Genomic DNA, 55,656 nt, shown 5'->3' with positions numbered 1-55,656 from the left:
GCGCTGGGCCTCGAGGACGACGTGGTGAACCGCTTCACGGCGACGAGCGTGGTGCTGCGCGCACCCGCGCAGAACACGCTCTGGTCTCTCGCGAAGGACGCGACGGCGCAACTGCGAGTCGCGCGGGACGGTGCCCGGCATGCGGCACTGATGCTGGGCTCGCTCAACCCCGCCGACGCCTCGGAGGCGGAGGCGGCGATGCTCGCCGCCACGGCTGCCGACCTGGAGATCACCAACCTGGGGACATCCGAACCCGACACGTCCTCCGCCGTCGCGATCTGGGGACCGACGATGACGACGCAGGTCCGCGACGAGCGGATCCTCGGCGTCGTCACGCACGCCGGGTCGCTGCGGCTCGTCCTGACGACACACGGCGACACCAGCGGTCTTCCTGCTGACATCGCCGGCCGCCTCACCCGACTCGGGGGTTCCGCAGTCGAAGGCTAGGTTCTGCGCCCGGCACCCGGTCGCGGCCGGACCGAGCGGTAGGTGGCGACCTCGTCATCCGCCGGGTCGACCGCGACGTGGGTCCCGGGCGTCGCGGGCCGGTACCGGCGCGTCCGATCTCCGGTACCGCACCGCGGCTGGGGCGGGGCGCGGGCCGGATGAGTCGTTCGCCGAGGGCCAGCACCAGGGCGGCTACGCCGAGCAGGGCGCCGATCAGCACCGTGGCGCGCACACCGTGGCTCGGCAGGGCTAGGCCGCCCACGAACGCGCCGGCGGTGATGCCGACGTTGACCGCGGCGGAGACTGTGGCGGCGGCGAGGTCGGAGCGCCCGGGAGCCACCTGGAGAACGAGGCCGCCGAGCGTCGCGGTGAACGCGGCGAATGCCAGTCCGGCCAGAGCGATCAGGCCGACGGACACCGACGGCCGTTGGCCGAACGTGTACAGGCCGAGCAGTGCTGCCGACTGCAGTGCGACGGTCGTGAGGAGAGCGAGCCACGGGCTGCGGTCCAGCAGCGCGCCGATGGCGAGGATGCCGAGCACGCTGGCGATGCCACGTGCGAACAGGATGGCCCCGACAGACGCGGGGGAGAATCCGCTGACCTCGGTGACGAAGAGGGCGACGTAGGTGTAGGCGGCAATGGCGCCGGCGGTCGCCAGGACGGCCATCGCCACCAGCAGCCAGAAGCGTCGGGCGTCGGGCGTCGCACCTCGGGCGGCGTGTCCGTCTTCCGGCCGGGTCGAGGGCAGCAGCGCGGCCACCACGACGAACACCACCGCGCCGAGTCCGGCTGTCGCCAGGAACGATGCGCGCCACCCGGCGCGGTCGCCCAGCCAGGTGCCCGCGGGCACGCCCAGGGCCAACGCGACGGTGCCGCCGGCGAATACGACCGCGACGACCCGCCCGCGTAGTGCGGGCCGGAACAGCTCAGCCGCAGCCGGCACCACCACGGCCCAGAACAGCGCATGGGTCGTCGCGGTGACCATCCTGGCGACCAGGAGCAGCGCGAAGGTGCTCGTCAGCGCCGTGACGGCGGTGCTGAGGACGAAGCCGGCCAGGAGCGCCGACAGCAGCCGGCGGCGAGGGACCCCGCGGACCAGCGCCGTCAACGGGACCGAGGCGACCATCACCACCGCGCCGTAGGCGGTGACGAGCATGCCCACCTGCGGCGGCGAGACGGCCAGATCCCCCGCCATCGGGAGCAGCAGCCCGATGGGCAGCGCCTCGGCGGTGGTGTAGAGGAACGTCCCGCCGGACAAGCCGATCAGTGCCCCCGCTGCCCGTCCGCGTCTCATCAGACCCCCCGGGTTACCGGCAAAATTACTTATGATGGAAACATGCTAGTGGCGCCCTTCGATGCGGGTCAACTGGTAAAGTGAGTTTCGATGGAAACACTCGAGGGCGTGACGCGGATGCGCCTGGTAGGCGGCAATCTCGCGCTGGACTTCATCAACACCCGTACCGGTCCGCCCGTCGGATCTCCGGACGACGACGTGCTGACCGGCTACCCCGAGCTCCTTGCCTGGAGCGTGTACGGGGGTGCGCTCAGCGAGCCGGAGGCGGAGGCGTTGCGCCGGCTGTCACACGATGATCCGGCTGGCTCCCAGGCCGCCTTCGCCCGATCGCTGCGCATCCGCGACGATCTCGACGGGGTGTTCCGGGCAGTGGCCGCTGATCGCAGCCCGGACGCGTCCGTGCTGGCCCGGCTGCGAGACGACGAAGCGGACGCGCTCGGTCACGCACGACTCGATCAGGGGCGTACGTTCGAATGGACCTGGCGAGACGACCGGACACTCGCCCGGCCACTGCGGCCGGTGGTGCACGCGGCGGTCCAACTCCTCACCACAGGCGCACTGGACCGGATCAAGGGATGCGGCGGCTGTCGCTTTCTCTTCCACGACGAGAGCAAGAACCGCAGTCGCCGCTGGTGCAGCATGGACGACTGCGGAACCTCCGAGAAGATGCGCCGCTACGTCGCGGCGCGACGCACTCGCGCGACGAGCTGAGCCCGGCCTGCCGCGATCCGGCGGGTCGCGGTGGGTTGCCGACCTCGACCGGGTGCACGCGCGTGAACCAGTGACACCCGACGGCGTTCGGCAGGACGTCTACGACCGTGCGGAGAGCCGGAAACGCGTTTCCTCCGATCGGCGTCCGCTCCGTAGGATCTCCGGCGATCAAGGGGGATGAGACGGTGGGCGATTTCCAGCAGTTCGTGACGGATGTGACTTCGCGTCTGTCCACCATGTCCAGGGGCGAGTTGTACGTCGTCGGCGACGGTCTCGACCGGGACTCACTCTGGCTCACGTTTCTCGACTCCTTCCCCGCCGGCACCAATCCGCGGTTCCGTGAGCGGTCCGCGTACGACTGCTCGACGTGCCGCGGTTTCATCAAGCACTTCGGCAACGTCGTCGAGATCCACGACGGGCTGGTCCGTACCGTCTGGTCCGGGGTGTCGGCCTCCGACCCGGTCTTCTCCGTCGTCGCCGCCGCTCTGGACGAGTTCGTCCTGTCGCTGCCGTTGTCCACCGTCTTCCGGTCCGGCCAGGCCCAGTACGGGACGAAGACCACCCGGACGCTGCGCGACGGCCAGGTCGAGGTGTGGCACCACCTGCACGGCCGGGTGGAGGAGCGGCACCGCACCGACGATGTCGGCGCGGCACAGGGCAACTTCGACGCCGCGGTGCAGGTCTTCCAGCGTGGCCTGGCCGAGCTGACCCCGCACGCTCTGGGCACCGTCGCCGACCTGATCGACGGCAACGCCCTCTACCGCGGTGCGGAGCACCGTCGGGCGGTGACCGAGTTCCGGTCGCTGCAGAGCCGGTGGACGATGGCGACCGACGGACGGGCCTTCGTCTTCGCCAACGCCATGAACCCGGCGGCACGCATCCGCAACACGGTGATCGGCACCCTCGTTCAGGATCTCTCCGCGGGCGTCGACCTGGAGCAGGCCGTCCGGTCGTTCGAGACGAAGGTGGCGCCGCAGAACTACCAGCGCCCCACGGCGTTGATCACCCCGGCCATGGTCAAGGCGGCCATGAAGACCATTGACGAGTTGGGCATCGAGGAGTCGTTGCAGCGGCGGTTCGCCCGGTTGTCCGATGTGTCGGTCACCAATGTGCTGTGGGTCGACAACGACACGCAGCCGCGGATGAAGGACGGCATCGAAGGGCTGCTCATGCAGGCGACCACCGTGAGGTCGGCAGGTGCGCGCCTTCGGGACGCGGAGCCGGAGAAGGTTCCGGTGGTCTCCTTCATGAAGGACATCCTGCCCGGCGCCACCAGCATCGACCTGTGGGTCGGCAACACCCACGAGCCGCACTTCGTCAGTCTCACGACCGGCCGGCACCCGGCCGCTCCGCGATTGTTCAAGTGGGACAACGATTTCGCCTGGTCGTACGGCGGCAACGTCACCGACTCGATCCGGGAGAAGGTCAAGCGAGCGGGCGGCAACGTCACCGGCAAGCTGCGGGTGAGCCTGTCCTGGTTCAACCACGACGACCTCGACCTGCACGTGTTCGAGCCCAACGGCGACCACATCTGGTACCAGGAGAAGCGCAACAAGCTGGACGTCGACATGAACGCCGGCGGGGCGCTCTCCCGCGAGCCGGTGGAGAACGTCACCTGGACCGACCGGGTCCCCGACGGTGAGTACCGGATCGAGGTGAACCAGTACCGCAGGCGGGACAGTGCCCAGGGCGGCTTCGTGATCGAGACCGAGAGCAACGGGAGGATCGAGCACTACCGCCACGAGCGCGCGGTCGGCCACAAGGAGACCGTCGAGGTGGGCCGGATGACGGTTGCCGGCGGGGTCATCACCGCTTTCCGACCGGACAGAGACGTGCAGCCGGGCAGTGCGAGCAAGGAGGTGTGGGGTATCACCACCGAACAGTTCGTACCGGTGTCCACCATCATGTACTCGCCGAACCACTTCGACGACAACGAGGTCGGCAACCGGCACTACTTCTTCATCCTGAAGGGGTGCGTGAACGACCAGCCGGCGCGCGGGATCTACAACGAGTTCCTCCGCGGCGACCTGCAACCGCACCGCAAGGTGTTCGAGGTTCTCGGCGACCGCACCAAGTGCGAGCCGTCTCCGGATCAGCTGTCCGGCCTCGGCTTCAGCTCCACGGTCCGCAGCTCGGTGGTCGCCAAGGTGACCATGACCAGCGGTCGGCGCCGCCTCATCAGCATCCAGTTCTGATTCCCTACCAGATATCGGAGAGAGACCATCGTGACCGTTTTCGAGAAGGCCACCCGGGAGAAGTTCCGCTATCCGTCGGCCAAGGGACAGCTGACCACCGAACAGTTGTGGGAGCTTCCGCTGACCGCCAAGTCCGGCTTCAGCCTCGATGACGTGGCCAAGGCGGTCAACGCCGAACTCAAGGCCGTCGACACCGAGTCGTTCGTGGCCACCGAGGCCAATCCGGCCAAGGCGATCTGGGAGGCCAAGCTGGAGGTCGTCAAGCACGTCATCGCCGTCCGCCTCGCGGAGGAGCAGGCGGCGAAGGCGGCGGCGGCCAAGAAGCTGGAGAAGGAGAAGCTGCTGGCGGTCCTGGGCCGCAAGCAGGACGCGGTCCTGGAGAACCTGACCGAGGCAGAGCTGCTGGCCCGGATCAACAACCTGTAGCCCGCCGACAACCGGCACTCGCCAGCAGGTCCGTACATCGCCGGGAAGTACGGTCACCCTCCAGGACCTGCGCGGCCAGACCGGTACTCAACGGCCATTCCCCGGTGAACTCACTTCAGTGCCACAACGACCCGACGCCCTCTCATCGGCATGAGCGTGCACCGGATTGCGTCGAGCACCGGGCACGTTGCTTGTGATCCCCGCCCCGTTGGGCGGGGATCTTTGCTGTTGTGGCGAGGAAGCTCCCCGCCGGGGTGCGCGGGTCGATCGGTGACGGATTGTCCGGCCCGGCCGCGATGGAGCTCTCCCCGGTCGTGGCCCGGGACGTGGTGGACCCCGCGTGACATCCGGTCCGGGCGGCCCGTTGACGGCGGCTGATGCCCAACTTTAGGGTCGATGCCAGTATCGGGCCTGACCGTAAATGGCCCGGCCTGCAACTGTCTGCGCGGAAGGGGCATATCATGTCGGGAGTTGTATCGCGGCGAGCGATGCTTGCCAGTCTCGGTGCGGTAACGGCAGGAGCCGTATTTCCCCGAGTCGCCCACGCCGAAGCGGGTTCCGGTGCGCCCGAGCCGTCCGACGTGGTGATCACCGACCTCGGACCCGCCTCCCGGGTGCTGAACTTCGGCAACGGTCTCCGCGTCGGCAACGAGATCTGGTTCGCGACCCGGCAGATCATGCCCACCCGGGTCGCCGCGTACGACCTGACCGAACGCCGGATCACCAAGACCGCGCTGATCCCTGGGGTGCCCGGCCTGTGGGGCATCGACGCGGTCGGCACCGACCTGTTCGTCAGCTCGTACACCCCGGGTCTGCTGTTCAAGGTGGACACCGTCACCCTCGCGGTCACGCAGGTGCTCGACCTCGACCAGGAGGTCGGCTGGAGCGTCAAGGCGTCGCCGGACGGCAAGGTCTTCGTCGGCACGTACCCCTCGGCCCGGATCTGGGAGTATGACCCGGCCACCGGGCACGCCACCGACCACGGGCGGATGGATCCCGACGACACCTACGTCCGCGACCTGGTCGCGACGGAGACGACGGTGTACTGCGGTATCGGCTCCCGCGCCGGCCTCGTCGCCTACGACCGCGCCACCGGCACGCGCACCGACATCCTCCCGGCCGAGCTGCGGGGGCGGACCTTCGGCGCGGTCTGCCACCTGGTGGGTGACCACCTCGTGGTCGGCATCTCGCCCACCGCCGAGATCCTGGTCGTCGACACCCGCGACCCCAGCCGGTACCAGATCCTCGGCACGCCGAACGACTCGTTCGTCGTCGGCATCACCAGCCGGGGCGACGAGGTCTTCTACACCACCCGGCCCAGCGGGTCGCTGTACCGCTTCACGTTGGGCGACACCTCGCCCACGCTGGTCGGTGTGCCGGTGGCCGAGGCGTCCAACGTCCGCATCGGCTTCCTGGACGACGGCCGGCTCTGGGCGGTGCAGGGTGCCGGCGGCATCCTCTACGACCTGGACTCCCGCACCACCGAGGCGCTGGACATGAGTTCGCCGAACCTGGCGCCCACGCCGGAGCGCCCGATGTCGCTCTGCCACGCCGGCGACCGGATCGTGGTCGGCGGCACGCTCGGCGTCCAGGTCGTCTCCACCCAGCCCACGCCCGCGTTCGAGACCTACCGGGTGCCCTTCGGTGGCGAGGCCAAGGACATGGACCACTGGCGGGGTGTGACCCACATGGGCGTCTACACGCTGGCCCGCCACCTGACCCTGCGGAATGGTGACCGGATGGCCACCGAGGTGGCCCGGGTCGACCCCGCCGAGGAGCAGACCCGGCCCACGTCGCTGGTCGTCGACCGGCGCCGCGGCGTGGTGCTGATGTCCACCGAGCCGGACTACGGCCGGTGGGAGGGCGCGCTCACCGTCTTCGACGGACGGCGGTCGCACACCTGGCGGGGCATCCTGCCGGACCAGACCGTCCAGTCGCTGTGCCCGGATCCGCACGGCGTGTTCCTCGGCGGCAGCGTCATCAACGGCTACGGCACCACCCCGTCCACGACACGCGCCAAGCTCGGCTACTTCGACCACCGCGCCCGGAAGCTGGCCTGGCTCGTCGAGCCCACCGACGGCGGGGTGATCGTGGACCTGAAGCTGATCGGGCGGGTGCTGGTCGGGGTGACCCGCGACGGTGAGCTGTTCGCGCTGGACCCGCGTACCCGCTCGGTGTTGTGGCGGGTGGACGTCGGCCCGGTCGGCGGCAAGCTGGCGGTCATCGACGAGCGGGTCTTCGGCACCGACGGCGGCCGGTTGTGGTCGGTGCGGGTGGGCCGCCGCGAGCCGGCACTGACCGTGCTGGTCGACGGGCTTGCGCAGTCCTGGTTCGGCGCTCCGGAGGTGGTCACCGACGGCGTGCGGACGCTGTTCACCACCCGGGGCACCGACCTGATCCGCGTCGATCTGCGCTGACGGCATTACGGGCAGGTTCGATTTGACTCGCCTGACTTACCAGCAGTCATGATGTGATCTCGACCCTTCTCGACTCTAGTATCGGCCCGGACCGTAAGTTACTGTACTGCCCACCTGACCCCCCCTGGAAGGATGCGAGATGCGTGTTCGCAAGAGCCTGTCGGCCGTGGCGGTGGCGCTCGTCGCCGCGCTCGCGGCCACGGCTTGTGGTGGTTCCGGCTCCGGTGACTCCGGCAAGAAGACCGTTACGATGTGGATCTACCCGGTGATCTTCGACGAGGCCAAGCACCGCGCCTACTGGGAGGAGACCGCCAAGGCCTTCCAGGCGGAGAACCCGGACATCGAGGTCAAGACCGAAATCTTCCCCTGGGCCAACCGCGACCAGGCGCTGGCCACGGCCATCGCCGGGAACAAAGGGCCGGACGTCGTCTACCTCATCCCGGACCAGCTGCCCAAGTACGTCCGCAACATCGAGCCGGTCGACAAGTACCTCGACGACGCCGCCAGGGCCGACTACCTGCCCAACGTGGTCGACTCCGTCACGATCGACGGCAAGATGATGGGCGCCCCGGTGCTGACCAGCGCCGTCACCCCGCTGTGCAACAAGAAGGTCTTCGCCGCCGTCGGTCAGACCACCTACCCGAAGACCTGGAACGACCTGCTGGCCATGGCGCCGGCGTTCAAGGCCAAGGGCTACGACGTGGCCGCGTACGGCGGCGACGTCAAGCACACGCTCAACCAGACCTTCTACCCGCTGCTGTGGCAGGCCGGCGGCGACGTGTTCAGCCCGGACGGCAAGTCGGTGGCCTTCAACGGCCCCGAGGGCCGCAAGGCGCTGAGCTTCGTCAAGCAGCTCGTCGACGGTGGCTTCGTCGACAAGAACCTCCTCACCTCGTTCCCCCCGATCGAGCAGACCCGCATCGCCCAGAACAAGGTCGGCTGCGTCTGGCACGTGCTGCCGGCCGAGATCGAGAAGTTCTGGGGCAAGGAGAACATGCAGGCGCTGCCGCACTTCACCGAGACCAAGCAGATCGGCTACGGCACCGTCGGCTCGCTGTCGATGCTGAAGAACTCCGACGCCAAGCAGGCCGCCGGCAAGTGGATCGCGTTCGCCTCGAACGCCGAGAACTCCAAGAAGTACGACCTCGCGGCCAGCTTCTTCTCGGCCAAGAAGTCCGTCGGCGCGCTCTACGCCGACGACCCTGTCCTCGGTGAGCAGGAGAAGCAGGTCGCCGTCAGCACCGTCGGCCCGCTGAACGAGAAGGCCCGCGACGTCCAGGGCGTGCTCGCCCCGGAGATCCAGGCCGCGCTGCTCGGCAAGAAGTCGGTCGAGCAGGCCCTCGACGACGCGGCCAAGGCCGCCGACCCGCTGCTCGGCTAGCTCGGACAGGGCTCGCGGTGGACGGCGCACACCGTCCACCGCGGGCCGCCGGAAAGGTTGCCAGATGGTTGCACTACCGACGATCCGCCGTCGGCGCGTCCGCCGCCCGTCCGCCCGGGAGGCCGGGACGGCGTTGCTGTTCGTCCTGCCGTTCCTGGTGCTGTTCGCCCTGTTCCGCTTCGGACCGGCGATCGCCGGGGTGGTCCTGGGTTTCACCGACTACACGATCGGCGGGGACACCTCCTTCGTCGGCGTGGAGAACTTCCGGCGCCTCGCCGACGATCCGACGTTCTGGTCGGCGCTGCGGGTGACGGTGATCTTCACCGCGCTGTCGGTACCGCTGTCGATGCTGGCCTCGCTCGGCATGGCGCTGCTGACCCGGCGGGCATTCCGCGGCGCGAAGGTCTTCCGGTCGGTGTTCTTCCTGCCGGTGGTGACCAGCCTGGTCCTCGCCGGGGTGGTGTTCAGCTGGGTCTTCGGCGACGGCGGCCCGTGGTCGCGGGCGATGGGTGCGCTCGGCCTGCCGGCACAGTCCTGGCTGGCCGACAGCGTGCTGGTGATCCCGGCGCTGGTGCTGGTCGCGGTCTGGTCCCGCTTCGGCTACGGCATGCTCATCCTGCTCGCCCGACTCCAGGAGATCCCCGCCGAACTCGAGGAGGCGGCGCTGACCGACGGCGCATCGGCCTGGCAGCGCTTCCGCTACGTCACGCTGCCGCAGCTGCGCCCGGCGCTGTTCTTCGTGGCCGTCATCGAGACCACGGTGGCGGTCCAGGTCTTCGACATGATCTACGTGATGACCGGCGGCGGCCCGGTGCGCGCCAGCTACAGCCTCGTCTACCTGCTCTACGACCAGGGCTTCAAGTACTTCGATCTGGGTTACGCCAGCGCCATCGGCGTCGCGCTGTTCGTGATGACGATCGTGGTCGCGCTGGTGCAGCGGCTGACCCTCGGGAGGGAAGAATGACCGACACCCTGGCGGCCACGCCCGCCGTGGCCGAACCGACGGCCGCGCCGGATCGACCGCGCCGGCCCTACCGGGTCGGCCGGACCAGCCGGCGCTGGCTCGTCGGTCGCAGCCTGCTGCTGCTCGTCGGCGCCGCGATCACGCTGTTCCCCTTCTACGCGATGGTCGTGCTGTCGTTCAAACCGACCGGCCCGGTGACCTTCCCGGACAGCCTGCTGCCGTGGCCGTTCTCCACCGAGGCGTACGACCAGGTGATCGGCGCCAAGAGCGTGCTGCGGTGGATGTGGAACACCGTCGTCTACTCGGTCGTGTCGGTGGTCGGGGTGCTGCTGTTCGCCTCGATGGCCGGATACGCCTTCGCCAAGCGCCGCTTCCCCGGCAAGGAGGCGATGTTCTGGTCGTTCCTGGCGATGCTGATGGTGCCGTACCACGTCACGATGATCCCGACCTTCATCATCATCTCCGAGCTGGGCGGGGTGGACACCTACTGGGGCATGATCGTGCCGACGCTGGCCAACGCGCAGGCGGTGTTCCTCATGCGACAGTTCATCGCCTCGCTGCCGGACTCGCTGTTCGAGGCCGCCCGGCTCGACGGCTGCTCCGAGTGGCGGGTCTACGTGTCGATCGTGCTGCCGCTGATCAAGCCGATCCTGGCCACGCTCGGCGTGTTCGTCTTCCTCTGGCACTGGAACGACTTCCTCTGGCCGCTGATCGTCGGGCAGAGCCTGGACATGCGCACCCTCACCACCGGCATCGCCTCCCTCCAGCAGGAGAACGTGGCGTTGAACATGCTGCTCGCCGGTTCGGTGGTGGCGTTCGTGCCGATCTTCATGGCGTACCTGATCGGCCAGCGCTACTTCCAGGAGGGCGTCGCGAGCACGGGCATCAAGGGATGAGTGGGCCGATCGTCGCGGTGGCGGTGACCCCGCAGGTCCGATCCCTCTTCTTCGACGCCGACGCGTGGGCGGCGCTGCGCCGGCTGGGCGAGGTGCGGCTGCCCGCCGGGGGCGACGTCGGCGACGAGGACGTCCTGGCCCGGCTGCTCGCCGACGCCGACGTGGTGGTCACCGGCTGGGACACCGCGCCGCTGACCGCCCGGGTGTTGGCCGCCGCGCCCCGGCTGCGGCTGCTCGCACACACCGGGGCCAGCGTGAAGCCGTTCGTCACCCCGGCCAGCTTCGCCGCGGGCGTGCGCGTCACCCAGGCCGGCGACGCCATGGCGTACGCGGTGGGGGAGCAGGCGCTCGCCCTGACCCTGGCACTGCTGCACCGGCTGCACCGCTTCGACCACGCGATGCGTACCGGGGTCGACTGGGCGACGGCCAAGGCGGCCCCGCCCCGGCGCGAGTTGCGCGGCGCCACGGTCGGGGTGGTCGGCGCGTCCCGTACCGGCCGGGCGTACCTGGCGCTGGTCCGGGCGCTCGGCGCGCGGGTGCTGGTCGCCGACCCGTACCTGGACGTCGGCGAGGCCGCCGCCCTCGGCGTCGAGCGGGTCGACCTGGACGACCTGCTCACCCGGTCACTGGTGGTATCGCTGCACGCCCCGGTGCTGCCGGAGACGACCGGTATGATCTCCGCCCGGGAGCTCGCCCTGATGCCCGACGGCGCCCTCCTGGTCAACACCGCACGGGCGGCGTTGGTGGACGAGACAGCGCTGCTGGCGGCGCTGCGCGGCGGACGGCTGGATGCCGCGCTGGACGTCTTCGACGCCGAGCCGTTGCCCACCGGCCACCCGCTCCGCGCGCTGCCGAACGTCCTGCTGACACCGCACGAGTCAGCCGGGACCGTGCAGTCGCGGCGGCGGGCCGCCGCGATCGTGTGCGCCGAGATCGACCGGTTCCTGCGCGGCGAGCCACTGCGCCACGAAGTGACGGTGGAACTGCTCGACACCACCGGCTGACCTGCGTCGCGACGGGCCAGGGGGAGAAGTAGCCTCTGCGGTCATGCGCATCGCCATCGCCGGACTCGCCACCAGTCACCCGTACACCGACGCCCGAACTCTGCGTGCCGGCGCGGCAGCTCCCGAACTGGTGGTGTGGGAGCCGGATCCGCAGCGGCTGGAGCGGTTCCGCGCCGAACAGCCCGACGCCGTCGTGGTGCCGGACCTGACCGCGCTGCTGGCCACCGCCCCGGACGGGGTGGTGCTCACCGTGCCCACCTCTGGGGTGCCGGAGGCGCTGGCGCGGATCCTCGACCGGAAGCTGCCGTGCTTCGTCAACAAGCCGGCCGCGGCCACCCGCGACCAGTTGGACCGGCTGGAACCGGTGGTCCGCCGGGCACCCGAGCTGGTGCTCACCTCCTCGGTGCTGCGGTTCGCCCCGGCGTTCGCCGCGTTCGACGTGGCGCGCGAGGAGGTACTCGCGGTACGGGTCACCGTCCGGCACGACGTCGGCCTCTGGGCCACCGGCTACAACCCCTGGCAGGACGATCCCGGCGTGGGCGGCGGCACCCTGGTCATGATGGGCCTGCACGGAGTCGAGCTGCTTGTCGCGCTGCTCGGGCCGGCGGTCCGGCTGGTCGGGGCGGCCGCGACCGTACGCCGGCACCACGGCCTGCGCTCCGAGGACACCGGCCTGCTGACCGTGCAGTGGGACGACGGCGTGCCCGGAACGGTCGAGGTGCTCGGGGTGAGCCAGGGCGAGTCGTACGAGGTGACGGTGTACACCGCCGCCGGGGAACGGCGGGTGGCGCTGCGCGGCGGCGCCGACGAACTGGGCTACCGGGCCACGGTGGACGCCTTCCTGGACATGGTGGCCGGCGCGCCCGCCCCGGTGCCGTGGGAGCAGACCCGGGCGGTGCTGGAGATCCTCGCCGCGGCCCGCGACCTGACCTGACCGCCGCGGCCGATCCGGTCGCCACGACACCTTGACGCCCCCTGGGACGGAAGTTACGGTCATGACCGTTAATCCGGAAGGGTGTGGTGGTATGCGTACCGTGGCGGACCTGGAGGAGCGCCTGGCCCGGCCGCGCGGCGTCCTGGTGGACGACCTGCGCAAGATCGACGGTGACCTGCTGATCCTCGGTGCGGGCGGCAAGTTGGGGCCGAGCCTGGTCCGGCTGGCGCTGCGCGGCGTCGCCGAGGCGGGCACCGGCGCCCGGGTGATCGCGGTGTCCCGCTTCTCCGAGGCCGGCCTCGCCGACGCGCTGCGGGACGAGGGCGCGGTGGTGGTCGAGGCCGACATCACCGACGACGCCGCCCTGGCCGCCCTGCCCGACGCGCCGAACGTGGTCTTCCTGGTCGGTGCCAAGTTCGGCACCAGCGGCCGGGAACACGCCACCTGGGCGACGAACGCCTACCTTCCCGGCCGGGTGGCGCAGCGCTTCGCCGGCTCGCGGATCGTCGCGCTGAGCACCGGCAACGTCTACCCACTGGTGCCGGTCACCTCCGGCGGCTGCGTCGAGGCGACCCCGGTGCAGCCGGTCGGCGAGTACGCGATGTCCTGCCTGGGCCGGGAACGCGTGCTCACCCACTTCTCCGAGCGCCACGACACTCCGCTGGCGCTGATCCGGCTCAACTACGCCGTCGAGATGCGCTACGGCGTCCTCGTCGACATCGCCTCCTCAGTGCTGGCCGACAAGCCCGTCGACCTGACGATGGGGCACGCCAACATCGTCTGGCAGGGCTACGCCAACGAGGTGACACTGCGTGCCCTGCACCACGCACGGACACCGCCGTTCGTGTTGAACCTGACGGGCCCGGAGCTGGTCTCGGTCCGTCAGGTCGCCACCGCGCTCGCCGACCGGCTGGGGCGGGAGGCGCGCTTCACCGGCACCGAGGCGCCGACTGCGCTGCTGTCCAACGCGCAGCTCTGCCACCGGCTGTTCGGCTATCCGGACGTGCCGGTCGCCGAGCTGATCGAGCTGACGGCGGACTGGGTCGGCGACGGGCTTCCCCTGCTCGGCAAGCCGACCGGATTCCAGCGCCGCGACGGCAACTTCTAGGAGAGACCGTGTTGACCGCACCGGACACCCGACAGACCACGGCCCTGGCCCGATTCAAGCAGGGCTGCGTCATCCCCGCACACCCGCTCGCCCTCGACACCGGCCGGCGGCTCGACGAGCGCCGGCAGCGGGCCCTGACCCGCTACTACCTCGCCTCCGGTGCCGGTGGCATCGCCGTCGGCGTGCACACCACCCAGTTCGCCATCCACGACCCGGCGGTCGGGCTGCTCGCCCCGGTGCTCGAGCTGGCCGCCGAGACCGCCGCCGGCTCGGGGGCCATCCTGGTCGCCGGCGTCTGCGGAGACACCGCGCAGGCGGTGCGTGAGGCGGAACTCGCCGCGTCGCTCGGCTACGACCTGGTGCTGCTGTCGCCGTACGCGCCGCTGGACGAGGACGCCCTGATCGAGCGGGCCCGGGCGGTCGGCGAGGTGCTGCCGGTGATCGGCTTCTACCTCCAGCCCGCCGTCGGCGGCCGGCACCTGTCCCGCGAGTTCTGGGCCCGGCTGGCCGGGCTGGAGTCGGTGGTCGGGATAAAGGTCGCGCCCTTCGACCGCTACCGCACCCTCGACGTGCTGCACGGCGTCTGCGCCGCCGGGCGCACCGGCGACCTGGCGCTCTACACCGGCAACGACGACCACATCCTGGCCGACCTGGTGGCCCCGCACCGGATCACTGTCGACGGGCGGCCGGTCGAGGTCGAGTTCGTCGGCGGACTGCTCGGCCAGTGGGCGGTGTGGGCGCGTACCGCCGTGGGCCTGCTGGAGGACGCCCGCGGCGCGCGCGGCGGTGACGACATCGCGCTGCGCCGGCTGCTCACCCTCGACGGTCACCTGACCGACGCCAACGCCGCCATCTTCGACGCCGCGAACGGCTACCACGGCTGCATCCCCGGGATCCACGAGGTGCTGCGCCGCCAGGGCCTGCTGGCCGGCCGCTGGTGCCTGGACCCGGCCGAGGAGCTGTCGCCCGGGCAGCTCGCCGAGCTGGACCGCGTCCACGCCGCCTACCCGCACCTGCGCGACGACGCGTTCGTCGCCGAGCATCTCGACACCTGGCTGGCCTGATCCCCGCTCACCCCGGTCCGTGCCACGGGGCACGGACCGGGTCGGGGTCACACCGTCAGCCGGTAGAGCGTCAGCGGACGGCCGCTGCTGCCGGAGGCGAGGTTGCCCAGGCGCTCGGCCAGGCCGGCCAGTTCCAGGCGGTGCAGCATGCGGCGGGCGGTGCGCTGCTGGATGTGGAGCTGCGCGGCGACCTCGCGGCTGGTCAGCGGCTCGTCGCCGGCCGCGGCGCGGACCTCGCGCAGGCGCAGCAGGGTGGGTACCGACAGGCCGACCCGCTGGGCGATGACGGCCAGGTTCGCCTCCGCCGGTGGCGGGGTCGGGCTGGTCGACTCCAGCACGATGTCGGTCTCGCCGCGCAGCGACAGCACCGCGGTCGTCGACCCGACCCGACGGGCCCGGCTCAACGCCCGGCGCGCCAGGTTCTCCGCCTCCGCGGCGCTGCGCCCCAGCCCGAAGCCGATCTGGACGGTGCCGTGCCGCTCGGCCAGGCGACGCAGCATCGGCAGCGCGGTGAAGCCGCCGGTCGCGTCGTGCAGCGGACCGCGGGTGGTGACGATCAGGTACGTGTCGGGAGCGAACCGGGCGAGCGTCCCGCCGAGCGTGGCGACCTCCTTGAGCAGGCCGTCGTCACCGTCCGGGAGCCTGGCCAGGCCGAGGGCGATCTGTGCGTCCTCCTGGGCCTGGCTGTTGACCGACAGCAGCACCTGGCGCAGCGCGGTGCGCACCGAGTGGATCGACGGGGCGAGCCGGAACGTCGGCATCTCGTGCCGCAGCGCCTCGTAGACCGACCTGATGCAGGTGACCGCCACCTGGGCGCCGGAGCTGTGCTGCCGCCGGTGGAAGGCCACCACGTCGTCGGAGCTGAGGCTGCCCCGGTACGGCAGGGTGCGGACCCGGTCGACCGGCAGTCCGGCCTCGGTGAACGTCGTCGCGATGTCCGCGCCGGTGATCGTGTCGATGGAGATCCGGGTGACGTCGTGCCCGTCGCGCAGCAGTCGCACGGTGGCCTGGAGCAGTGTCGCTCCGGTGTAGTCGACGAAACCCGCCGGCCGGGTCAGCGCGTTGGCGTCCCGGGCCAGGGTGTACGGCACCACACCGGTGAACAGCCACGCGTCGACCTGTGTCGCGTGCGCGTCGACGAGTGCCGGGGTCTGCGACTCGTGGTCGTAGTGCAGCCGCCGCGCGGTGACGCCGGGCTGCTCCTCGCAGACGGCCGCCACGTCGTCGACAAGGTCGTGCGGCCCGACGACCCCTATCTCGATGGTCACGGCTGCCTCCGGTCGAAGGGTTGCATGTTCCGTAGCTCAAGATTACGGTCAGGCCCGGTATTTCCGGAAGTCGGGAGGGTACGTGTCATTTCCCAGCATGGCGGATGCCGGTGGCCGGACCCTCGGCGCCGAGGAACTGGACGCCGTCGCCCGGGTGCTCCACTCGGGGATGCTGAGCTCCGTGTGGGGCACCGAGGTCCGGGCCCTGGAACGCGAGATGGCCGACCGGCATGGAGTCTCCCACGCCGTGGCCACCAGTTCGGGGACGGCGGCCCTGCACTGTGCGGTCGCCGCCGTCGCGCCCGACCCGGGCGACGAGATCATCACGTCTCCGATCAGCGACTTCGGCACCGTCGCACCGATCCTGGCGCAGAACGCCGTGCCGGTCTTCGCCGACGTCGACCCGTACACCGGGAACCTGGATCCGGACGCTGTCGCCGCCGCGATCGGACCCCGTACCCGGGCGATCCTCGCGGTGCACCTGTTCGGCGCGGCGGTCGACCTGCGGGCGGTGGCCGACGCCGCCGGCGTCGCACTGATCGAGGACTGCGCCCAGGCCTGGCTCGCGGCCTATCCGGACGGCTCCCTGGTCGGCACCGCCGGCGCGGTCGGCTGCTTCAGCCTCCAGCAGTGGAAGCACATCACCTGCGGCGACGGCGGCCTGGCGGTCACCGACGACCCGGCGCTGGCCCGGCGGATGCGGCTCTTCGCCGACAAGGGCTGGCCGCGCGACGAGGCCCGCCGGCACGTCGGCCTCGGTCTGAACTACCGGATGACCGAACTGGCCGGCGCGGTCGCCCGCGCCCAGCTCACCAAGCTGCCCGGCGTGCTCGCCGACCGCCGCCGCACCGCCGCCCGGCTGCACGCCGCCCTGGCCGACCTGCCCGGCGTACGCCTGCCCGCCGACGTCGACGCGCACGCCTGGTGGCTCTTCCCGGTGGTGCTGGACCCACCCCTGACCAACCGTCAGGTCGCCGCGACGCTCGCCGCGGCCGGGATCCCGGCCCGCGCCGGCTACCTCGACCAGCCGCTGCACCACGCGCCCGCGCTCACCGACGCCCCGGTCTACGGCACCTCCCGCTTCCCGCTCACCGTCCCGCCCGCCGATCGGGAACCCACCTACGGGCCGGGCACCTGCCCGGTGGCCGAGCGGCTCATCGACGAGACCCTGCTGGTGATCGACTGGAACGAGCGCTACACCGACGGCCACGTCGACGAGATCGCCCGCGCCGTCCGGGCCGCGGTGACGGCGTGATCGCCCCGGCCGCCGCCGCGCTGCGGGACCGGCTGCGGTGGACCCTCGTCGCGGCCACCGCCACCCCGGTCGACGGCGGCGGCGCGACGGACGAGGCGATCCTCGACCGCTACCTGCGGGGCCTGGTCGCCGACGGCGCCGACGCCCTGGCGGTGCTCGCCCACACCGGTCGCGGCCCGTTCCTCGACGACGCCACCCGGGACCGGGTGGTCCGGCGGGCCGTCGCGACCGGCGTACCGGTGATCGTCGGGGTGGGCGGCCGGCCGGGGGAACGGACCGGCGATGTCGCCGACCAGGCCACGGCCGCCGCCGCCCTCGGCGCCGCCGGGGTGCTGGTCTTCCCGGTCGACGGTGACGCGCCGGCCCACCACGACGCCATCTGGCGGGCCGCCGGCCTGCCGATGCTCGCCTTCGACCTCTACGTCCGGCCCTATCCACCGGAGCGGCTCGTGGACCTGCTGGACCATCCCGGCGTGGCCGGGGTCAAGGTGGCGCGGTTGCACGACGCGATGGCCTGCCAGGCCGCGCTCGCCGCCGCCCACGCCGCCGACCGGCTCGCCGTCACCGGCGAGGACCGGATGTTCGGGCCGTCGCTGATGTGGGGTGCGCAGGCCGCGCTCGTCGGCCTCGCCGCCGCCGCGGTGCCGGTAACCGCCGCCGTGCTCCGGGCCTTCGCCGAGCGGCGGTACGCCGACTTCGTCACCGCCTCGGCGCGCCTGGACCGGCTCGCCGAGGTGACCTTCACCGAACCGATTGAGGGGTACGTCCGCCGGATGCTCTGGATCGCCGCCGCCGAGGGACGCATCCCGCAGTCGTACGCCGACGACAGGTACGGGCCGGCCCTGTCCGCGGACGACCGGGCGCGGGTGCTCGCGGTGGCGGCGTCACGGTGACCTCTCCGTTCACCGCCGGCGACCTGCCGCCCGTCACACTCGACGTCGACGTGCTCGTCGGCCGGTACGCCGACCGCCCGGGGCCGGTCGGTGACCCGCGCCAGGTGGTTGACGCGCTCACCACGAACGGGATCGGCCGGGCGGCGGTGGCCAACCTGCGGGCGGCCCTGTTCGACGTGCCCACCGGCAACGACGAGTGCGCCGCACTAGCCGGCCCGCGCGTGCTGCCGGTTGGCGGGGTCGACCTGCGTGACCCGCTCGGGGCCGAGCGGGAGGTGGACCGGCTGGCTGAGCGGGGCGTCCACGCGATCCGGCTCTTCCCCGACGAACAGCGGGTGGAGGCGGACTTCCCGGCCGTCCGGCACGTGGCCCGCCGGGCCGCCGCGGCCGGCCTGGTCGTCCTCACCGGCGGCGACGTCCGCCGGTTCTGGCGTCCACTTCGCGGGGCGACCGTGGTCTTTCTCGACACGCACTTCTACCACCTGGGCGACTTCGTCGTCGCCGCCCGCGACGAACCGGGCTTCCACACCTCCACCCGGCTGCTCAACTCGCCGGACGCGATAGAGACCGTCGCGGAGCACGTGGGTATCGGCCGGCTGCTCTACGGCTCCCGTACGCCGTTCTACGAGGCCGTCGTACCCCGGCTCCGGCTGGCCCGGGGTGGCCTCACGCCGGCCGAGGTGGCCGCCGTGGCCGGCGGCAACGCCCGCCGCATCCTGGAGCCGATCGAATGATCATCGACGTGCACGCCCACTGGGGACCGTGGTTCTTCAGCATGGAGGTCGGCGCGCTGGCCACCAACCTCGCCGTGATGGACCGGTACGGCATCGACCTCGCGATCGCCTCGGCCACCGAGGCGGTGATCTACGACGTGACCGCCGGAAACCGGGCCATGGCGCGGACGCTGGAGCACAGCGACCGGCTGCGGGGCTACCTGACGGTCAACCCGCGCCGGCTCGACGACGCCGAACGCGACCTGCGGGAGCTGCTGCCCACCGGCCGGTTCGTCGGGGTGAAGATCCACACCGACTACACCGGCTCACCGGTGTGCTCTCCGCAGACCCGGGCGGCGCTGGAGCTGGTCGCCGCCCACGACCTGCCCGCCCTGGTGCACACCTGGGACGCCACCCCACTGGAGCTGGCCCAGGCTTGTGTGGACATCCCCGGCCTACGGGCCATCGCCGGACACATGGGCGCCAACGGCTGGCGGCACGCGGTCGAGGCGGCGAACGCGGTGGACCGGCTGTGGCTCGAACCGTGCTTCTCGCACACCGAGGCGGGCCGCTTCGCCGCCGTCGCGGCGGCGGTCGACCCCGGACGGCTGCTGTTCGGCACCGACGCCACCCTGATCGACCCGGCCGCCGCGTACGGCGCGGTGCTCGCCGCCGACCTGCCGCCGGCGCTGGCCGAGCGGGTCGCCTGGCGCAACGCCGCTGAACTGTTCCGCCTCGACGTCACCGGCTGACCGCGGACACGGCGTGGGGCCGCCCTCCCGACCTGGAAGGACGGCCCCACGACCGCCGTCTACTTCTTCCTCTTCTTTTTAGGCAGTGGGAACAGCGCCAGGTCGTTGCCGAGCATCCCCCAGGTGGCCTTGCCGTCCGGGGTGAAGTGGAACGACGGGTTGTTGTACCAGCCCCGCGGCACGTTGTCGTACAGGGTGGTCACCTCGCCGCCGGGAACGGTCGGCAGCTCGGAGATGTCGTTGGTCCAGTGGACCCAGGAGAAGACCCGGCCGTCGACCCCGTTGAACTGGCCGTACCCGCCGAGGTCGCCCTCCATCACGATCTGCCGGGTGTGCAGGTCGTAGGCGAACCAGGCCCCGCGCGGACGGCGGCCCATCGCGTAGAGCAGGTTGCCCACGACGAACAGGCTCTCGTACGACAGCCAGTCCGGCTTGATCTCCTCCCGCCACAGCAGGGTCCGGGTGACGATGTCCACCGCCGCCACCTGCGCCACCTTGCGGATCGGGCCGCTGGTGCCCTCGCCGTAGGTGTCGCCGGCGAGGTAGGCCGTGGTGCCCCGCACCACCACGTCCATCACGCTCTGCTCGGGCAGGAACTCCCGGTGGGAGTCGAAGGTGTTGTCGCTCAGGTCGATGAAGGTGAGCGCGCCGGTGTGCTTCGTGGTCTGCGGGCTGGACGCCACGATGAGCTGGTTGCGTTGCCGGTCGTGGTGGATCCGCTTGGTGCGCAGCTGCTCGTTACCGAGCAGTCCGAGCGGGGTGATCTCGTAGCTGTCCGGATCGATCGCGACGATCTGGGCGCTCGGGTAGAGACCGGCGTACACCACGCCGCGCCGGCCCTCCGCCATCGCCTTGACCTCGCCGTTGATGTCGAAGCGCTCGCTGGTGCCGGCGTTCGGCCGGTGGACGGTCATCGCGTAGTGGCCGCCCACCCAGATCCGGTTCCGGCTGTGCCGCATCATCGACTGGATGGTCTCCGGGTACCCGAAGCCCCGGTCGGCGGTCTGCCACACGCTGGCGGTGCCGCCGGGCGTCGCCTTCCACAGGTGGCCGAGCCCGCTCACCCCGAGCAGCGCGCCGCCGGGCAGCGGAGCGAGCAGCTGGTTCTCCACGTCGGCCAAGGGCCGGCCCACCTTGGTCAGGCCGTCGGCGGTGACCTCGTACAGGTTGGTGGTCAGCCGGCACAACGCGTACACCTTGCCGTCGCTGCCCACGGTGAGCTGGTCGATGTAGCGGTCCTCGGCGGGAATGTCCCGGGACACCCGCTGCGAGCCGTCCCGGCGGAAGGAGATCAGTTGCCGGCCGCAGGCGACGTGGAGCATCCCGTCGTTGACGACCAGGTCGAGGATCCCCACCGGCGAGGCGCTGAGGTACGACGTCAGGCTGGTCGGCGCGCCGCCGCCCTTCGGCCACATCAGCAGCGTGCCGGGGGCGGCCGAACCGCCGTAGACGTACTCGTCGTCGACCGCGACGGCCGCCGCGTACTGCGAGGTCGAGATGCGACCGTACGTCTCGACGGTGGCGTCGGCCAACCGGATCCGCTTGACCGTGCAGTCCGGGTACGTGCCGATGTACAGGTGCTCGCCGTGCACCACCATGTCGTAGTACCAGGTGGTGGCAGCACCGGCCCGGGACCACGCGACGACGTCGCCGGTCTGCGGGTCGTACCGGTACACGTCCGCGCTACCGGCGGGACCGATGTAGACGTACCGACCGTCGGCGGCGAGCTTCTGCCCGCCATTGCTCGGGATCGCCAGGTCCGCGATCGACCGCTGCTCGCCGGTGTGCACGTCGAACTCGCCGAGCCGCATGCGGCCCTCCGGCGTGTTGAACCGTGAGGTGATGAAGACGCTGTCGCCGATGACGGCGGCCCCGCGCACGGCGGCGGTCAAAGAGGCGGGGCCGAAACTAATCGGCGTCAGGGGCTTTTCGGCTGCGGATGCGGGGGACGAGAGCCCAGCATGCCCGACTGCCAGCGATGCTCCGGCGGCTGCGCTACCTGCGAGCAGTGTGCGACGGCTGAGGGGCATGGGAGTCTCCGTTCGTCGACTACATTACGGCCAGGACCTTAATAATCGGCTTTCTATGCGTCAAGGGTCGGTGACCGGTTGGCGCCGGCGCGGTTCGATCCCTCATCCCGAGCACCCTGTTGCCCGCGCCGGTGGCGATCCTCTACGGTCTGCTGAAGCGGTGGGCGGTGCGGTCCGCATCCGACCGACACCGCCGGGTGCCCGTCGCGCGGGCCGGGATGGTGGAGTCCCGGGCCACCCCGTCGGCGGTCGTCGCGGCGGTCGTGTGACTCCAGCTCGTCCTCCGGGTGGTGCTGCCCGGCGCGGCTCCGCGCGGTGCCGACGGCGAGCGGGCCACGCCGATCCCCACCGGAGAATCCCGTGTTCCTCAGCCCGCACGAGCAGGATCGCCTGCTCGTCCACGTCGCGGCCGACGTCGCTCGCCGCCGCCGCGAGCGCGGCCTGCGACTCAACTATCCCGAAGCCGTCGCGATCATCACGGCCTTCCTGCTCGAAGGGGCCCGCGACGGGCGGTCGGTGGTCGACCTCATGTCCGCCGGCCGGACGGTGCTCGGCCGCGAGGACGTCCAGGACGGCATCCCCGAGCTGCTGAGGGAGGTGCAGGTGGAGGCGACGTTCCCGGACGGTACCAAGCTGGTGACGGTGCACCACCCGATCCCGTGATCCCCGGGGAGATCCTGCCGGCGGCCGGCCCGGTCGAGATCAACGTGGGTCGGCCGGTGACCACTCTGGTCGTGGTCAACACCGCCGACCGTCCGGTGCAGGTCGGCTCGCACTACCACTTCGCCGAGGCCAACCCGGCCCTGATGTTCGACCGGGCCGTGGCCTGGGGCCAGCGTCTCGCCGTTCCGGCGGGTACCTCGGTCCGGTTCGAGCCGGGCGTGAGCCGCACCGTCGAGCTGGTCCCGCTCGGCGGCGCACGCGTCGTGCCCGGCCTGCGCGGCGAGTGCGCCGGGCCGCTGGACGAAGCGTCACCACCCGCGCCGGGAACAGCCGCACCGACGACCGACGGGCCGGCGCGGTGAGCGCCGTGCGGCGGGACCGCTACATCGACCTGTACGGGCCGACCACCGGTGACCGCATCCGGCTGGCCGACACGAGCCTGCTGATCGAGGTGGAGACCGACCACTGCGTGGGCGGCGACGAGGCGGTCTTCGGCGGCGGGAAGGTGATCCGCGAGTCGATGGGCCAGTCGCGGGCGACCCGCGCCGAGGGCGCTCTCGACACCGTCGTCACCGGCGCGGTGGTGCTCGACCACTGGGGCGTGGTCAAGGCCGACGTGGGTCTGCGCGACGGGCGGATCGTCGCCCTCGGCCGGGCCGGCAACCCGGACACCATGCCCGGCGTCCACCCCGAGCTGGTCATCGGCCCGGCCACCGAGGTCATCGCCGGCAACGGCCGGATCCTCACGGCCGGCGCCGTCGACACCCACGTGCACTTCATCTGCCCGGAGATCGTCACCGAGGCGCTCGCAAGCGGCGTCACCACACTCGTCGGCGGCGGCACCGGCCCCGCCGAGGGCACCCGGGCCACCACGGTCACCCCGAACGCCTGGCACCTGGCCAGGATGCACGAGGCGCTGGACACGCTGCCGGTCAACGTGCTGCTGCTGGGCAAGGGCAACACCGTCTCGCCGGAGGCGCTGTGGGAGCAGTTGCGCGCCGGCGCGGGCGGCTTCAAGCTGCACGAGGACTGGGGCACCACACCGGCGGCGATCGACGCCTGCCTGCGGGTGGCGGACGCCTCCGGGGTGCAGGTGTCCATCCACACCGACACCCTCAACGAGGCCGGTTTCGTGGCCGACACGCTGCGGGCGATCGCCGGCCGGGCCATCCACTCGTACCACACCGAGGGCGCGGGAGGCGGGCACGCGCCGGACATCATCACGGTGGCCGGTGAGCCCAACGTGCTGCCGTCGTCGACCAACCCGACCCGGCCGTACACCGCCAACACCCTCGCCGAACACCTGGACATGCTGATGGTCTGCCACCATCTCAACCCGTCCGTGCCGGAGGACCTGGCATTCGCCGAGAGCCGCATCCGACCGTCTACCATGGCCGCCGAGGACCTGCTGCACGACCTCGGCGCGATCTCCATCATCGGCTCCGACGCCCAGGCGATGGGCCGGGTGGGCGAGGTGATCCTGCGAACCTGGCAGAGCGCGCACGTCATGAAGGAGCGGGTCGGCGCGCTGCCCGGCGACGGCGCGGCCGACAACCACCGGGCCCGCCGGTACGTGGCGAAGTACACCATCTGCGCGGCGATGGCGAACGGGCTGGACCGCGAGATCGGCTCCGTCGAGCCGGGCAAGCTGGCCGACCTGGTGCTGTGGGATCCGGCGTTCTTCGGCGTACGACCGCACCTGGTGCTCAAGGGCGGCATGATCGCGTACGCCCAGATGGGTGACGCCAACGCGTCCATCCCGACACCGCAGCCGATGCTGCCGCGCCCGATGTTCGGGGCGTACGGCGCCGCGGCTTCGGCCACCAGCCTGGCGTTCGTCGCGCCCGCCGCTCTCGACGCCGGGCTGCGCCTCGACGTGCGGCGACGGGTGGTACCCGTCGCGGACGTGCGCTCGCGGGGCAAGGCCGACCTGCCGGAGAACGACGCGATGCCCCGGATCGAGGTGGACCCGGACACCTTCACGGTGCGGATCGACGGTCAGGTGGTGGAGCCGGACCCGGTGCCACGCCTGCCGATGGCCCAGCGGTACTTCCTGTTCTGATGGCGACGTCGAGCCTGCTCCTGCTGCTGGCCGACGGTCGCTTCCCGGCCGGCGCGCACGCCCACTCCGGCGGCCTGGAGGCCGCCGTCGCCGCCGGCCGGGTCACCGACCTGGCCACGTTGGAGGCGTTCCTGGCCGGCCGGCTGGCCACCGCCGGGCTGGTCGGCGCGGCGTTCGCGGCGGCGGCGCACCGGGCCGTGACCTCGGCCGGTTCCGCCGTACGCGGGTCCACGCTGGCGTTGCTCGACGCGGAGCTGGACGCCCGGACGGCGGCACCGGCGCTGCGCACGGTGTCCCGTCGCCAGGGCCGGGCTCTGCTGCGCGCGGGCCGGGCCATCTGGCCGGAGGCGTCCTTCGCCGACCTGCCCGGCACACCCGGCGGAGCGCACCAGCCGTTGGTGCTCGGGCTGCTCTGCGCCGCCGCCGGCCTGAGCCGCGCCGAGACCGCCACGGTCGCCACCCACGGGACGGTGACCGGCGCGGCCAGTGCGGGCGTACGCCTGCTCGGCCTCGACCCGTACCGGGTCCAGGCCCTGCTGGTCGGTCTCGCCGACCGGTGCGACGGCGTCGCCGCCGCGGCGGCACGGGCCGCCGACGACCCACCCGAGCGGCTGCCCGCGGCGGCCGCCCCCCTTGCCGACATCCATGCCGAAGCTCATGCCACCTGGGAGGTGCGTCTCTTTGCGTCCTGAAACCGTTGCGCCCACTGCCGACCGGAGTCCCGCCCCGCACGACGAGACCGTTCCGCACACCCACCCCGAACCGGGGGTGGACCCGCATCCGCCGCTGGCCCGAGCCGGCCGGGCGCTGCGCGTCGGCATCGGCGGGCCGGTCGGGTCCGGCAAGACCGCCCTGGTGGCGGCCCTGTGCCGGGCGTTCGCCGGCGAGCTGCGGCTCGGCGTGGTCACCAACGACATCTACACGACCGAGGACGCCGACTTCCTCAAGCGGGCCGGCGTGCTGGACCCGACCCGGATCCGCGCCGTGGAGACCGGTTGCTGTCCGCACACCGCCATCCGGGACGACATCGGGGCCAACCTCGACGCCGTGGACGAGCTGGCCGAGGCGGTCGGCCCGCTGGACCTGGTGCTGGTCGAGAGCGGCGGCGACAACCTGACCGCCACGTTCAGCCGGGGCCTGGTGGACCGGCAGATATTCGTGGTCGACGTGGCCGGCGGGGACAAGGTGCCGCGCAAGGGCGGGCCCGGGGTGACGTCCGCCGACCTGCTCGTGATCAACAAGACCGACCTGGCCCCGATGGTGGGCGCGGACCTGGCCGTCATGGACCGGGACGCGCGGGCCCGGCGCGGCGACCTGCCGACCGTGTTCCTGTCGATCGTCGGCGACCCGACGGCGGGGCGGGTCGCCGACTGGATCCGCCACGAACTGGCCCACCACGCGGCCCGGCACCCGATCGCCCCGGCCTGATGCGCGCGGACGCCCGGCTGGTGGCCCGGGCCGACGGCCGGGGCGGCACGGTCCTCGCCGAGCTGCGCGGTGAGACGCCGCTGCTGCTGCGACAGACGCCCGGCAGCGGTCGTGTCGCGACCGTGTACGTCGTCGGCGGGGCGGCCGGCCCGCTCGCCGGCGACGACCTGCGGCTGGAGATCGACGTGGGACCGGGGGCGGCGGTGCGGGTACACACCGTCGCCGCCTCGGTCGCCCTGCCCGGCCGGCCCGACGCCGTGTCACGGATGGTGGTCCGCGCCGTGGTGCACGACGGCGGCGCCCTGCACTGGCTGCCCGAGCAACTGGTCGCCGCGGCCGGCTGCGCCCACCTCGCCGAGTCCCGGGTCGAGCTGGCCGCCGGGGCGAGGCTGACCTGGCGCGACGAGGTGATCTGCGGCCGGTACGGCGAGGCGCCGGGCGGTGCGGTCGTCCACACGCGGGTCGACTACGACGGCCGGCCGCTGCTGCGCCAGTCGCTGGCCGTGGGACCGGACGCGCCCGGCTGGGCCGGCCCCGCGGTGCTCGGCGGCGCGCCGGCCACCGGGTCGCTGCTGGTGGTGGACCCGTCGCGGCCCCACGAGCCCGCGACGGTCGAGGGCACCCTCGCCCGGCTGCCCCTGGCAGGTGGTCCGGCGACACTGTGGACCGCCACCGCCCCCGACGCGCACACGCTGCGCGCCCACCTCGAAGGCGAGCCGCTGCTCACCGAGGTGCGGTGAGGCGAGGGTCAGCGGCGAGGGCCGGCCGCCGCGGCCTGGTCGCGGCGACCCGCCGGGTCGAGTCGGGCGATCAGGTCGGCGATGTGGTCGAGCAGGGCGGTGTCGGCCGGTACGCCCGCCTCGGCGAGGCTGGTCCGGACCCGCTCGTCGAGGCGGGCGTGCTCGCGGCGGCCCCGGGTGGTCAGGTAGGCCCGGATACGCCGGCGGTCCAGCGGGTCGATCCGCCGGAACACCAGGTTACGGTCGACGAGTTGGTCGACCAGCTTGGTGAGGGTCCCCGGCGGCAACGACGCCTCGGCGGACACCTCGCTCATCGGATGGCCCTGACCGTCGGCGAGCAGGCAGAGCACCCGCCACGCCTCGGTGGTCAGGTCGTCGTCGGCCAGCACGGCGGCCAACCGGCGGGAGAGCAGCCGTTCGGCGCGGGTGAGCGAGCGCAGCAGATCGGCTGGCGCCCCGGGCACGTCTGACATGGAGCTCCCTGGGCCGGTGGCCCTGTCATCGTAGCGACTCGTCCCGGTCCGTGGAGAGCTGTGGTTTTCCCACGTCGGCCGGACAATCATGGGCTCATGTCCGCGCCGGCACCGCCGTGGCTCACGGTCGATCGGACCGTGGTCAGCATCGCGCTGGTGTACCCGATGCGCGGGCCGGCGGGAATGTTCGGCCCGACCTGCGAACTCTGCGCCCAGCTCGCGGTCGAGGAGATCAACGCCGGTGGTGGGGTGCTGGGCCGCGAGGTGCGGCTGGTGCCGGTCGACGGTGGCGCCCCGCCGACCGAGGTGGCCGCCCAGGTGGAGGCGCTGGTGTCGGTGGGCGCCGTGCAGGGCGTGACCGGTTGGCACATCTCCTCGGTGCGGCAGGCGCTCGCGCCCCGGGTCGCGGGCCGCGTGCCGTACGTCTACACCGCCCTGTACGAGGGCGGTGAGCGTACCGAGGGGGTCTATCTGACCAGCGAGACGCCGGACGCCCAGCTGTGGCCCGCGATGCGGCTGCTCGCGGGGGAGCAGGGCGTGCGCCGCTGGTTCGTGGTCGGCAACGACTACGTGTGGCCCCGGCGCACCGCGCGGGCGGCCCAGCGGTACGCGTTGCGCGGCGGTGGCCGCGTGGTGGGCCAGGCGTTCCTGCCGTTGGAGACGCACGACTTCGACGGCGTGTTGCGCCGGATCGAGCGTAGCGAGGCCGACGCGGTGGTGATGCTGCTCGTCGGCGCGGACGCGGTGCGGTTCAACCGGGCGTTCGCGCGTGCCGCGATGGACCAGCGCTGCCTGCGGCTGAGCACTCTGATGGACGAGAACATGCTGCTGGCCAGCGGGGCGGGCGCGACTCGGCGGCTCTACAGCACGGCGGGCTTCTTCGCCGGTCTCGTGACGCAGGAGAACCTCGACTTCCACGGCGAGTTCGCCCGCCGGTTCGGGGTGGAGGCGCCGCCGTTGGGCAGCCTGGGGGAGTCCTGCTACGAGGGCGTGATGCTGCTCGCCGCCCTGATCGGGCAGGCCCGCACCCTCGACGTACGGGCGATCGAGACGGCTGCCGACACGGTGGCGTACCACGGGCCGCGCGGTCGGCTCCAGCTGCGTCGGCGGCACGTGCGCCAGCGGATCTACCTCGCCGAGGCCGACGGTCTCGACTTCACCGTGCTCGCCCAGATCTGACCGTCCGATGCGGACCCTTGACACGTCCACCCGGCCCGGCCCTAAGATACTTCCTGCGTGAAGTATCTACCCGCGGGGTGGATACCACGAATGTCTGTCCACCGTCGGCGGAATCTGCCCGTCGACCATTGTGGTGACAATTCCTCCCCGTGTTCGTCACGGCCGACACCGTCTCGCTTCAGACGGTGTCGGCCATTGTGGCATGCGTTCTCTCCAGGTGCGCGAGAAACAGTCAATTAAGGGCTGGGAAACGTCCGCGCAATCATGTCGGTCGACGCTTTGCGTGCCCGTGTTCGATGCGATGACGACAGGCGACGTCCACCCGTCGACCTCGGCATCGCCAACTCCACCGGACCGCACCGACCGTCCTTTCGCTACTTCACTGCACACCGCAGGGAGATTAGATGTCACTTCCTTTCCGCCGCCGGATCCTGGCGGGTGCCATGACCCTCGTCGCCGCGGTCGCCATGACCGCGTGCGGCAGCAGGACCAGCGACGAGGGCGGCGCGGCCGGCGTCACCGCCGACGTCTCCGGCGACACCGTCAAGGTGGGCCTGCTCAACTCGCTCTCCGGCACCATGGCGATCAGCGAGGTCACCGTCCGCGACTCGATCATGCTCGCCGTCGAGGAGATCAACGCGGCCGGCGGCGTCCTCGGCAAGAAGATCCAGCCGGTCGGGGAGGACGGTGCCTCGGACTGGCCCACCTTCGCGGAGAAGGCCGAGAAGCTCATCTCCGAGGACCGGGTGGCAGCCGTTTTCGGCTGCTGGACGTCGGCCAGCCGCAAGGCGGTCAAGCCGGTGTTCGAGAAGAACAAGGCGCTGCTGTTCTACCCGGTGCAGTACGAGGGTCTGGAACAGTCGCCCTACATCTTCTACACGGGCGCGACGACCAACCAGCAGATCGTCCCCGGGCTCGACTACCTCAAGGCCCAGGGGACGAAGTCGGTCTACCTGGTCGGCAGTGACTACGTCTTCCCGCGCACGGCCAACAAAATCATCAAGGCGTACGCGGCGGCGAACGGCATGACAGTGGTCGGCGAGGATTACGCGCCACTCGGGTCGACCGAATTCGGCACGATCGTCAACAAGGTCAAGTCGTCCGGCGCGAAGGCGGTCTTCAACACCCTCAACGGCGACAGCAACGTGGCGTTCTTCAAGGAGTACAAGTCGGCCGGGCTGACCGCCGCCGCGATGCCGGTGGTGTCGGTGTCCATCGCCGAGGAGGAGGTCAAGGGCATCGGAACCCAGTACCTGGAGGGCCAGCTGACCGCGTGGAACTACTACCAGACCACGCCCGGCGCGGCGAACAACAAGTTCGTGGCCGCGTACAAGGCGAAGTACGGCGCGGACAAGCCGACGAGCGACCCGATGGAGGCCGCCTACGTCAGCGTCCACCTGTGGAAGGCGATGGTCGAGAAGGCCGGCACGTTCGACGTCGAGAAGGTCCGCGGCGCCTCCGACGGAATCACCTTCGACGCGCCGGAGGGCCTGGTCACCGTCGACGGCAAGACCCAGCACATCGCCAAGACCGCCCGCATCGGCAAGGTCGGCGCGGACGGCCTGATCACCGAGGTGTGGAACTCCGGCAAGCCGATCGCGCCGGACCCGTACCTGAAGACCTATCCGTGGGCGAGCGGCCTGAGCTGACGACGCCGGCCCCGGGCGGGAACCGCGACGACGCGCCCCGCCCGGGTCCCCGACCAGCAGTACGGGAGTACCCACCGTGACAGTCCTCTTCGGTCAACTCTTCACCGGCATCAGCATCGGCGCGGTGCTGCTGCTCATCGCGCTCGGGCTGGCGCTGACCTTCGGCCAGATGAACGTCATCAACATGGCGCACGGCGAGTTCATCATGGCCGGCGCCTACACCACGTACGTGCTGCAACAGAGCATCACCGGCGCCGGCTTGTCGCTGCTGGTCGCGCTGCCTGTCGCGTTCGTGGTCGCCGGCACGATGGGGGTGCTGCTGGAGGTCCTGCTGATCCGCCGGCTCTACGCCCGGCCCCTGGACACCCTGCTGGTCACCTGGGGCGTGTCCCTGATGCTGCAACAGCTCGCCCGGGACGTCTTCGGCAGTCCGAACGTGCAGACCCGCGCGCCGGAGCTGCTCACCGGAAACGTGGCCCTGCCCGGCGGGCTGACGGTCGCCAACAACCGGCTGTTCATCCTGGCCCTGGCCCTGGCCGCCGTCGCCGCCCTCGCCCTGGCGCTGCGGCTCACCCCGTTGGGGCGCCGGATCCGCGCGGTCGTGCAGAACCGCGACCTCGCCGCGGTGTCCGGCGTACCCACCGCCCGGGTCGACCGGACGACCTTCTTTCTCGGTTCGGGCCTGGCCGGGCTCGCCGGGGTGGCGCTCACCCTGCTCGGCCCGATCGGCCCGACCATGGGCACCAACCTGATCATCGACGCCTTCCTGGTCGTCGTGGTCGGCGGGATCGGCCAGCTCAAGGGCAGCGTGATCGTCGCCTTCGCCCTCGGGGTCCTCCAGGCCACCGGGGAGTACCTCACCACCCTCAGCGTCGCCAAGGTGATCGTCTTCGTGGCGATCGTCGCGTTCCTCCAGTGGCGGCCACAGGGCCTGTTCACCCTGCGGACCAGGAGCCTCGCATGACCGCCGTGACACCCGCGCCGCCGAGCACCGCCGACCCGTCGGCCCCGGCCGGCACCGCACCGGGAAGCCGACCGGGTGGCCGGTCCCGGCTGCGCGCGGCGGCGGGGTTCGCGTTCGGCGCGGCGCTGCTGTTCGCCGTCGCGCCGCTGGCGCTGTCGGACTTCCGGCTGGCCCTGCTCGCCAAGTACCTCTGCGTCGCCATGGTGGCCGTCGGCATCGGCATCGCCTGGGGACGCGGCGGCATGCTCACCCTCGGCCAGGGCGTCTTCTTCGGCCTGGGCGGCTACGCGATGGCCATGCACCTCAAGCTCGCCGACGCGGGTCCCGGTGGGATGCCCGACTTCATGCAACTGTACGGGCAACTCGACGAACTACCGGTCTGGTGGCGGCCGTTCGCCAGCCCGTGGTTCGCGCTGCCGGCCACGGTGCTGCTGCCGATGGCCGTCGCCCTCGGGCTCGGCTCACTGGTGTTCCGCCGCCGCGTGCGGGGCGCGTACTTCGCCATCCTCAGCCAGGCGCTCGCCGCCGCCATGGTGATCCTGTTGATCGGCCAGCAGGGGACCACGGGCGGCACCAACGGGCTCACCGACATCCAGGGCTTCTTCGGTTACGACCTGGACGACCCGGTCAACCAGCGGATGGTCTACTTCATCATCGCCGGCGTCCTGCTCGCGCTGCTCGCGCTGGCCCGCCAGATCGTCCACAGCCGCTACGGGGAACTGCTGGTGGCGGTGCGGGACAGCGAGGAGCGGGTCCGTTTCCTCGGCTACGACCCGGCGTCGGTCAAGCTCGTCGCCTACGTGGTGGCGGCGGGTATGGCGGGCCTCGCCGGCGCGTTGTTCGTGCCGGCGGTGGGCATCATCTCGCCCGCCCTCATCGGCATCGTCCCGTCGATCGAGTTCGTCATCGGTGTGGCGGTGGGCGGCCGGGCCACGCTGCTCGGGCCGGTGCTCGGCGCGGTGGCGGTCGCCTGGGCGCGTACCGCCCTCTCCGAACGTTTCCCGGGCACCTGGACGTACCTGCAGGGTCTGCTCTTCGTGGTGGTGGTGGCGTTCCTTCCCGGCGGCCTGGCGTCGCTGTGGGCGCTGACCCGCCGCCGCGCCGAGCGGGCGGAGGCGCACCGATGAGCGACGACCGGCTGGACGGGCTGTCCGTCCGTGACGTGCGGGTCAGCTTCGACGGCTTCACCGCCGTCGACGGCGTCTCGCTGGAGGTGCCCGCCGGTGACATCCGGTTCCTGATCGGGCCGAACGGCGCCGGGAAGACCACAGTGGTCGACGCGATCACCGGTCTGGTGCGGGCCACCGGCTCGGTGCGCTTCGGCGACCAGGAGCTGCTGGGCCGCCCGGTGCACCGGATCAGCCGGCTCGGCGTCGGCCGGACGTTCCAGACGTCGACCGTCTTCGAGGAGCTGTCGGTCGTGCAGAACCTCGACATCGCCGCGGGCGCCCGCCGGAGCTGGGCCACCCTGGCCCGGCGGCGGCGGGGGATCCCCGACGAGGTGGCCGCCGCGCTGGAGACCATCGGGCTGACCGGCCGGGCCGACCAGCTCGCCGGCACCCTCGCGCACGGCCAGAAGCAGTGGCTGGAGATCGGCATGCTGCTGGTGCAGGACGCGCGGCTGCTGCTGCTCGACGAGCCGGTCGCCGGGATGAGCCACGAGGAGCGCGACGCCACGGGCGCCCTGCTGGAGACGGTGAGCCGGGACCGCACGGTGGTGGTGATCGAGCACGACATGGACTTCCTGCGTCGCTTCGCGCGCAGCGTCACCGTGCTGCACGCGGGGAAGGTGCTCAGCGAGGGCACGGTGGCGCAGGTCCAGGCGGACCCGCGCGTGCAGGAGGTCTACCTCGGCCACCCGGTCGACGCCGGGTCGGTCGCCAGCGGTCTGGAGGCATGATGCTGACCCTGCGTGGGGTGCACGCCGGATACGGGCGTTCCCGGGTGCTGCACGGCGTGGACCTCGCCGTCCCGCCCGACGGGGTGGCCGCGGTGCTCGGGCACAACGGCGCCGGCAAGAGCACCCTGCTGCGGGTCGCGGCAGGCCTGCTGCGCCCGAGTGCCGGCACCGTCGAGCTGGACGGCGAGGACGTCACCCGTGTCGCGCCGCACGAGCGGGTGGCGCGCGGCATGGCGTACGTCCCGCAGGGCCAGCAGTGCTTCCCGCACCTGACGGCGGCGGAGAACCTGCGCCTCGTCGCCGACGGCCGGCGTGACGGCGCGGTGGCGACGGCGGAGGCGCTGGACCTGTTCCCGGCGCTGCGTCCGCTGCTGCGGCGGCGGGCCGGGCTGCTCTCCGGTGGTCAGCGTCAGCAGCTCGCCATCGCCCGCGCGCTGATCACCCGGCCGCGGCTGCTCATGCTCGACGAGCCGACCGAGGGCATCCAGCCGTCGGTGGTCGCCGAGATCCAGGAGCGGATCGTCGAGCTGACCCGGCAGTCCGGCTTCAGCGTGCTGCTCGTCGAGCAGCACCTCGGGTTCGCGCTGCGGGTGGCGAACCGCTACCACGTCCTCGAATCCGGCCGGGGCACCTCGCACGGCGACGGGGGAGTCACGGCGGAGCGGGAGGTGCGCGCCGCCCTGGCGGTCTGACCCGGGTCGGCTCGCGCCCGTCGCTCCCGCTGACGCACGGCCCGTTCCCGACGCGGGTGCGCCGGGCCGGCGGGACACCGGCCCGGCGTACGTGTTCCGCGTCCTCCCGGATCGCTCGGGAGCGGTCAGGAACGACCGATGACGGCGGTGACCCGGATCTCGACGCGCATGTTCGGCGCGGCCAGCGTCACGACGCCGATCATGGTCCAGGTGGGCCAGCGGTCGCCCCTCCGACCGTGCCTCGTCGTGACACAGGGATCGCACGCCGACCCCGGTGCGGGCGGCGAGTTCACCGATCCGGACGGTGGCGGTCACCGCTACCTCCCCGTTCTTACCTCACGTCCGTGTGAGGTTCGGTCTCACCGGCCCGACCTCGACCGAGGGCCGCCCTCACCGCTCGCGGACCGTGGCCGGCTCGCGGTCGCCGACAGGGAGACTCTGACCGATGATTGCCCCATGACGAATCCCGACCTCGACCCTGACGTCTACCCGCCCCTCGATCCGCGCGAGCCGATACCGGACGACGCCGACGAGCTTCTCGCCGACACGCCCGGGACGCTGCCGGAGGCCCCGGTCGAGCCGATGCCCGACGACGGCGAGGCGGGCGGGGTGCCCGAACCGGCATGACGCGCAGTGGCACGCCACGACACGGTGTTGTCGCCCCGCCGGCGTCGCCGGGGAATCGGGCGACGTTTCGTCACCCGCGGTGGGGGCATTTCCTGGGCCGCGGCCCATCCGAGCCGCTCCTTGACCGCCCGGATCGGAGTTCGCGATGATCGTCGATCCCGTTGGAGACGATGCTCATGATCGTCACTGAGTGGCGCCGGGTGGGGTTCTGCCCGGTCCGGACCGCGACGCCGTTCCGCACGGCGGAGATCCGAGGGTGACCGGGCAGAGCGACCGCACGGCGGAGGCGTTCCGTTCCGCGGTGCTCGACGGACGTCTCGATCTACCGTTGCCCGGTGGCGGCCGGACGCCCGAGCGGTGGCTGCGCCTCATCGAACTCGGCCGTGTGGACGTGGCGCTGGCTCGGCTGGGGGAGGGGCACGCTGACGCCCTCGCGATCCTGGCCGAACTCGGCGCGTCGACCGATCCGGCGTGGCGACGGCAGCCGTGGGGCGTGTGGGCCGCTGTGCCGGCTTCGGTCACCGCGAACCGGGACGGCGCTCGCTGGCGGCTGACCGGCGAGCGGCCCTGGTGCTCGGGGGCCGGTCTGCTGTCCCGGGCACTGGTGACCGCCGTCGCCGTCGACGGCGTACGGCTGTTCTCGGTCGACGTCGGCGCGGCCGGGGTCACTCCGTTGTCCGACACCTGGCCCGCCGTCGGGATGGCCGCCAGCGACAGCCGGACCGTGCGTTTCGACGACGTGTACGCCGAACCGGTGGGCGAACCCGGCAGCTACACCTCGCGGCCGGGCTTCTGGCACGGAGGGCTGGGCGTCGCCGCCTGCTGGTACGGCGGAGCGGTCGGAGTCGCCGACGCGCTGCTCGACGCGGCGCGCCGTCGCTCCGACCCGCATCTCATGGCCCACCTCGGCGCGGTCGACACGGCCCTGGTCGGCGCTCGCGCCCTCCTGTTCACGGCAGCCGGCGAGATCGACGCGGATCCCACTGCCGATGCGGACCGGTTGGCCCACCAGGTTCGCGCCGCCGTCGAGGCGGCCGCCACCGAGGTCCTCGACCGGGTCGGCCGGGCGCTGGGGGCCGGGCCGCTGTGCCAGGACGCCCGGCACGCCCAGCGGGTCGCCGACCTGACGGTGTACCTGCGGCAGAGCCACGCGGAGGCGGATCTGGCTCACCTCGGTGAGCTGGTGACGGCGATCGGAGATCCCCGGTGGTGAGGCCGATCGTCGATGCGGGCACCGACGAGGGACGGTGGCGAGCGTGGTCGGCGCCGGCGGTGTGGCCCGCACTGCTGGAGGACGGTCGGATGCCGACCGTGCCGCCGTTGGTGGTCGCTCCTCATCCGGACGACGAGGTGCTCGGAGTCGGTGGCCTCGTCGCCATGCTCGCCGAGGGTGCCGGAGCGGAGATCACGGTCGTCACGGACGGCGAAGCCTCCCATCCGGGGTCGACGGTCCACCGGCCGACGGAGCTGGCGGCGATCCGGCGGGCCGAGACGGCCGCCGCTGGCAAGCTGCTCGGGGTCGCTTCCTCGGCCATCGATCACCTCGGACATCCGGACGGCGACGTGGACGAGGTGGCGCTCACCGAGGCCCTGACCGCGCGACTCACCCCCGGCAGGTGGTGTGTCACGACGTGGCGCGGAGACGGCCACCCGGACCACGAGGCGGTCGGCCGAGCGGCCGCGCTCGCCTGTCGGCGCACCGGCGCGACGCTCCTGGAGTTTCCCGTCTGGACCTGGCACTGGGCCGAGCCGGGCGACCCGGACGTGCCGTGGCATCGCGCCCGCCGGGTGGATCTGACCGCGTCGGCCCGAACGGCCAAGGCGAGAGCGATCGACGCCTTCCGCAGTCAGATCCTGCCGCTCGGGCCGGCGCCCGCCGACGCCGCGATCCTTCCCCCGAACGTGCTCGCACGCTTCGCGCGTCCCTACGAAACGGTGTTCGTGCCATGACCGCTCGCCGCACTCCCGCCGAGTACTTCGACCACATGTACGCCGATGCCGAGGACCCGTGGAGCTTCGAGACCCGCTGGTACGAGCAGCGCAAGCACGACCTGACCGTCTCCTGCCTGCCGCGACCGCGCTACCGGTCCGCCTTCGAGCCGGGATGTTCGACGGGGGCGCTCACCAGCCGCCTCGCGCAACGGTGTGACCGACTCCTCGCCGTCGACATCGCCGCCGCCCCGGTCGCGACCGCGCGGAAGCGGCTCTCGGACCAGGCGCACGTCCGGGTGGAACAGATGCGCGTTCCCGAGGAGTGGCCGGCCGCGGTGGACGGACCCTTCGACCTGGTCGTGCTCTCCGAACTCGGCTACTACTTCGACGACGCGGGGCTCGAGCTGCTGATCACGAGGGCCGTGGAGTCCCTCGAGCCGGGTGGTGCACTCGTCGCCGTCCACTGGCGGCCGGCGGTGGCCGAGCACGTACGCGGCGGGGACGACGTGCACCGGCGGCTCGGTGCCCGGGACGGTCTGGCGCGGACGGCGCACCACCAGGAGGAGGACTTCCTCCTGGACGTCTATCTCCGGGTGCCGCCGCCGGCCCGGTCCGTCGCCCAGGTCGAGGGCCTGTGGTGAACCGGGTGGCGGTCGTGGTGCCCGCCCACGACGAGCAGGCGTTGTTACCCGGTTGCCTGACCTCTGTCCGCAGCGCGCTCCGTGGCCTGCCGGTGCCCTCCGAGGTGATCGTCGTCGCCGACGACTGCCGGGACGAGACGGCCGCCGTCGCCGCGGGTCTCGGCGCCGTGGTGGTGACGGTGCGGGCGCGAAGCGTCGGCCGTGCGCGCGCCGCCGGCATGGCACACGCGCTGCGTCACGGCCCGGACGGACTGTGGCTGCTCAGCACCGATGCGGACAGCCGCGTCCCCCGGCGGTGGGGCGACTGGCACCTGCGTCATGCCCGTGCCGGCGTCGACCTCCTGGTCGGTACGGTGCGGGTGGCCGACTGGGGTCCCCGCTCGGAGCTTGTCCGGACGCGCTTCGAGACGCGGTATCGACACGGTCTGAGCGGCACGGCCCACCGGCACGTGCACGGGGCGAACCTGGGGTGCGCCGCCACCGTCTACGAGCGTCTGGGCGGGTTCTCCGACCTGTTGCACGGCGAGGACCACGACCTCGTCGAGCGCGGCCGTCGGCGCGCCATGCGCGTCGTCGCCGACGCCGGCTGCCCGGTCCGGACCAGCGCCCGGCGTCGCAGTCGGGCCCCGCACGGCTTCGCCCGCTACCTCGACACCCTCGACGACCGGCTGCCGACCTGAGGCGTCACCAGGACGAGCGCGGGAAGGACGAGGCCGAGCGGTGGTGGGCTGCTCGCGCGCCGGTCTCGTCCCGGCGGAGCCGATCTGCGCCGGGTTCAGGCGCTCGCCGCGCCGACCTCCTCGTAGCGAACCGCGGACCGGGCAGCCCTGCGCCGGCAGGCTGGAACGGTCGGGCCGGCCACCGGTGCCACCGGGCCTCGCCGGCGCGGCCGTGCAGGTGGTCCGCCTCGACGATGGTGTCAGCCGGTCATCGCGTCCGCCGACCCCGTGATCATGACGGTACGGGCGGCGGCGTCCCCTACCCGAGGGCGAGCATCGCTTCGGCGACCTCGCCGACGGCGGCATCGGGGATCGCCGAAGCGGCCTCGTCGAGGATGAGCAGCCGTGCACCGGGAATCTCCTGTGCGATCGCCTCGCCGTTCCCGACGGGGAAGAACGCGTCCCGGCGGCCGTGCACGACAAGGGTCGGGACCTCGATCTCGGCCAGCCGCTCACGCCATCGGGGTGTGCAGTCGAGTCTGGAGAACACCATGCCCATCTGGTTGGCCATCTGGACCGGTGGTGCGGTGCTGGGCGTGCGGTCCCAGATGCGCGCGGCGACTGTTCGCGCGGCGGCGGGGTCGTCGCCGAGGATCTCCGCGCCGGCGGCGGCGAACGCCGCCACCGCTTCGCGGTCCGCCCAGTCGGGCAGGGGACGGGCGAACAGTCGGCTCGTCGTCGCCTGGTCGTGGTCGGGGAGGTCGTCGTCGGGCGGGCCGGGGGCGACAGCGCGGGTGCCGACCAGAGTGAGCGCCGAGAACGCGCCGGGATGGTCGAGCACGGCCACCTGGGCGACCATCCCGCCGACGCCGATCCCGGCGAGGTGCGCGGGTCCCGCGCCGAGCGCGTCAGCAAGGGCCGCCGCGTCGGCCGCGAGGTCGCGCAGGGTGTAGGCGGGCGCCTCCGGATCCCTGGTCGTCGAACGGCCGCTGTCGCGCAGGTCGTAACGCACCACCCGACGCCCACCGGCGGCGAGGCGCGCGCACAGCGCGTCGGGCCAGGAGAGCATCGTTGTTCCGCCGGCGAGCAGGACGAGTGGCGCGTCGTCGTCACCGAACGATTCGATGCCCAGGGTGATGTCGCCGACGTGGACGGTGGTCATCGGATCATCCGGAGGGATCATGCCGAGGTAGACCACGCTCGCCGCCGGAACTCATCGTTCGGATGTGCGTCCCGCCGCTCATCTTCCGGCACGCCGCGCCTGCCGACCCCGGCCTCCGCCGCCCACTGGACCTGGCACGGCGTGCCGCGCCGGACGCGTCGCGCCGGCCGCGGCGGCGCCGCTCCCCAGACAGCGGCCCGCGGCCGAGGACATCAGCGGCCGGGAGGACAGCACGACGACGTTTCCTCAGGCGAGGGCGAAGTAGCGCAACCACAGGTACGGCATCGCGAGCCCGACGGTGACCAGGGTGACGACCAGGCCGTAGCGGGTGAACTGCCAGAAGGTGATCCGCTGCCCGGCCCGTTCGGCGAGCCCGAGGACCACCACGTTGGCGGAGGCGCCGACGGCGGTGGCGTTGCCGCCCAGGTCGGCGCCCAGGGCGAGGGCCCACCACAGGACTCGGGACTGCCCCGCGTCGCCCTGGGCGTTGACCAGGTCGGCGACCACCGGACTCATGGTGGCGACGTACGGGATGTTGTCGACGAGCGCCGACAGCGCCGCGGAGCCCCACAGCAGGACCATCGAGGCGGGTAGCAGCCGGCCGTCGGTGACGTCGATCGCGGCGCGGGAGATCTGTTCGACCACGCCGGTGTTGACCAGCGCTCCCACCATGACGAACAGGCCGGCGAAGAAGACCAGCGTGGGCCACTCGACGTCGCGGCTGATCTCACCGGCGTCCAGGCGGGAGAGTGCGAGCAGCAGCAGGCCGCCGAGCAGCGCCACCACCGCCGGCTCCAGGTGCAGCGTGGTGTGCAGCACGAACGCGGCGGTGACCGCGCCGAGCACGGCCAGGCCGAGGACCAGCAGCCGCCGGTCCCGGATGGCGTCGCCCTCGTGCAGGGCGGCGATCTGGGCGGCCCGCTCCGGGTCGTAGCGGAACGCGTCGCGGAACAGCACCCGGCACAGGCCCAGGAACACCACCAGCAGCAGGGCGACGAACGGGGCCAGGTGGATGAGGAAGTCGTTGTAGCTCAGGCCGCCCCGGCTGCCGATGATGATGTTCGGCGGGTCGCCCACCAGCGTCGAGGTGCCGCCGATGTTCGAGGCCATCGCCTCGGCGATGAGGAACGGCACGGCCGGCACGCCGAGGCGCTCGCAGACCAGGAAGGTCACCGGCGCGATCAGCAGGACGGTGGTGACGTTGTCCAGCGCCGCCGATGCCACCGCGGTGATCACCACCAGGATCACCAGCACGCGGTACGGGCGGCCTCGGGCCCGCTTCGACGCCCAGACCGCCACGTACTCGAACCCGCCGGTGCGTTTGAGGACGGCGACGATGAGCATCATGCCGATCAGGAGGAAGATCACGTTCCAGTCGACGCCGGCGTCCTCGGAGAAGAACGCGTGCGCGGTGTCGGTCGCGCCGATCAGGAACATCACCGCCGCCCCGCCCAGCGCCGCGGCCACCCGGTGGACCTTCTCGGTGGCGATCAGCACGTAGGCGGCGGTGAAGACGGCCACGGCCGCCCAGGCAGTCGCGGTCATGCGGCGAGCATCCGGTCCAGCAGTGCGTCGAGCGTGATGCCGCCGATCATCGGCTCGCGGGGCGGCGCCACCGCGACCAGAGGGCTGCGCTTCTGGGCCATCACGGCGGCCACCTCCAGGACCGTGGCCTCGGGGCCGACCACAGGAGGCGCCAGCCGTTCCGGTGGTAGCAGGTCCGCGACCGACCGGCCCTCGGCTCCCCGCAGGAACATGTCGGCGGCCGGCTCGTCGATCATGCGGGCCAGGGTGGGGTCCTCCCGGCAGTAGCCCGGGATCACCAGTCGCAGCACCTGCGTGCCGGGCAGGACGGTCACCGGACGCCCGGCGGCGTCGACCACGATCAGGCCGGGCAGGTTGTGTCCGGCCAGGAGGCGGGCGGCCTCCAGGACCGAGGTGGCGACGGTGATGGTCGGGAAGGGAACGGCCAGGTCTCGGGCTCGCACGACAACTCCTGGGATTCGGTGGACGTGACGGTGGGTGGGCCGACCGGACTCGTCGGTGCTCCGATGATCATCCAGCCCGGGGGTGCGGGAGCCTGGAGACGCTCCGTGACCGGGTGGACGGCTCAGACACCGGGCTCGCGACCGACACTGCCGGCCCACTCCCGCCACCACTGGTCCTCGGTGGGCTCGCCGGCAGCCGCCACCAGGGCGGTGACGAGGCCCGCCGCGTCCGCGGAGGGGGCCACGCCCGCGGCGCGGACGAGGTCGCGGATCCGCTCGGTCCGTCCACGGACCACCTCCCCGACCAGGTCGCGTCCGGCCTCGGTGAGGGTCAGCCAGGCCACCCGCCGGTCGGTGGTGCCCTGCCGCCGGGCCACCAGGTCGCGCCGGACCAGCCGGTCGCAGGCGCGCGTCGCGGTCGACGGGTGGACCCCGAGCACGGTGGCGAGGTCCACCGTCCGCAGCGGTCCGCGTGCGGCCAGCAGCACCATCGTGCGGTACTGGGAGAGGGTCAGCTCCGTGTCGAGGCCGGCGAGCGTCCGCGCGGTGAAGCCCACCATCACCCGGCTCAGCGCGGCGAGTCGGGCGACGAGGGCCGACTCGGGGTCGGCCACCGGCGCCTCCGGCGGCATGTGGAGTTCCACCGCACAATGGTTGCATGGATACAGGAAAGGTGGCGGGGGTGGTCCTCGACCAGCGGGACGGATTCCGACGGCGCGCGATCGGGCGCTGGGAGCAGCTCAGCGCCGCCCCGCTGACCCTGCTGTCTGTGGTCTTCCTGGTCGCGTACGCGTGGCCCATCCTCGTGCCGCAGCTCTCCCGCCGGTGGGTGGTCGCCTGCGAGGCCACCGGTCTGACCATCTGGCTGCTCTTCTGGGTCGACCTGCTGGTGCGGTTCGCGCTCGCCGGTGACCGGCTGCGGTTCCTGCGTACCCACCTGTTCGACCTGACCGTGCTGGTGCTGCCGTTCCTGCGTCCGCTGCGGGCCCTCCGGCTGGTCACCGTCGTGCTGAACCTGACCCGGCGCACCACCGACTGGGCCCGTGGCCGCCTCGCCCTGTACGTCAGCGCCACGACCGTGCTGCTGGTGGTCGTGTCGGCGCTGGCGGTGCTCGACGCGGAACGGGCGGCGCCGGACGCCTCGATCACCTCGTTCACCGACGCCCTCTGGTGGGCCGCGGTGACGATCACGACGGTCGGGTACGGCGATCTCTTCCCGGTGACCACGGCGGGACGGCTGGTCGCGCTCGGCCTCATGGTCGGCGGGATCGGCCTGATCGGTTTCGTGACCGGGTCGCTCGCGACCTGGATCGTCGAGCGGGTCGCCGACCGGAACCGACCGGAGCCGGCCACGGCCGCCGACGTCGCCGCGCTGCGGGACGAGATCGCCGCGCTGCGGGCGAGGTTGGAATCGGGGTCCTCCGCCGCCGGGGTGCCTGATCGGCTCGCCGTCGATGACTGAGCCGGGGCGTTCCGCCGACTCCGGTCACCGGTCGTGGCTCGGACTGCCCGCGGCGTTGGCGCTCATCGCCGTCGTGCTGCTGGTCGACGTGGCGGCCGCCGCACACGCCGTACTCATCGGTTTCCTGGCCCTGGCCCCGCTGCTGGCCGCCGCCGTGGACACGCCGAGACGGACCGCCGTCGCGTCCGCCGCGGCGACGGCCGCCGCCGTCCTGGCCGGCCTGCCGAGCCAGACCCTCGGCAGCCTCGACCACGTCCTGCGGGTCGCGGTGGTCATCGCGGTCAGCGTCGCGGCACTCTACGTGGCCCGGGCCCGCACATCGCGCGAGGAGCGGATCCGGCGGATGAGCGAGATCGTGCGAGTCACCCAGAAGGCCATCCTGCGGGAGGTCCCACCCAGGATCGGCGACGTCGCGCTGGGCGCACGGTACGTCTCCGCGCAGCGGGGTGCGGGGGTGGGCGGGGACCTCTACGAGGTCGTACCGGGACCGGACCGGGTGCGCGTCATCATCGGTGACGTGTGCGGCAAGGGACTACCGGCGGTGCAGCTCGCCTCGGCGGTCATCGGCGCCTTCCGGCAGTCCGCGATCGTGCGTGACCGGCTGGAGGAGGTCGCCACGGATCTCGACGCCCTGGTCGCCCGGGAACCGAGGCCCGCCTACGGGGTCACCTTCGTCACGGCCGTGCTGCTGGAGGTCCGTGGGCCGGACCTGTGGGTGATGAGCTGCGGGCATCCCGTGCCGCTGCGACACCACCCCGGGCGTACCCCCGTTCCGCTCCACGAGAACGAGCCGGACCGGCCGCTGGGGCTGGGGGGCCGACGTACCCCGCCGCGGCACCACAGCTGGGCGACCGGCGACCGCCTGCTGCTCTACACCGACGGGCTGATCGAGGCGCGCGACGACGCCGGCCGGTTCTTCCCGCTGGGGCTGCTCGACCGTCCGCTGTCCGCCTCCTCCCTGCCGAAGGCGCTCGACGCGATCTGGCGCGCGGTGCGCACGCACGTCGGTGGTGAGCCCCGCGACGATCTCGCGCTGCTGCTGATCGAGCGGCTGCGGGACGCGGGCGGCGACGCCGGTCGGTAGCGGGCAGTCCCGTGTGAGGTCAGGCCAGCACGTCAGCGTTGACCGACGCGGTAGCCCTCACTGACGTGGGAACGTGGGCCGGGGTCGGTGAGGCGGTGACGGTGGGCGTGGACGGCGCGTCCGGGGTCGGCGAAGCCGGCGGGGAGACGGACGGGCTGGTGGGGGAGCCGGTGGAGCCGGTCGGGTCGGCCGTCGGTTCGCGGCCGGGGTCCGTCGGCGTCGGCAGCGACGGCGAGGAGGGGCGGCCGGTCGGTGATCCAGCCGAGGGCGACGCGCCCACCACCGACTCGTTCCCGGCTGGGTCCGATGGTGTCGGCGCGGGCGCGGCGTCGGAACCGGTGCGCCGGGGCGCCGGAATGTCCGCCCGGACCGGCGGCACGCGGCTCGTCGCCGGCTCGTCCGCGCCCGCGATGGTGACCAGCGCCGAGGATCTGCGGCAGGGCACGCCGTCGAGCGCGAAGCCGTCCGGACCGGATCGGGCCTTGTCGGAGTAGGTGCCGGACAGGGGCACGCGGACCTGCGACGAGGCGTCCAGCGCGACGGGGAGCCGCACGACCCGCCCCGACTGCCATCGGTCCAGCGGCGCGTCCAGATGCTGGCCCGGCGACAGCCGGAACGTCAGGACGGGCCGTCCGGTCGGCTGCCCGCCGGTCACCTCGACCCTGAGTTCGGCGTCGAAGCTGCCCTGCCGACGCTCGGCCGAGTACGCGACGGTGCAGCCGGTGGTCGTGTTCGGTGCCGCCTCCGGCGCGCCGTAGGCGTCCTGCGTCGAACCGGAACCGGGAAGCTGGGCGACGAACACGGCGCCCGCCAGGACCGAGGGAAGCGCACCCACCAGCACGGCACGCCGAACCTTCGTCCGGCGGGGGGCCCCGAGGGTCACGGGGGTCGTGGGTCGGGGGTCCGGGCGTGCGTCGGCGGCCGGACGCAGCCGCATCACGTCGGGGATGGCCGCGGTGGCGAGCACTTGCGCGACCCTGTCCGCGCTCGGCCGCTCGGCGGGATCGGGTGCGAGGCAACGAAGGCGCAGGTCCTCGACGGCCTCGGGTACCCCCTCGATGCAGAGCGTCGCCTCGCGGTCGGCCCGGTCCGGGCGGGCCGGCGGTCGCCCGGTGAGGCACTCGGTGAGCAGGAGGCCGAGGGCGTAGACGTCGCAGGCGGGCACCGCCGGCTCGCCGCGCAGTTGCTCCGGGGACATGTACGAGGGGGTGCCGCGGATCTCGCCCCGGCTGTCGACGGTGGCGGCGCCGACGGCGAGCGCCACGCCGAGGTCGACGAGTTTCGCTCCCTCCGGCGCGAGCAGCACGTTGCCGGGCTTGACGTCGCGATGCACCAGTCCGGCCCCGTGGATCGCGGCGAGCCCGGCCGCCACCTCCGCGCAGAGCCGGCCGCCGGCGGGCCACCCCGGCGGCCCGGCCCGGCGCAACCGGTCGGCGAGCGTCTCGCCGTCGACGTACTGCAGCACCAGGAAGGGCACGCGCCGCAGGCCCGACAGCCGGGCCTCACCGTAGTCGTAGACCGCGGCGACGTTCGGGTGGTCCAGTCGCGCCGCGGCTCGTGCCTCGCGGCGCACGGCCCCGCGCCACCCGCGGTCCTCCGCGATGCCGGGGGCGAGCAGCTTGACCGCGACCGTCCGGTCGAGCAACTGGTCCACCGCCTGCCAGACGACGGCCGAGCCGCCCCGGCCGACCTGCCGTACCAGCCGGTAGCGGTCCGCTAGAACCCGCATCGCTCACCTCCTCGACGGTCGGTCCGGCCGTCTCGATCTCCGCGGCGTACGTTGCCCTCCTACCCGGGTCTCTAGCAGGAAAAACGGGAGGGCGAGAAGGCGGATGTGTCGGTGCTGTATCTCGACACCGAGCATCGGTTGCCGGCGTACGACGACATCCGGGTGGGCGGCACGGGCCTGGCCCGGGTGAGTCTCAACCGGCGGGTGGTGGCGCCGTCGCCGGCACCGGCGACGCCCCCTGCGACCAGCCCGGCGCCGCTGCCCCTGGTCCGGTAGCTGTCCTCGGGATCGCCGGCGCCGGGGGGCCGGTGTGCGACGCTCAGCCGCCCTCGTGGACCCCGCCCTCCTCGGGATCGACGATCGCGGGCGGCGGCGCGATGGGGGTCAACGAAGCGGCAACCGGCGCCGGACCGGTGATCCGCTGGCCGTTGCCGAAGTCGAAGGTCACCGTGGCGTTCTGCCCCGAACGCAGTGACTCGTCCAGCCCGACAAGCGCGAAGTAGCGGCCGGACTGTTCGTTGAACCGCACGAAGCTCAGCGGCGGGAGGTCGATGCGTGCCGGCTGCCGAGATCCCGGCGGGACGGAACCCGGTGAGCCGGAGGCCGACGGACGGCTCGGTGTGGACGAGGCGGTGGGTGGCAGCTTGCCGCTGGTCCCGACCATGACGACCTCCCGGGCATCCTCGCTGGTCACGGTGACCGTGACGGGACGCTTGGAGTCGTTGTAGAGCACGGCGTAGAGCGGGGCGTCGCCGCCGGCCGGGTAGCCGCCGACGCCCGGGTACGCGAGAAGCAGGCCCCGGACGGCGTATTCGGCGTTGTCGCTGCTGAGGTTGACGCCCTGGATGGACGGGTCCTTCTGGGCGGTCTCCGCGATCTGCCCCGCCCCGCACGCGGTGAGCAGCAGACTGCTGGTGGCCAGCACGGCCACGAGCGCGGTCCGCAGCCGGCTGCGGGATGCCCGCGTCACACCGTGGGACGTCCGGGACCGGCGGCCCGACCGGGCCGCGCTCATCAGGGGCGCTCCCAGAAGTCGGGTCCGATGGGCGCCTGGTAGTCGGAGGACGCGACGAAGAAGCCCTCGTCGTCCACCTCGATGGGTAGTTGCGGCAGCGGCCGGTTGGCGGGGCCGAAGACGGGCCGGGCGTTGTCGGTGATCAGGAACTGGGACTGGTGGCACGGGCAGAGCAGACGGTTCGTCTGTTGCTCGTAGAGGCTGGCGGGGCAGCCGGCGTGGGTGCAGATCTTGGAGTAGGCGATGAAGTCGCCCCACATCCAGTCCTGCTTGCCGGCCTCCCGGTTGTTCTCCCGCGCCACGAGCGCGTCCTGGGCCCGTAGGTGGATGAGCAGGGTGACGGAGTCCGCGTACTCGTTGCTGACGCCGCGTGGGATGCCGGGGAAGGCGGTGACCTGGCCGCCGGGCAGGATGTCCGGCGGCCGGATCGGCCGTCCGTCCTCGCGCACGAGGCGGATCCGGGTGACCACGCCGTTGTCGTCGGCCGGGGCGAAGCCGGTGCGGAACAGTTCCCGGTCGTCGTGGGGGTCGCGGATCAGACCGCCGACCAGGGGAGCGGCGGTGACCACCCCGACCGGAAGCAGTCCCGCGAGCAGGGACACCCCGAGCAGCGGGCGTCGCCGGACACCGAGCTCGTCGGCCAGGTAGAGCATGGTCTGACCGGTGACGCGCCGATCCTCCGCCGAGGAGGGCTGGTCGTGCCGGTCCTGGATCGACACCTCCTTGGGCAGCAGCCTCTTGCCCCACACCAGGACACCGAAGCCCACCGCGAGCAGCGCGACGCCGAGGGTCAGCCCGAGAAGCGGGGTGTAGTACTCCTCGATGCCGCCGACCAGGCGGTAGCGCCACGGCCACCAGATGTAGACGACCAGGAACAGCGTGGCCGACAGACCCGCCGCCAGGAACAACGCTGCCACCGTCCGGCTCACCCGCCGCTCGGCCTTGGAGCCGGCGGCCACCTGCGGCTCGTAGTGGACGATCTCGATGTCGTCCCGGCGTGCGCCCTCCCGGACGATCGCGAACCGCGGCAGCGTCGGATCGTGGACGTCGACCCGTTCCGTGCGCCCGGTCATGACTTGCCCGCGATCCACAGGCTGGCGAACACCAGGGCGACGACACCGACCAGGAAGATCGCCAGCCCTTCGGTGGACGGGCCGTAGCGGCCCAGGTTGAACCCACCGGGGTCGCGGTCGTCCTGCACGACCTGCTGGATGTAGGCGATGATGTCGTTCTTCTGCTCGGGGGTGAGCTGGCTGTCGCCGAACACCGGCATGTTCTGCGGGCCGCTGAGCATGGCGGCGTAGATGGTGCGGTCCGACGCCGGATACAGGCTGGGCGCGTACTTGCCGGAGGAGAGTGCCCCGCCGCCACCACCGAACGCGTGACACTGGGAGCAGTTGATCCGGAACAGCTCCCCGCCCCGGGCCAGATCGGCCGCCTCGGCCCGGCCGCCGACCGTGTCGGGAACCACCGGTCCGCCGCCCAGCTCCTGGACGTACGCGGCCAGTTGCCGGATCTCCTCGTCGCTGTACTGCGGCGGCTTGCGCATCGCCTGGGCCTCCTGCCGCGCCAGCGGCATCCGGCCGGTGCCGACCTGGAACTCGACGGAGGCGGCGCCCACGCCCACCAGGCTCGGTCCCCGTCCCTCCACGCCGCCGCCGTTGCGACCGTGGCAGGTGATGCACCCGACGTCGAACAGCGCCTCACCCTCCGCCGCGGCGCCGCTGAACCGGTCCGCGTCCTGTGCGCGAGCGGCCGGCGCGAGAGCCGCGTACGTGCCACCGGCCAGGGCGAGCGCGGCCAGCAGCCGGACGGCGGCGCTGACCCGGCGGCGGGCGCGGGCCCCGGACCCAGGTTGGGTGCGCGGCGACCGGTCGGGCCGGCGGAAAGGATCGAGACGCATGGTCGTCCTTCTGGCGGTCGGCTGGAGTTCTGCACGGAATACGTCAAACGGGCCGGAAATCAGCGTATGGGACCGAGCTGGTGGACGTCGTCGCTTCCGCCACTGTCGCCGGCGGTCACTGTCAGAGGTGCTCCTGCCGCCACCGGCTGACCGCCTGCTCGGCCGTCTCCTCCTCGTGCCGCAGGGACGCCTTGATCCTGCGACGGGCGGCGGCGCCGGTGAACCTGTCGATCACGATGAGGGCGATCAGGACCGCCACCAGCGCACCCAGTGCGGCGAGGGGCGTGACGAGTGTCGCCGGCCAGCTCAGCAGACCCACGATGACGGCGGTGCCCAGCCTGGTGGGCCGTACCCGGCGGAAGGTGCGCGCGACCACCGCGATCTCGGTCAGCAGGAACAGGGCGACCCCGCCGTAGAGGGCGACCACTCCGGCCCAGCTCAGCGGCTCGACGAGGATCTCGGCCACCGCTTCGAGGACGAACTTGAGTCCGAGCGCGACGGTGATGATGCTCATGATCATCAGCAGGTGGAGGTAGGTGAAGACGTCGCGGGCCAGGGGGATCCGCCGCACGTCCCGGGTGCCGTGCATGGCCTGCTCCACGCTGGGCGCCAGAGTGTCGAAGTGCAGCCACCACAGGGCCGCGAGCAGCAGGATGCCGAGGGCGGACCCGGCGATAACCGGTCCGGACAGCGCGAGACGCTCGAACCGGCCCGGCCCGAGCCCCAGCGAGATGACCGCCTCGCCGAGCGCGATCAGCACGATCAGGGAGTGCCGTTCGGCCCAGTGCCCGGCCGAGGCCACCGCCCACCTGGAATAGGGCAGGAAGAGCCCGACCGAGTACTCGGCCAGGAGCGCGGCGGTCCACAGCCCGAGACGGGCGTCGACGCGTACGTCCGGCGGGGCCCACCACGCGGCCGTGGCGGCGAGGACGACGAGGAGGGCCGCCACCGCCGGCGGCGCGGAGACCAGCGCCAGTTGTCGCCGGGCCTGGCCGGCGCCGGTGAGGACGGGCAGGAACGCGACAAGCGTGAGTCCGCGCAGCACCAGGTACGCGAGCGCGAACACGACCGGCCCCGCCAGGTCGTGGAGCTGGTTCTGGAAGGCCTGCGGGATGGTGATCGCCAGCACGAACGTGGTGGCGGTGATGCCGAGCCCGAAGACCGGCAGGATTCCCTTTGTCGATGCGGACGAGGTTGCCCAGGGCGGCCAGCGCGGTCCAGCACCACCAGAGCAGCGCCAGCACCAATCACCCGGCCACCACCGATCTCGGCGTCGGGTGGGTGGACACCAGGCCGGTCACGTTGAGGAAGGCGAAGACGAAGACCAGATCGAAGAACAACTCCAGTCGGGTGACCCGCGTTCCCGGCACGATCGGCGTCAACCAGCGCGACTGCCGCACGGACGTGGGAGCACTCACCGCACCAGTCTCGCCGCCCTCCGGTGAGGTCGCCCGAATTTCGGCGAAGCACGCAACGACGCCGGTCGGTCGGGCCAGGGTCAGCGGGTCGCGGCCGTCGGCGTCACATTCGTGCCGCGGGTGTCGGCCCCACGTCGATAGGTGACCGCCACGCGTTGGCCCGGTTCGACGGTACGGAGGGCGCCGAGGAACGCCTCCAGCGTGTCGGTGCGGTCGCCGGCCAACTCGGTGACGATGTCCCCGGGCCGCAGGCCCGCTACCGCCGCCGGACCGTCGGGCGCGACGTCCCGGACGAGCACCCCCCGGTCGGTGGCGGCGCCGAGCGACCGCGCGATCTGCGGTGTCAGCCGGGCCACCGCCAGCCCGAGGTACGGCTGGGTGACCTTGCCGTCGTCCAGCAGGTCGTCGGCGATGTCGAGGGCCGTGGCGGCGGGAATCGCGAATCCGATGGACACCGCCCCGGTCTGCGGCGGGAGGTACGCGTCGTTGATCCCGACCACCCGGCCGGAGTAGTCGGCGAGCGCGCCGCCGGAGTTGCCGGGGGAGATGGCGGCGTCGGTCTGGATCAGGTCGACCAGGGCGTTGCCCTGATTCGCCGAACCCGGAATCTCCCGACCGACGCCGGAGACGATGCCGGCGGTGACGCTGTTGAGGAAACCGAGCGGGCTGCCGAGTGCCACGACCGGCTCGCCGGGCGGCGGCAGCTCGGTGCGCAGCGGCGCGGGCGGCAGGTCGGTGCGTTCCGCGCGGAGGACGGCGAGGTCGGTGACGGCGTCGACGGCGACCACCCGCGCGGGCACCCGGCTTCCGTCGGCGAGCGCCAGCTCCACGTCCTTGCGGTCACCCACGACGTGTTCGTTCGTGAGGACCAGCCCGCCGTCGCGGAAGACCACGCCGGAGCCGAGGCCCTGATCGGTGCGGACGGTGACCACCGAGGGTTGCAGCCGCGCGACCACCTGTGGCAGTCCGGCAGCGGACGGCGCGGACGAGACCGCCGACGGGGCGGCGGGCGTCGCCGCGGCGTCGCCGTCCGCCGTGCAGCCGACTGTCGTGGCCAGCAGCGCCACGCCGCCGATGAGCGCCGCCCAGCGCGATCGAGGTGCCACGTCTCTGCCCTCCCGGGTGCTCAGCGGCGACGGTCGTTCCGGCGCCTCCGCGGGCCGCTACCCGGCGCCCCTGCCGGCAAACGCCGGCAGGGGCGATCCGGCTGGTTGTCACGGTGCTCAGAACCGATCGTCAGGACCCCGTCGTACGCGACGGGTCACGAACCGGTGCCGCCCGACGGGGTGCCGGCCCCCGCGGCTCCTTCCCCGTCCACGAGGAGGAACTGCTCGTCGCGGTACGGCTGGTAGGCGTTGATGTCGCCGCCGAGCTCGCGGTCGGCGGCGACGTCGTTGTAGGCGAACCGGCGGACGACGCCGGTCACCTGCGTCTGCGTGCCCAGGTCCACGTTCATCGGATCCGGAGCGACCACCAGCACCGAGTCGTCGCCGCAGCGGGCGGCGTCGATCACGAAGACCGCGGGAGCGATGATCCGGGTCACCTCGCCGCTGACCGTTACCGGCTTGCCGAGGTACGACTCGTCGCTGAAGTAGTCGCCGCTGGCGTTGGTGGTGGCGGGCAGGTCGGCCGTACCGGACGTGGTGACGGCCGGCGTGGCGTCCCGGTCGTCGTTCCCGCATCCGGCCGTCAGCAGCGACGACGTCAGCAGGACGGCGGCCAGGGTACGAGAGGTCGCGCGTCGAATGGTCATGGTGATCTCCTTTCGTCCGACCGTGCTCACCCGGCCGCTACCCCTGCGGGGAGCGATCACGCCACCGGCCCGTGCCGATGTGTCCCGCGTGGGGTTCTTGTCACAGGGACGGGTGCAGATCGTCACGGAGCTGTCGTATTGGCGAAGAAACCCTGGGGGTAGGGCGTGAGGAACGCCGATCGAGTGAGGAGACGAGTCATGACCTACCCGTGGTTCTTTCCGGAGGGACTGCCCGCGCTGTTCCACGACGGCCCGGCCGCGAACGACACCCGGTTGGCCTGCCGGGTGGTCGAGCAGCTGAGTGGTGACCCGCTGCTGCGCCACGAGCGCATCTGTGTGGAGGCGCAGAACCGGGTGGTCATCCTGGAGGGACGGGTGGGCTCGGCCGACGCGGCGGCCCGTGCCCGGGCTCTCGCCTGGAGCGTGCCCGGGGTGCACGATGTCAACGTCAGGGTGTACGTGGTGTGACGTCGCCAGGCGAGGACGACAGGAGAGAGCGGATGGCAGTGGACCCCAACGGTCGGGACCTGAAGGCGTTCCTCGCCGCCGATCCCGACGCTCCGGTGGTGATGCTCAACCTGCTGCGCTTCGCCGAGGGCGGGCGGGAGTCCTACGAGCGGTACGGCGCCGCCCTGCAGGAGACGTTCCTGCCCCGCTACGGCGGCGAGGTGCTCTACGCCGGCGACGGTGGACCGGCGCTGGTGGCGGAGGAGGGGCAGGCGTGGGACGCGGTGCTGCTGGTGCGTTATCCGAGCCGGTCGGCGTTCAGCCGGATGGTGGCCGACCCGGAGTACCAGGAGGTGACCCGGTGGCGCACGGAGGCGCTGAAGGAGGCCGTCCTGCAACCCACGGTGGCCTAGGACCGCGGGATGAGCCGGAGACGGCCGGCACGGCTGGGGCGACACCCGCGAACGGGCCGGTGGCGCGGGTCGCTGCCGGCCCTGTCCGTGGCGGTCCTGCTCGCCACCGGCTGCGCCGGCGAGCCGGAGCACACGGGGCCGTCGCCGGAGCCGACCCCCACCGTCCGGCTGGGCACGGTCGCCCGGGCCGAGGTGGGCGCGCGTCTCACCGTGACGGCGACGGTGGAGCGCGTCATCACCGGCGGCGCGTTCGTCGTGCGCGACGTCGACTTCACCGACGGGACGCTGCTGGTGCTGTCCACCGATCCGGTCACCGCGGAACCGCCGCAGTTGGTGACCGTGAGCGGTACCGTCGTCGATTTCTCGTACCGTGACCTGTCCGACCGCTACCGGCTCGGGCCCGCCGGTGCGTACCGGGAGTTCGAGGGTGGTCGGGCGCTCGTCGCCGAGCAGGTGACCGGCTGGAATTGACGGTCAGTTGTCGAGTCGGTCACGCAGGTCGTCGACCTGCTGCTGGAGCCGGTCCACCGCGCCCTCGTTGTTGAGGAACGTGGTGATGCCCGCGCCGAGCGCCAGCCCGAGCAGCAGGGCGATCACACTGAGCACGAGGCCGCCGATCGCCACGCCGCGGCCGGTGACTCCCGGCCGGGCGGCCATCTTGAGGCCGACGATGCCCAGGACGACGCCGACGATGGCGAGGACCACGCCGATCCAGGCGAGGATGGCGGTGAGCACGCTGAACAGCGCGGCCACGCCGAACACGAGGGCGAGCGCGGCGGCCGTGCTGGTCTTGGCCGCCGTACCGGATCGGGTCCGGCCGGCGCGGGTCGAGGCGTCGGCCCCGCGGGCCGGTTCGCTGGACGCGGTCATGGTGCTCCCTCCACCACGCCGTGTGGCGCGGGCCTGTGCCGGCCGCTTCCCCCGTCACCGTCGACTCATTCCTGCCGACTCTCGGTCCGACGGGCGATGTCGGGCAGGTGTTCCGGCAGCGCCACGGAACGCAGGTCGGCCAGCACGTCGTCCAGGAGGCGGGTGATCCGCGGCTGGTCGCGTCCCGCCCGCCGGACGTCGTCGACCGCGACCGCGAGGAAACCGTCGAAGTCCTGCGCCCGCGCCCGTACCCGTGGCGTGCCGTCAGGGTCGTCGACGAGCAGGCGGTGACCGGGCCGGCCGGCCAGACGACGCAGCAGGTCGTGCATCTCCTGGACGCTGCGCACCGCGGTGGTGGTGTCGTTGATCCCGGGTGACAGGGCCCGCTCGGCGATGTCGGTCAACTGCCGGAACCCGAACCCGACGTCCTGACCCAGGGTCCGTTCCACGCCGAGGCTCACCGCGACGCACGCCCGCGTCTCCGGCACGCTCGCCGGGAGCTGGCCGCCGGGCAGCGGATGGACCGCGATCAGCGGTTGCCCGGCCACCACGAAGTCGCCCGGCGCGGGCAGGACCGACAGGGCGCAGTCGTGTTCGCGGGCCAGCGCGGCGAGCCGGCCGAGGTCGACGTGTTCGACCATGCCGGGCTGCGCCGCGGTGATCACCTGCGCCGGCGGGGTCAGCGGTGCGACGGGCCTGGCGGCCGGGCCGACCGGATACTGCTCCTCGATCACCCGGCGGGTCTGGGCGCCGACCGCCGCGATGATGTGTGAGACCCGCATGACCGTGGTGACGTGGTGCAGGTAGTAGACGAACAGCCCGCTGCTGGCTAGCACGAAGGTCATCGTCACGGCGAGCGAGAGTTCCGGCAGCCGGGCGTCGGGGCCGGCCGGCAGTGCCGCCAGCACCACCATGGCGAACAGCGCGGTCGCCAGGAAGGTGCCCAGAGCCGCCTGCGTGATCCGGTCCCGCAGGAAGGTCCGCAGCACCCGGGGGGAGTACTGGCTGCTGGCGAGCTGGACGGCCACCACGGTGATGGAGAAGACCAGCGCGGTGAACGAGATCATCGCGGTGATGATCGAGGACAGCAGCGACCGGGCGCCGGCCACGCTGCTGGGCAGGAACCCGGCGGTCGGCAGGCCCAGGCGCAGCTCGGCCACCGACAGGCCGAGGGCCAGCAGCACGGCCCCGGCGGCGAACGCCGCCGGCACCAGCCAGAATCCCGACCACGCGGCCGCCAGGCGGGACCGGACGGTACGCGGAGTGCCGCTCATCCCGCCGTAGTCCCCGGTACGCGCCCTTTGCATACCTGGCGAAGTGTCTGTTTTACCTTGAGGCGGACCCCGACTGGACGCACGAAGCACGCTGACTCCGCGTGGGGTGCACGCCGGATACGGGCGTTCCCGGGTGCTGCACGGCGTGGACCTCGCCGTTCCGCCCGACGGGGTGGCCGCGGTGCTCGGGCACAACGGCGCCGGCAAGAGCACTCTGCTGCGACCGGCCGGTGCGTCGGTATCGATTTACATTGACGTTGGTCTCTACTAACATCGTGGCTGGGAGTCGCCAAGCGCTGCTGGGCAGCAGTGCCGTCCACCTCTGGGACGGCTTGAATCGATCGGCGTCACCTTCTCCGGGGTGGGCACCCAGCGAAGACCACTGGGCGCCGGCGCATCCACTGGAGCATCATGAAAATCTCACGGACAGCACGCCGTCTGGGACTGGGCGCGGTAGCGGTTCTCGTCGCCTCGTTCACGATGGTCGCCGTCAACCAGGCCGGTCCGGCCTCGGCGCACGGATCAGTCACCAACCCGCCGTCACGCAACTACGGATGTTACGAGCGCTGGGGTTCCGACCACCTCAACCCCACGATGGCCCAGACCGACCCGATGTGCTGGCAGGCGTGGCAGGCCAACCCGAACACCATGTGGAACTGGAACGGCCTGTACCGCGAGAACGTCGGCGGCAACCACCAGGCCGCCGTGCCGGACGGGCAACTGTGCAGCGGCGGTCGCACCCAGAATGGCCTGTACGCCTCGCTCGACGCGGTCGGCGCGTGGACCGCGAAGCCGATGCCGAACAACTTCACCCTGACGCTGACCGACGGCGCTCGGCACGGCGCCGACTACATGTTGATCTACATCACCAAGCAGGGTTTCGACCCGACCACCCAGCCCCTCACCTGGAACAGCCTCGAGCTGGTACTCCGCACCGGCAGCTACCCGACCACCGGGCTCTACGAGGCGCAGGTGAACGCGGGCAACCGTACCGGGCGGCACGTCGTCTACACCATCTGGCAGGCGTCCCACCTCGACCAGCCGTACTACCTCTGCAGTGACGTGATCTTCGGCGGTGGCGGCACCCCGCCGCCGACGACCCCGCCGCCCACCACGCCGCCGCCCACCACCCCGCCGCCCACCACGCCGCCGCCGACCGGAAACGGTGCCTGCACCGCCACCTTCCGCAAGACGAACGAGTGGTCCGGTGGATTCGGCGCCGAGGTCACCGTCCGGGCCGGCAACGCCGCCATCTCCGGATGGACGGTGGCATGGACCTGGCCCAACGGCCAGAGCATCACCAACTCCTGGAACGCGACGGTCACCTCGAGCGGTTCGTCGGTCACCGCGTCGAACGTCGCCTACAACGGCTCCCTGAGCGCCAACGCCACCACCAGCTTCGGCTTCAACGCCTCCTGGAACGGCACCAACTCCGCACCCACCCTCACCTGCACCGCCCGGTAACAGCATCCGCGGTGGGGTGGCGCGGCACGCGCCACCCCACCGCGCCGCCGGCAGGGCCGTGCGCCGGGGGTGGCAGTGCGGACGGACCCGACCTTCGGGCAGAGGTCCATGCGCTGCTCTCCGCCACCATCAGGAACCGCGACGAGGTGAGGAACGACCATGATCTCCCGGGTACGCGTCAGCGGCTGGTGCCGAAGCGGCGTCGTGTGGATCGAGGTGTGCCTGCTGGCCGCATCGATCGGTGTCGCCGCCCTGGTCACCTCGACCACCCCGAGGACGGACCCGGAGGTTCTCCGCCAAGAGATCCTGGCCC

General features: G+C 72.2%; 61 protein-coding genes (2 of these 61 only partly in view). 43 read left to right on the top strand and 18 right to left on the bottom strand.

Annotated features, from left to right (window positions below; all coding sequences use genetic code 11):
• A protein-coding gene (locus COO58_RS19465) for a peptide synthetase (protein ID WP_141561933.1) crosses the window boundary here: on the top strand, positions 1 to 447 show its final stretch. It extends 774 nt beyond the left edge of the window; the window shows 447 of its 1,221 coding nt (coding positions 775-1,221); its start codon lies beyond the left edge, outside the window; it ends in the stop codon at positions 445 to 447.
• Here the strand turns inward: COO58_RS19465 and COO58_RS19460 are convergent.
• Entirely contained in the window at positions 413 to 1,741 is a 1,329-nt protein-coding gene (locus tag COO58_RS19460; protein ID WP_091573764.1) for an MFS transporter, read from the bottom strand. The genes COO58_RS19465 and COO58_RS19460 overlap by 35 nt on opposite strands.
• Before the next feature lie 90 nt (positions 1,742 to 1,831).
• Here COO58_RS19460 and COO58_RS19455 point away from each other — a divergent pair, with 90 nt between their 5' ends.
• The 11 genes from COO58_RS19455 (at position 1,832) to COO58_RS19405 (ending at position 14,841) form a co-directional block, all read left to right on the top strand.
• A complete protein-coding gene (locus tag COO58_RS19455; protein WP_091573765.1) occupies positions 1,832 to 2,452 on the top strand; it encodes an ABATE domain-containing protein in 621 nt (206 codons plus the stop codon).
• Between the two features lie 185 nt (positions 2,453 to 2,637).
• Positions 2,638 to 4,647 (top strand): hypothetical protein, encoded by a 2,010-nt coding sequence (locus COO58_RS19450; protein WP_098746606.1) that lies wholly within the window; start codon positions 2,638 to 2,640, stop codon positions 4,645 to 4,647.
• A 30-nt stretch (positions 4,648 to 4,677) separates the two neighbouring features.
• Positions 4,678 to 5,073, top strand: coding sequence for a hypothetical protein (locus COO58_RS19445; protein ID WP_098746605.1), 396 nt, complete (start codon positions 4,678 to 4,680; stop codon positions 5,071 to 5,073).
• 581 nt (positions 5,074 to 5,654) lie between these two features.
• On the top strand, positions 5,655 to 7,490 hold the full coding sequence (locus COO58_RS19440; protein ID WP_098746603.1) for a hypothetical protein: 1,836 nt from the start codon (positions 5,655 to 5,657) through the stop codon (positions 7,488 to 7,490).
• Between the two features lie 139 nt (positions 7,491 to 7,629).
• Positions 7,630 to 8,871, top strand: coding sequence for a sugar ABC transporter substrate-binding protein (locus COO58_RS19435; protein ID WP_098746602.1), 1,242 nt, complete (start codon positions 7,630 to 7,632; stop codon positions 8,869 to 8,871).
• A gap of 64 nt (positions 8,872 to 8,935) precedes the next feature.
• Positions 8,936 to 9,835, top strand: coding sequence for a carbohydrate ABC transporter permease (locus tag COO58_RS19430; protein ID WP_098746600.1), 900 nt, complete (start codon positions 8,936 to 8,938; stop codon positions 9,833 to 9,835).
• A complete protein-coding gene (locus COO58_RS19425) occupies positions 9,832 to 10,731 on the top strand; it encodes a carbohydrate ABC transporter permease (protein WP_098746598.1) in 900 nt (299 codons plus the stop codon). The genes COO58_RS19430 and COO58_RS19425 overlap by 4 nt, the downstream gene beginning before the upstream one ends.
• Positions 10,728 to 11,735 carry a hydroxyacid dehydrogenase gene (locus COO58_RS19420; protein ID WP_098746597.1) on the top strand — a complete coding sequence of 336 codons (1,008 nt, stop codon included), beginning with the start codon at positions 10,728 to 10,730 and terminating at the stop codon, positions 11,733 to 11,735. The genes COO58_RS19425 and COO58_RS19420 overlap by 4 nt, the downstream gene beginning before the upstream one ends.
• A gap of 43 nt (positions 11,736 to 11,778) precedes the next feature.
• On the top strand, positions 11,779 to 12,669 hold the full coding sequence (locus COO58_RS19415) for a Gfo/Idh/MocA family protein (protein WP_098746595.1): 891 nt from the start codon (positions 11,779 to 11,781) through the stop codon (positions 12,667 to 12,669).
• A 91-nt stretch (positions 12,670 to 12,760) separates the two neighbouring features.
• Positions 12,761 to 13,777, top strand: a complete 1,017-nt coding sequence (locus COO58_RS19410) for an NAD(P)-dependent oxidoreductase (protein ID WP_098746592.1) — start codon at positions 12,761 to 12,763, stop codon at positions 13,775 to 13,777.
• A gap of 8 nt (positions 13,778 to 13,785) precedes the next feature.
• Positions 13,786 to 14,841 carry a dihydrodipicolinate synthase family protein gene (locus tag COO58_RS19405; RefSeq protein WP_218012404.1) on the top strand — a complete coding sequence of 352 codons (1,056 nt, stop codon included), beginning with the start codon at positions 13,786 to 13,788 and terminating at the stop codon, positions 14,839 to 14,841.
• A gap of 47 nt (positions 14,842 to 14,888) precedes the next feature.
• Here the strand turns inward: COO58_RS19405 and COO58_RS19400 are convergent, their stop codons facing one another.
• Complete coding sequence (locus COO58_RS19400) at positions 14,889 to 16,109, bottom strand: hypothetical protein (protein ID WP_098746590.1); 1,221 nt, start codon at positions 16,107 to 16,109, stop codon at positions 14,889 to 14,891.
• A 97-nt stretch (positions 16,110 to 16,206) separates the two neighbouring features.
• Here COO58_RS19400 and COO58_RS19395 point away from each other — a divergent pair, with 97 nt between their 5' ends.
• Genes COO58_RS19395 through COO58_RS19380 form a run of 4 tightly spaced genes read left to right on the top strand, consistent with a single transcriptional unit; the run spans position 16,207 to position 19,722 of the window.
• A complete protein-coding gene (locus tag COO58_RS19395) occupies positions 16,207 to 17,364 on the top strand; it encodes a DegT/DnrJ/EryC1/StrS aminotransferase family protein (protein ID WP_176558907.1) in 1,158 nt (385 codons plus the stop codon).
• The gene (locus COO58_RS19390; protein WP_176558906.1) at positions 17,361 to 18,257 is read left to right on the top strand and encodes a dihydrodipicolinate synthase family protein; all 897 of its coding nucleotides are present in this window, start codon (positions 17,361 to 17,363) and stop codon (positions 18,255 to 18,257) included. The genes COO58_RS19395 and COO58_RS19390 overlap by 4 nt, the downstream gene beginning before the upstream one ends.
• Complete coding sequence (locus tag COO58_RS19385) at positions 18,254 to 18,991, top strand: hypothetical protein (protein ID WP_176558905.1); 738 nt, start codon at positions 18,254 to 18,256, stop codon at positions 18,989 to 18,991. The genes COO58_RS19390 and COO58_RS19385 overlap by 4 nt, the downstream gene beginning before the upstream one ends.
• Positions 18,988 to 19,722: an amidohydrolase family protein gene (locus COO58_RS19380; RefSeq protein ID WP_098746583.1), complete on the top strand. Its 735-nt coding sequence runs from the start codon at positions 18,988 to 18,990 to the stop codon at positions 19,720 to 19,722. Before COO58_RS19385 ends, COO58_RS19380 begins: the two co-directional genes overlap by 4 nt.
• 59 nt (positions 19,723 to 19,781) lie before the next feature.
• Here COO58_RS19380 and COO58_RS19375 read toward each other — a convergent pair whose 3' ends face one another.
• Positions 19,782 to 21,602 (bottom strand): YncE family protein, encoded by a 1,821-nt coding sequence (locus COO58_RS19375; RefSeq protein WP_218012403.1) that lies wholly within the window; start codon positions 21,600 to 21,602, stop codon positions 19,782 to 19,784.
• Positions 21,603 to 21,883: 281 nt separating this feature from the next.
• Between COO58_RS19375 and COO58_RS30300 the strand changes: the two genes are divergently transcribed.
• From COO58_RS30300 to COO58_RS19345, 7 genes are all read left to right on the top strand, one after another.
• A complete protein-coding gene (locus COO58_RS30300; protein WP_176558904.1) occupies positions 21,884 to 22,021 on the top strand; it encodes a hypothetical protein in 138 nt (45 codons plus the stop codon).
• A gap of 91 nt (positions 22,022 to 22,112) precedes the next feature.
• Complete coding sequence (locus tag COO58_RS19370; protein ID WP_091573768.1) at positions 22,113 to 22,415, top strand: urease subunit gamma; 303 nt, start codon at positions 22,113 to 22,115, stop codon at positions 22,413 to 22,415.
• Positions 22,412 to 22,777: an urease subunit beta gene (locus COO58_RS19365; protein ID WP_091573769.1), complete on the top strand. Its 366-nt coding sequence runs from the start codon at positions 22,412 to 22,414 to the stop codon at positions 22,775 to 22,777. Before COO58_RS19370 ends, COO58_RS19365 begins: the two co-directional genes overlap by 4 nt.
• Positions 22,774 to 24,477, top strand: coding sequence for an urease subunit alpha (locus COO58_RS19360; protein WP_098746579.1), 1,704 nt, complete (start codon positions 22,774 to 22,776; stop codon positions 24,475 to 24,477). The genes COO58_RS19365 and COO58_RS19360 overlap by 4 nt, the downstream gene beginning before the upstream one ends.
• Positions 24,477 to 25,169 carry an urease accessory protein UreF gene (locus COO58_RS19355; protein WP_098746577.1) on the top strand — a complete coding sequence of 231 codons (693 nt, stop codon included), beginning with the start codon at positions 24,477 to 24,479 and terminating at the stop codon, positions 25,167 to 25,169. Before COO58_RS19360 ends, COO58_RS19355 begins: the two co-directional genes overlap by 1 nt.
• 76 nt (positions 25,170 to 25,245) lie before the next feature.
• Positions 25,246 to 25,905, top strand: a complete 660-nt coding sequence (gene ureG / locus COO58_RS19350; RefSeq protein WP_099160304.1) for an urease accessory protein UreG — start codon at positions 25,246 to 25,248, stop codon at positions 25,903 to 25,905.
• Positions 25,905 to 26,645, top strand: coding sequence for an urease accessory protein UreD (locus tag COO58_RS19345; RefSeq protein WP_098746574.1), 741 nt, complete (start codon positions 25,905 to 25,907; stop codon positions 26,643 to 26,645). The genes ureG and COO58_RS19345 overlap by 1 nt, the downstream gene beginning before the upstream one ends.
• Before the next feature lie 8 nt (positions 26,646 to 26,653).
• Here COO58_RS19345 and COO58_RS19340 read toward each other — a convergent pair whose 3' ends face one another.
• Positions 26,654 to 27,118, bottom strand: a complete 465-nt coding sequence (locus tag COO58_RS19340) for a MarR family winged helix-turn-helix transcriptional regulator (protein ID WP_091573774.1) — start codon at positions 27,116 to 27,118, stop codon at positions 26,654 to 26,656.
• Between the two features lie 96 nt (positions 27,119 to 27,214).
• On the opposite strand from COO58_RS19340, the gene COO58_RS19335 reads away from it, so the two are divergent.
• The 11 genes from COO58_RS19335 to COO58_RS19285 all read left to right on the top strand — a co-directional run bounded on the left by COO58_RS19335 (position 27,215) and on the right by COO58_RS19285 (position 37,382).
• Positions 27,215 to 28,297 carry a substrate-binding domain-containing protein gene (locus tag COO58_RS19335; RefSeq protein ID WP_091573775.1) on the top strand — a complete coding sequence of 361 codons (1,083 nt, stop codon included), beginning with the start codon at positions 27,215 to 27,217 and terminating at the stop codon, positions 28,295 to 28,297.
• A 404-nt stretch (positions 28,298 to 28,701) separates the two neighbouring features.
• Positions 28,702 to 29,946, top strand: a complete 1,245-nt coding sequence (urtA, locus tag COO58_RS19330; protein ID WP_098746572.1) for an urea ABC transporter substrate-binding protein — start codon at positions 28,702 to 28,704, stop codon at positions 29,944 to 29,946.
• Positions 29,947 to 30,022: 76 nt separating this feature from the next.
• Entirely contained in the window at positions 30,023 to 30,910 is an 888-nt protein-coding gene (gene urtB, locus COO58_RS19325; RefSeq protein ID WP_098746570.1) for an urea ABC transporter permease subunit UrtB, read from the top strand.
• Entirely contained in the window at positions 30,907 to 32,037 is a 1,131-nt protein-coding gene (urtC, locus tag COO58_RS19320; RefSeq protein ID WP_091573778.1) for an urea ABC transporter permease subunit UrtC, read from the top strand. Before urtB ends, urtC begins: the two co-directional genes overlap by 4 nt.
• Positions 32,034 to 32,810: an urea ABC transporter ATP-binding protein UrtD gene (gene urtD / locus COO58_RS19315; protein ID WP_098746568.1), complete on the top strand. Its 777-nt coding sequence runs from the start codon at positions 32,034 to 32,036 to the stop codon at positions 32,808 to 32,810. The genes urtC and urtD overlap by 4 nt, the downstream gene beginning before the upstream one ends.
• Entirely contained in the window at positions 32,807 to 33,502 is a 696-nt protein-coding gene (gene urtE / locus COO58_RS19310) for an urea ABC transporter ATP-binding subunit UrtE (RefSeq protein WP_255292713.1), read from the top strand. Before urtD ends, urtE begins: the two co-directional genes overlap by 4 nt.
• Positions 33,503 to 33,640: 138 nt before the next feature.
• Complete coding sequence (locus COO58_RS19305) at positions 33,641 to 34,129, top strand: hypothetical protein (RefSeq protein ID WP_098746566.1); 489 nt, start codon at positions 33,641 to 33,643, stop codon at positions 34,127 to 34,129.
• A gap of 256 nt (positions 34,130 to 34,385) precedes the next feature.
• A complete protein-coding gene (locus COO58_RS19300; protein WP_255292712.1) occupies positions 34,386 to 35,342 on the top strand; it encodes an acyl-CoA dehydrogenase family protein in 957 nt (318 codons plus the stop codon).
• An 89-nt stretch (positions 35,343 to 35,431) separates the two neighbouring features.
• Positions 35,432 to 36,079, top strand: a complete 648-nt coding sequence (locus COO58_RS19295) for a PIG-L deacetylase family protein (protein WP_098746648.1) — start codon at positions 35,432 to 35,434, stop codon at positions 36,077 to 36,079.
• On the top strand, positions 36,076 to 36,702 hold the full coding sequence (locus COO58_RS19290) for a class I SAM-dependent methyltransferase (RefSeq protein WP_098746565.1): 627 nt from the start codon (positions 36,076 to 36,078) through the stop codon (positions 36,700 to 36,702). Before COO58_RS19295 ends, COO58_RS19290 begins: the two co-directional genes overlap by 4 nt.
• A gap of 5 nt (positions 36,703 to 36,707) precedes the next feature.
• Positions 36,708 to 37,382, top strand: coding sequence for a glycosyltransferase (locus tag COO58_RS19285; RefSeq protein WP_218012402.1), 675 nt, complete (start codon positions 36,708 to 36,710; stop codon positions 37,380 to 37,382).
• 298 nt (positions 37,383 to 37,680) lie between these two features.
• Here COO58_RS19285 and COO58_RS19280 read toward each other — a convergent pair whose 3' ends face one another.
• From COO58_RS19280 to COO58_RS19265, 4 genes are all read right to left on the bottom strand, one after another.
• Positions 37,681 to 38,523, bottom strand: a complete 843-nt coding sequence (locus tag COO58_RS19280) for an alpha/beta fold hydrolase (RefSeq protein ID WP_098746564.1) — start codon at positions 38,521 to 38,523, stop codon at positions 37,681 to 37,683.
• 246 nt (positions 38,524 to 38,769) lie between these two features.
• Positions 38,770 to 40,068, bottom strand: a complete 1,299-nt coding sequence (locus COO58_RS19275) for an ArsB/NhaD family transporter (protein WP_098745268.1) — start codon at positions 40,066 to 40,068, stop codon at positions 38,770 to 38,772.
• Complete coding sequence (locus COO58_RS19270; RefSeq protein ID WP_091573785.1) at positions 40,065 to 40,511, bottom strand: CBS domain-containing protein; 447 nt, start codon at positions 40,509 to 40,511, stop codon at positions 40,065 to 40,067. Before COO58_RS19270 ends, COO58_RS19275 begins: the two co-directional genes overlap by 4 nt.
• 122 nt (positions 40,512 to 40,633) lie before the next feature.
• A complete protein-coding gene (locus COO58_RS19265) occupies positions 40,634 to 41,143 on the bottom strand; it encodes a MarR family winged helix-turn-helix transcriptional regulator (RefSeq protein ID WP_098745266.1) in 510 nt (169 codons plus the stop codon).
• Between the two features lie 26 nt (positions 41,144 to 41,169).
• Between COO58_RS19265 and COO58_RS19260 the strand changes: the two genes are divergently transcribed.
• Together COO58_RS19260 and COO58_RS19255 are read left to right on the top strand one after the other, a co-directional pair.
• A complete protein-coding gene (locus COO58_RS19260; protein ID WP_098746563.1) occupies positions 41,170 to 41,973 on the top strand; it encodes a potassium channel family protein in 804 nt (267 codons plus the stop codon).
• A complete protein-coding gene (locus tag COO58_RS19255; protein WP_098746562.1) occupies positions 41,966 to 43,057 on the top strand; it encodes a PP2C family protein-serine/threonine phosphatase in 1,092 nt (363 codons plus the stop codon). Before COO58_RS19260 ends, COO58_RS19255 begins: the two co-directional genes overlap by 8 nt.
• 19 nt (positions 43,058 to 43,076) lie before the next feature.
• On the opposite strand, the gene COO58_RS19250 is transcribed toward COO58_RS19255, so the two are convergent.
• On the bottom strand, positions 43,077 to 44,786 hold the full coding sequence (locus COO58_RS19250) for a serine/threonine-protein kinase (RefSeq protein ID WP_098746561.1): 1,710 nt from the start codon (positions 44,784 to 44,786) through the stop codon (positions 43,077 to 43,079).
• Positions 44,787 to 44,891: 105 nt separating this feature from the next.
• Here COO58_RS19250 and COO58_RS30295 point away from each other — a divergent pair, with 105 nt between their 5' ends.
• Positions 44,892 to 45,062, top strand: a complete 171-nt coding sequence (locus COO58_RS30295) for a hypothetical protein (RefSeq protein WP_176558903.1) — start codon at positions 44,892 to 44,894, stop codon at positions 45,060 to 45,062.
• 43 nt (positions 45,063 to 45,105) lie between these two features.
• On the opposite strand, the gene COO58_RS19245 is transcribed toward COO58_RS30295, so the two are convergent.
• The 7 genes from COO58_RS19245 to COO58_RS19220 form a co-directional block, all read right to left on the bottom strand.
• Positions 45,106 to 45,756, bottom strand: coding sequence for a hypothetical protein (locus COO58_RS19245; RefSeq protein WP_098746646.1), 651 nt, complete (start codon positions 45,754 to 45,756; stop codon positions 45,106 to 45,108).
• Between the two features lie 44 nt (positions 45,757 to 45,800).
• Positions 45,801 to 46,874: a ubiquinol-cytochrome c reductase iron-sulfur subunit gene (locus COO58_RS19240; RefSeq protein WP_098746559.1), complete on the bottom strand. Its 1,074-nt coding sequence runs from the start codon at positions 46,872 to 46,874 to the stop codon at positions 45,801 to 45,803.
• Positions 46,871 to 47,704, bottom strand: coding sequence for a c-type cytochrome (locus tag COO58_RS19235; RefSeq protein ID WP_098746557.1), 834 nt, complete (start codon positions 47,702 to 47,704; stop codon positions 46,871 to 46,873). The genes COO58_RS19240 and COO58_RS19235 overlap by 4 nt, the downstream gene beginning before the upstream one ends.
• A gap of 121 nt (positions 47,705 to 47,825) precedes the next feature.
• Positions 47,826 to 48,872: a low temperature requirement protein A gene (locus tag COO58_RS19230; RefSeq protein ID WP_255292717.1), complete on the bottom strand. Its 1,047-nt coding sequence runs from the start codon at positions 48,870 to 48,872 to the stop codon at positions 47,826 to 47,828.
• Between the two features lie 79 nt (positions 48,873 to 48,951).
• Positions 48,952 to 49,122 (bottom strand): low temperature requirement protein A, encoded by a 171-nt coding sequence (locus tag COO58_RS29960; protein WP_176558902.1) that lies wholly within the window; start codon positions 49,120 to 49,122, stop codon positions 48,952 to 48,954.
• Between the two features lie 80 nt (positions 49,123 to 49,202).
• Complete coding sequence (locus COO58_RS19225; RefSeq protein WP_098746553.1) at positions 49,203 to 50,228, bottom strand: S1C family serine protease; 1,026 nt, start codon at positions 50,226 to 50,228, stop codon at positions 49,203 to 49,205.
• A 155-nt stretch (positions 50,229 to 50,383) separates the two neighbouring features.
• Positions 50,384 to 50,875 carry a hypothetical protein gene (locus tag COO58_RS19220; protein WP_141561930.1) on the bottom strand — a complete coding sequence of 164 codons (492 nt, stop codon included), beginning with the start codon at positions 50,873 to 50,875 and terminating at the stop codon, positions 50,384 to 50,386.
• Positions 50,876 to 51,073: 198 nt separating this feature from the next.
• Here COO58_RS19220 and COO58_RS19215 point away from each other — a divergent pair, with 198 nt between their 5' ends.
• Genes COO58_RS19215 through COO58_RS19205 form a run of 3 tightly spaced genes read left to right on the top strand, consistent with a single transcriptional unit; the run spans position 51,074 to position 52,206 of the window.
• Positions 51,074 to 51,343: a BON domain-containing protein gene (locus COO58_RS19215; RefSeq protein WP_098746548.1), complete on the top strand. Its 270-nt coding sequence runs from the start codon at positions 51,074 to 51,076 to the stop codon at positions 51,341 to 51,343.
• Positions 51,344 to 51,375: 32 nt separating this feature from the next.
• Positions 51,376 to 51,735, top strand: a complete 360-nt coding sequence (locus COO58_RS19210) for a DUF1330 domain-containing protein (RefSeq protein WP_098746546.1) — start codon at positions 51,376 to 51,378, stop codon at positions 51,733 to 51,735.
• Between the two features lie 9 nt (positions 51,736 to 51,744).
• Positions 51,745 to 52,206 (top strand): hypothetical protein, encoded by a 462-nt coding sequence (locus tag COO58_RS19205; RefSeq protein ID WP_141561929.1) that lies wholly within the window; start codon positions 51,745 to 51,747, stop codon positions 52,204 to 52,206.
• A 3-nt stretch (positions 52,207 to 52,209) separates the two neighbouring features.
• Here the strand turns inward: COO58_RS19205 and COO58_RS19200 are convergent, their stop codons facing one another.
• Positions 52,210 to 52,605, bottom strand: a complete 396-nt coding sequence (locus tag COO58_RS19200) for a DUF4190 domain-containing protein (protein ID WP_098746542.1) — start codon at positions 52,603 to 52,605, stop codon at positions 52,210 to 52,212.
• A gap of 65 nt (positions 52,606 to 52,670) precedes the next feature.
• Positions 52,671 to 53,879 (bottom strand): DUF2254 domain-containing protein, encoded by a 1,209-nt coding sequence (locus tag COO58_RS19195; protein WP_176558901.1) that lies wholly within the window; start codon positions 53,877 to 53,879, stop codon positions 52,671 to 52,673.
• A gap of 106 nt (positions 53,880 to 53,985) precedes the next feature.
• Here COO58_RS19195 and COO58_RS19190 point away from each other — a divergent pair, with 106 nt between their 5' ends.
• The 3 genes from COO58_RS19190 to COO58_RS19180 all read left to right on the top strand — a co-directional run.
• Positions 53,986 to 54,150 (top strand): ATP-binding cassette domain-containing protein, encoded by a 165-nt coding sequence (locus tag COO58_RS19190; RefSeq protein ID WP_369700208.1) that lies wholly within the window; start codon positions 53,986 to 53,988, stop codon positions 54,148 to 54,150.
• Positions 54,151 to 54,290: 140 nt separating this feature from the next.
• Complete coding sequence (locus COO58_RS19185) at positions 54,291 to 55,343, top strand: lytic polysaccharide monooxygenase (RefSeq protein WP_098746538.1); 1,053 nt, start codon at positions 54,291 to 54,293, stop codon at positions 55,341 to 55,343.
• Positions 55,344 to 55,502: 159 nt separating this feature from the next.
• Positions 55,503 to 55,656, top strand: partial view of a hypothetical protein gene (locus tag COO58_RS19180; protein ID WP_091573795.1) — the 5' end (the start) only. It continues 431 nt past the right edge of the window; the window shows 154 of its 585 coding nt (coding positions 1-154); the start codon lies at positions 55,503 to 55,505; its stop codon lies beyond the right edge, outside the window.

It is taken from the genome of Micromonospora sp. WMMA1996 (genome assembly GCF_002573675.1).
Lineage (GTDB): Bacteria > Actinomycetota > Actinomycetes > Mycobacteriales > Micromonosporaceae > Micromonospora > Micromonospora sediminicola.
This window is presented reverse-complemented; position numbering and strand designations above follow the sequence as displayed.

Bases quoted from the DNA above. Each gene is read 5' to 3' on its own strand.
- COO58_RS19460 (WP_091573764.1), bottom strand. From the start codon at position 1,741: ATGAGACGCGGACGGGCAGCGGGGGCACTGATCGGCTTGTCCGGCGGG.
- COO58_RS19455 (WP_091573765.1), top strand. From the start codon at position 1,832: ATGGAAACACTCGAGGGCGTGACGCGGATGCGCCTGGTAGGCGGCAAT.
- COO58_RS19435 (WP_098746602.1), top strand. From the start codon at position 7,630: ATGCGTGTTCGCAAGAGCCTGTCGGCCGTGGCGGTGGCGCTCGTCGCC.
- COO58_RS19430 (WP_098746600.1), top strand. From the start codon at position 8,936: ATGGTTGCACTACCGACGATCCGCCGTCGGCGCGTCCGCCGCCCGTCC.
- COO58_RS19425 (WP_098746598.1), top strand. From the start codon at position 9,832: ATGACCGACACCCTGGCGGCCACGCCCGCCGTGGCCGAACCGACGGCC.
- COO58_RS19420 (WP_098746597.1), top strand. From the start codon at position 10,728: ATGAGTGGGCCGATCGTCGCGGTGGCGGTGACCCCGCAGGTCCGATCC.
- COO58_RS19415 (WP_098746595.1), top strand. From the start codon at position 11,779: ATGCGCATCGCCATCGCCGGACTCGCCACCAGTCACCCGTACACCGAC.
- COO58_RS19410 (WP_098746592.1), top strand. From the start codon at position 12,761: ATGCGTACCGTGGCGGACCTGGAGGAGCGCCTGGCCCGGCCGCGCGGC.
- COO58_RS19395 (WP_176558907.1), top strand. From the start codon at position 16,207: ATGGCGGATGCCGGTGGCCGGACCCTCGGCGCCGAGGAACTGGACGCC.
- COO58_RS19380 (WP_098746583.1), top strand. From the start codon at position 18,988: ATGATCATCGACGTGCACGCCCACTGGGGACCGTGGTTCTTCAGCATG.
- COO58_RS19355 (WP_098746577.1), top strand. From the start codon at position 24,477: ATGGCGACGTCGAGCCTGCTCCTGCTGCTGGCCGACGGTCGCTTCCCG.
- COO58_RS19345 (WP_098746574.1), top strand. From the start codon at position 25,905: ATGCGCGCGGACGCCCGGCTGGTGGCCCGGGCCGACGGCCGGGGCGGC.
- COO58_RS19340 (WP_091573774.1), bottom strand. From the start codon at position 27,118: ATGTCAGACGTGCCCGGGGCGCCAGCCGATCTGCTGCGCTCGCTCACC.
- COO58_RS19335 (WP_091573775.1), top strand. From the start codon at position 27,215: ATGTCCGCGCCGGCACCGCCGTGGCTCACGGTCGATCGGACCGTGGTC.
- urtA (WP_098746572.1), top strand. From the start codon at position 28,702: ATGTCACTTCCTTTCCGCCGCCGGATCCTGGCGGGTGCCATGACCCTC.
- urtC (WP_091573778.1), top strand. From the start codon at position 30,907: ATGACCGCCGTGACACCCGCGCCGCCGAGCACCGCCGACCCGTCGGCC.
- urtD (WP_098746568.1), top strand. From the start codon at position 32,034: ATGAGCGACGACCGGCTGGACGGGCTGTCCGTCCGTGACGTGCGGGTC.
- urtE (WP_255292713.1), top strand. From the start codon at position 32,807: ATGATGCTGACCCTGCGTGGGGTGCACGCCGGATACGGGCGTTCCCGG.
- COO58_RS19305 (WP_098746566.1), top strand. From the start codon at position 33,641: ATGACGGCGGTGACCCGGATCTCGACGCGCATGTTCGGCGCGGCCAGC.
- COO58_RS19295 (WP_098746648.1), top strand. From the start codon at position 35,432: ATGCCGACCGTGCCGCCGTTGGTGGTCGCTCCTCATCCGGACGACGAG.
- COO58_RS19290 (WP_098746565.1), top strand. From the start codon at position 36,076: ATGACCGCTCGCCGCACTCCCGCCGAGTACTTCGACCACATGTACGCC.
- COO58_RS19280 (WP_098746564.1), bottom strand. From the start codon at position 38,523: ATGACCACCGTCCACGTCGGCGACATCACCCTGGGCATCGAATCGTTC.
- COO58_RS19275 (WP_098745268.1), bottom strand. From the start codon at position 40,068: ATGACCGCGACTGCCTGGGCGGCCGTGGCCGTCTTCACCGCCGCCTAC.
- COO58_RS19265 (WP_098745266.1), bottom strand. From the start codon at position 41,143: ATGCCGCCGGAGGCGCCGGTGGCCGACCCCGAGTCGGCCCTCGTCGCC.
- COO58_RS19260 (WP_098746563.1), top strand. From the start codon at position 41,170: ATGGATACAGGAAAGGTGGCGGGGGTGGTCCTCGACCAGCGGGACGGA.
- COO58_RS19255 (WP_098746562.1), top strand. From the start codon at position 41,966: ATGACTGAGCCGGGGCGTTCCGCCGACTCCGGTCACCGGTCGTGGCTC.
- COO58_RS19250 (WP_098746561.1), bottom strand. From the start codon at position 44,786: ATGCGGGTTCTAGCGGACCGCTACCGGCTGGTACGGCAGGTCGGCCGG.
- COO58_RS19240 (WP_098746559.1), bottom strand. From the start codon at position 46,874: ATGACCGGGCGCACGGAACGGGTCGACGTCCACGATCCGACGCTGCCG.
- COO58_RS19235 (WP_098746557.1), bottom strand. From the start codon at position 47,704: ATGCGTCTCGATCCTTTCCGCCGGCCCGACCGGTCGCCGCGCACCCAA.
- COO58_RS19220 (WP_141561930.1), bottom strand. From the start codon at position 50,875: ATGACCATTCGACGCGCGACCTCTCGTACCCTGGCCGCCGTCCTGCTG.
- COO58_RS19215 (WP_098746548.1), top strand. From the start codon at position 51,074: ATGACCTACCCGTGGTTCTTTCCGGAGGGACTGCCCGCGCTGTTCCAC.
- COO58_RS19210 (WP_098746546.1), top strand. From the start codon at position 51,376: ATGGCAGTGGACCCCAACGGTCGGGACCTGAAGGCGTTCCTCGCCGCC.
- COO58_RS19205 (WP_141561929.1), top strand. From the start codon at position 51,745: ATGAGCCGGAGACGGCCGGCACGGCTGGGGCGACACCCGCGAACGGGC.
- COO58_RS19200 (WP_098746542.1), bottom strand. From the start codon at position 52,605: ATGACCGCGTCCAGCGAACCGGCCCGCGGGGCCGACGCCTCGACCCGC.
- COO58_RS19195 (WP_176558901.1), bottom strand. From the start codon at position 53,879: ATGAGCGGCACTCCGCGTACCGTCCGGTCCCGCCTGGCGGCCGCGTGG.
- COO58_RS19185 (WP_098746538.1), top strand. From the start codon at position 54,291: ATGAAAATCTCACGGACAGCACGCCGTCTGGGACTGGGCGCGGTAGCG.